Raw genomic sequence first — 45,498 nt, 5'->3', positions numbered from 1 at the left:
GTCCCGCCCGTCCAAAAAAGACGGGCGGGACGCCCATCCCACTTTCAAGAGTGGAAGTTATTTATACCTATTTTAAAAAAGAATGCAACAGTATTCTTTTTTAAAATAGGTATATAATCTAAAATCTAAAATCTAAAATCTAAAATCGAATGACCCCCAAATTTCTCGATCGACAATGGCATTTTCCCTATGCGGTTTTCGCTCTTGTTTATAGAACCGAATTAAACCGCAGAGGGCGCAGAGGATACAGAGAAACGGAAGAGACAGATGAATCATTCCGATGCCAACGGATTTGATAGAAAACAAAGATTCACCTTGGTCGTCGAATTAGCCAGAGTTCTCTCAAAATTATTAACGAGGATTTTGCACTTTTCTATCCAATAATTTCATATCATGTCTGATCGATTAACGATAATATCCCGGTCGGGGCGGGTTTTTGAGAGTGTCAATTATTGGCAGGTATTGTTGGTGAACTCGCCCTACAAAAATCGCGGTTCCTCGACCGGACATGATATCATTTGTGAATTTCTTATTTAAGCATCCGCATTTTTAACCCCCAATTTCCAGCACTATTTTACCGGTTACTGAGCCTGTTTCTAACAGTTCGTGAGCGGCTTGCGCTTCTTCGAGAGGGAAAGTTTTGCTGACGTGAATTTTTAGCAAGTTGCGATCGCACAAACGAGCACACTTCTGCAAAATATGAGCCTGCTGTTCCTGTTCCTCCACCAAACCTTCCAGCATCGGTGTCAACATTAATTCCAGACTAATTCGCAGATTCCGCATTCTCGCTGTTTTCAAATTGCCCAAAGCCGGATCTGGTTCCAAAATTGTTACCAAATCTCCATAAATCTTCACAGCCGGAATAGTTTGGTAAAAAGTTTCTCCCCCGACTGTATCGAAAGCCAAATCAACTCCTTGTCCTTGAGTCCAAGTCAAAACCTCATCGACAACATTGGTATTTTTGTATAAAATAACTGAATCTGCACCTAGGTGCTTGACAAAATTGGCTTTTTCCTCTGAACTAACAGTCGTGCAAACCTCTGCCCCCTGTAACTTCGCCAACTGTATCGCGACGTGGCCGACACCGCCGGCACCAGCTTGAATCAGCACCTTCTTTGATAACACCTGACCGGCTTGCAAGCGCCCTCGATCGTACAGCGATTCCCAAGCTGTAATTAAAACTAACGGTGCCGCCGCCGCCTCAGCAAAACTTAAAGCAGCAGGCTTGAGGGCGAGAAAACGTTCGTCTACAACGGCAAACTCGGCATAAGTACCGATCGACCCGCCCAAACCGCCATTGCAGAAAAAAACCTCGTCTCCCACTTGGAAACTTTGCACACTAGCACCGACAGACTCTACGACTCCAGCACCGTCGCACCCCAAAACGTGAGGAGTTTTCTCGGGGTAAAAAGTGCCGCGCGATCGCAACTTAGTATCTATCGGATTGATACCCGCCGCTCGCAACCTTACCAAAACTTCAGTTTCTGTTTGTATAGTAGGGGCGGGGATATCTTGCAGTTTCAATACGGACGGGCTTCCGGGGGTTTGAAAAACGATCGCTTTCATCATGGGTGTTACACTAGATCAGATAATCCCTAGACTTTATTGTACTTTGCTTAGCAAAGCAACAAAAAACTTTTCGTTTATCCCAAAATTTATGATTGTTGTTGAAAGGCCTTACAGAGAGCGGCAGCATCAGTTTTATAAACAGTTTGATGACTTATCGTTTCTGTTGATAAATCTCTACAATCATGGTAAATATTATATGAGAAAACAGTTTTTCACTTCTGGATCTAAAGTTGGTGGTAGCAGAATCACCAGACAGTTATCTGCCATATTGAAACCTCCCAACTGCTCTCAATCATTGCCTGCTCAAATTAGCAATCAAGTTCTCAAACAAGTTGTTCCCGATTGGGAGGATTGCCCAAAGTCAAGAATAGCTTATGGTCGAGATATCCCTCGATTTTCATTCCTACCCAGCATCCCCCAATACCAACAGAAAAGCTGGGGACGTAACTTGTTAAGTCAGGAGAACCACTCCCTAGAAAAAAGGGGGAGAAACCCCAATAATGGACTAATTCATTTATCTCAAAGTGACCTAATAATTTCTACAAAGTCCCAAGATGTCATAAAGGTAAGGGTAGTTCCTGCAACAGCGCTATACTTTTTTGAGGTTGCTAATCAAAAGCCTGTAACGTTGGTGGATTTAAATTACCACATCAGAGCAGGTATAGATTTAGGGATTGATCACCTCGTCGCTTTGGCATCTAATAAGCCAACATTTACTCCAACTACTTATGAGAAAAAACATCTCAAATCAATTAATCAAGGTTTTAATCAGCGCCGAGCATTTTTACAGTCAAAACTTTACCAGGGAAAATCTACCACGCGCCAAAGCCAGCGAATCACCTTTAATCGCAACAAGCGATTAGAAAACTACCTTCATCAGACCAGCAGTTTGATTGTCAAGCGGTTGGGGGATGAGAAAATAATCCAGTTAATTATTTGCCCAAACGTGAGGGGTAAACAAAATATCAAATTAGAAAAAAAACATCACAATTTTGGAGTGATTCCTTATACCCAGCTCATAAAATTTATTACTTACCAAACTGAGTTAGTCGGTATCAAGGTAAGAGTTACACAAGCATATTATACAAATAAGTGCAGATTTGGGGATTTAGAGCCTGTCGGTAAGCAAGAGCCTTACCAGGGTAAAAGAGGTAAAGGTGGGTGGTTTCGGTCTTGGAATGAAAGTCGGATTAATGCTGATGCGAATGCAGCGTTAAAGATGATTATAAAATTAAACGTAAACTCACCCTTAGAGGAGTGCCACAACCCTAGAGATGTGTTGGCAGTTTCACCTGTACGGGTTGCTCCTGTACAAAAAGAACCACAAAAAGTTGGGTAATGTCAAGTATTGCCCGGTTTTTTGTGAACAGTTAACTCTCTTGTCGCCTTCACGGCGATCTGACCTTGTATTCGTTACCCATCCGTGACGATACTTAGTTATTTTTAAATAGATTGGCTTCAGATAACTACAATAATTGTCGAGCGGTGCTAATCGATGTTCGAGCTAGATTTATTTTTTTACTTTGAGATTCTTGCATATCTTCTGGGATTATTGGCGACTTTAGCCTTGGTGCCCGCGATTTGTCTCAAGTGGCACCGAAGGCATTCCAGTCTACCGCTAGCCCAACAGCAACGGCAGTTGGCAGACTTAAAGCCCGACGATTTATCTGCGGGATTGAAAATGCGGAAAAACTTTTGGATTTTTCCCACCTCAAATCGGTGGCCGGCAACTGACAGCTTCTTGGGTAAAGTTTTAGGTATGGGTCGCCCTGTATTCTTGGCTAAGCAACAGCGCCTAAGTCTGAATTCTTCGCCTCTTGTGGGGCCTGGAAATAGCAAAACCCTAAGTCTGAGCATTTCGGGTTCGATGGGGGAAAATCCCGATCGCCCGAATGCCGAGAATTCTCCCAAAGTTACTGCTTCTGAGCAATTAGAGGAAGATTTGCTGGGCGAAATCCTAGCAGGTACTGATTCGCCAGGGGGGGCAGAATTCTTTGATGCCTTAGTTTGCCACTTAGCCTCAGCACTCGGAGTTCGCACCGCCGTCGCTGCCAAATCGATTAAGTCGAAGCCACGCACTGATGCTGCGGCCGATAGATTGCAACTTATCAGTTTTTGGAGCGACGGACAGCAGCAGCCAAACTTTGACTGCGACACCGCCAATACTCCCGAAGCGCGGGTGCTGGAGGAGGGAATGTATTCCTGTCCAGACTACCTCGGGGAAACCTTTCCAGAAGACCGCAGACCGGTAGTTACGGGTGCGCGCAGTTTCCTGGGAGTCTTGCTGAAAAACTCTTACGGCGAACCTTTAGGCATTATTTGTATTTTTCACGATCGACCGCTGGTGGAAGCACATCTTGCCAAATTCCGATTAATTCTCAACATCTTTGCGGGACGGGCCGCCGCCGAATTAGAGCGGCAGCGCCTAGAAGCAGCACTGTCCACTGTAGAAGCGAAATACTGCGCCCTGGTAGAACAAATGCCCGCTGTCACCTACATTTCTCCCCTCAACCGCAAGGCAGCCAAACTTTACATCAGCCCGCAAATCGAGACTTTTCTAGGTTATTCTGTAGCTGAATGGAGAGCAGATCCCGACCTGTGGCTGAAACTCGTTCACCCAGAAGACCGTGACCGCGTGTTAGTGGAAAACGCCACACAGAAATTCAGCGATGGAGAAGATATCTTCTGCGAGGGGTCGCTGGTTTCAGAATACCGCGCGATCGCCCGCAACGGTCGAGTCGTCTGGTTCCGCGATCAAGCGACCGCAGTTCGCGATGAAGCAAGCAAGTCTGTCATCCTTCAAGGCGCCATGTTTGACATCACCGAGACTAAAGTAGCTGCCAGCGCGCTGCTAGAAAGCGAATATCGCTATTACACCTTGGCAAAAATACTGCCTGTCGGGATTTTCCGCGCCGACGCTGCTGGAGATTGCTTGTACGTCAATGAGCGATTTTTAGAGATGGCGGGACTGACTGCGCCAAAGGCACTAGGCGAAGGTTGGGCGCAAAGTTTGCATCCCGAAGACCGCGAGCGTGTTTTGAGCCAGTGGTATCGCGCTGTCACAGACAAGTTGCCCTGTAAGTTAGAGTACCGCTTTTGCAACGGTGACTTCACCACCTGGGTATTTTGGCAAGCAGTGCCAGAAATTACCCAAAGTGGGGAAGTTCTAGGCTATCTCGGCACGTTGACCGATATCACTGATCGCAAGCAGGCAGAATTCGCGCTGCAACAGGCGGAAGAGAAATACCGCAGTATCTTTGAAAATGCGATCGAAGGCATTTTCCAGACAACGCCCGACGGACGCTACCTCAGCGCTAACCCTGCTTTGGCGAGAATTTACGGTTACGAGTCGGCCGCCGAATTGATCGCGAATATCCAAGATATAGACCGCCAACTTTACCTCGATCCCAACCGGCGCGCGGAGTTTTTGCGCGCGATCGAAAAACAAGGTTTTGTGTCTGAGTTCGAGTCCCAAGTTTACCGCGCTGACGGCACTACTATCTGGGTTTCCGAGAACGGGCGGGCAGTTCGCGACCCTGACGGAAATTTACTTTACTACGAAGGCACTGTCGAAGATATCACCCTCCGCAAAATAGCAGAAGATAAGTTAGTACACGATGCTTTGCACGATATGCTAACCGGTTTGCCCAACCGATCTTTATTTATGGATCGCTTGGGACACGCGATCGAGCTTTCAAAACGCCGCCCCGAGGTTTTGTTTGCGGTGCTGTTTATCGATCTCGATCGCTTTAAGGTTGTTAACGACAGTTTGGGGCATTTAGTGGGCGATCGGTTGCTGATCGCGATCGCGCAGCGCCTGGGAATCTGTTTGCGCGCTGGAGATACCGTTGCCCGTCTTGGCGGCGACGAATTCGCGATTTTGCTGGAAAATATCAAAAGCACCGAGGATGCGATCCAGGTTGCCGAACGAGTGCAAGCGGAACTGGCAGAGCCTTTTTACCTTAACGAGTATCAAGTTTTTACCAGCGCTAGCATTGGGATTGTTTGTTCTGGTTTTCCTCGGTATCCAAGGGAAACCCGCAAACTGTCGAGTCCCGAAAATCTGGGAAATCTCGATCGGGAAACTTCTTTGTCTTGCTTATCTTCCGACTCTCCTGTTCCCAATGTCCCGTGCCAAATATTGTACGATCGGCCTGAAGAACTGCTCCGAGATGCAGATGCTGCCATGTATCATGCTAAGGGATTGGGCAAAGCTCGCCACGAAGTTTTTGACTTAAGTATGCACACTCGCGCCGTCGCCCTTTTGCAACTGGAAAACGACCTGCGACGCGCTTTAGACTCCCAGGAATTTCAGCTTTACTATCAGCCCATCGTCTCTCTAGTTACTGGTAGAATCAGCGGTTTTGAAGCGCTGATTCGGTGGTATCACCCGCAGCGGGGTGTCGTATCTCCTGGCGAGTTTATTTTAGTAGCTGAAGAAACTAGATTGATTATACCTATGGGCTGGTGGATGATGCGATCGGCTTGTCATCAGATCCACGAGTGGCACCAAAAATTCCCCGCAAATCCGCCGTTGACTGTCAGCGTCAACCTTTCTAACCAACAATTTAAACAACCGGATTTAATCGATCGCATTCGCGAAATTTTACAAGAAACTCAGCTTGACCCCCGCAGTTTAAAGTTAGAAATTACTGAAGGCGTCATCATGGAGAATGCCGAATCAGCAGTCGCTATCCTCGCGGAATTGAAAAATTTAGAAATTCAATTATATATTGACGATTTCGGCACAGGCTATTCTTCTTTGAGTCGCCTGCACACTTTTCCAACTGATGCTTTAAAAATTGATCGAGCTTTTGTCAGCCGCATGACTGAAGATGAAGGCAACGAAGCGATTGTACAGACTATTTTAATTTTAGCCAGTCATTTAGGTATGGATGTAATTGCTGAAGGCATCGAAACCAGCGAACAGCTTAATTTACTCAGAGCCCTGCAATGCGAATACGGACAAGGATACTTTTTCTCAAAGCCGATAGACAGCATCGCAGCCACACTTTTGATAGAAAGTCAACCCAAATGGTAATTAGTCAGGAGTCATTAGTCATTGGTCATCAGTCATTGGTAATTGGTAGTTGGTAATAAGAAGTCGAAAGTTAAAAGTTAAAACATTCTTTCTGACTAATGACTAATGACTAATGACTAATGACTAATGACTTAAACTTTCGCTTCCAAAGACTTGAGAAACTCAGTATTTACCCCCGACTCTCGCGTCAGGGCAATTTTTCCAGTACGAGCAATTTCCTTAATCCCAAATCTATTCAGAACCTGGACGATCGCCACCATTTTACCGGGATCTCCGACAACTTCCAATGTCAGCGTATCATCACCAATATCCACCACTCGCGCTCTAAAAATTTGAGCTAACTCAATTATCTCCGATCGCGTTCCGCTAGCAGCATTAACTTTCAGCAACATCAACTCCCGTTCGACACAGGGAATTTCCGTTATATCCTGAACTTTAAGCACGTTAATCAACTTGTACAGTTGCTTTGTCAACTGTTCGATAATCTGGTCATCTCCGGGTACAACCATCGTAATCCGAGATATTCCCACTTGCTCCGCCGGGCCAACGGCCAGACTTTCAATATTAAAACCCCGACGGGCAAACAAACCAGCAATTCGAGTGAGGACACCCGCTTCATCTTCAACTAAAACCGAAAGAGTGTGTTTCATCAGAAAATTGGGTAGAAACCTCGTCCTTTTAGGACGGCTTTATATTACAATATAATTGGTCAACGACCCACCCGAGACGATGGATCAAACAGCCTATACGAGCGAAGTTCAGCCCGAGGTGCTGGCGGCGAAGCAAAATCGGTAGACCGGGAAAAGAGGATAGGGCAATGGTAAGCATCCCTAGAATCAAAACAGGAGAAGAATTCCGTTTGGTATTCGATACGTAAAAACCGCAGGGCTTGCGGGGTTAGTCTGTGGAGCGAACATAAGACCAAATCTCTTTTAGGGTGGAGGCAGTTGCGAAGAAGCAGAAATTCAAATCGTGAGGTTTGGGAATCCCCGTCCGCGACGGTCGGGGTGGATGTCAATTCTCCAAAAAGACGCATTTCGTGCAATTCTACTTTCGCCAATTCGCCTTTTAGCAGAAGTGCACGCCCATTGAACCTGCCTTAGACATTTTATCGCGAGTTATTGGCCGTTCCTCTCCGGGAAAAAACAATATATTAAGCTGTCGGGGCCCACAGTCACGCCCGGACAATATCAGTCACAGATCGGCGTAAACCCGCTACATCCCCGTTATTTTGGTCGATCGCACCCACACGATCTAAGTTTTTTGTGTACGAACCTACACAATTACTTGAGCGAATAAAAACTTGAAAGGTTGGGTGGCCACTGGGACTGAAATTTTGAGACCAATTGGTCTCAAAATTCCTTCAAAGAAAAACCCGGTGTTGCAGAGATGGCATCTGGCGGCGGACTTGTTCTAGTCGATCGGGATTAATTTCTGCAATTGCCACACCCGGTTCCTCTCCAGCATCCGCCAAAACGGCACCCCAAGGGTCTATAATCATCGCGTGACCGTGTGTTTGACGGCGGCCGTAGTGGTGGCCAGTTTGTGCAGGGGCAATCATATAACAAGTATTCTCGATCGCCCTAGCTTGCAACAAAACCTTCCAGTGATCCTTGCCAGTGTAAGCGGTAAACGCCGCCGGCACGAACAAAATATCAGCCCCCTTGTACGACAAATGCCTGTACACTTCCGGGAACCGCACGTCATAGCACACCGAAAGTCCCAGCGTCCCCAAATCCGGTGACACATAAACAGGCGGCAAATCTTCACCAGCTTTCACCGTGTTCGATTCCCTGTAAGTAATGCCGTCTGGCACATTCACATCGAACAAATGTACTTTTCTGTACCTTGCCACTTCCGTGCCGTTTTGGTCTACCAGCAAACAAGTATTGTATACCTTCCCCCCCTCCGTCGGCACTGGAAATCCGCCGCCCAGAATCGTTACCTGGAACCGCTGGGCCATCGTTTTGAGGAATTTTTCGCTTTGGATGCCGATCGCCTCTGCTGAAGCAATCTTTTCCTCCTCCTCTCCCATAAACGAGAAATTTTCTGGTAAGGAAACTAACTCCGCACCTCGACGCACTGCCAGGTCGATTAATTCCTCTGCCTGAACCAAATTTTTTTGCAGGTCAGGCAAGCTAGTCATTTGAATTGCTGCGGCGAGATAAGACTTCATCGATTCACAATATTAGTCATTAGTCAGTAGTCATTAGTCAGTAGTCATTAGTCATTAGTCATTAGTCATTAGTCATTAGTAACTAATTTGATAACTAAATAGTTGATATCCGTGGATTTTACCCATTTATGAGCTGTCTAGCACGAACTGGTATGGTTTGAGAGTTTTGATATTTGAGCTTTAAATTAACCTGTAACTCATCACTCAAAAATCAAAACTCTCAACTCTTACCTTCTAGGTTTTGCCACCTAATTTTCCTCAAATCTTAAGGCATTGGATGGAAAAGCAGGTCGGGGAAAAAGCGGTTAAATTCAATTAAAGCCGCGCCTTGAATAGATAGCCAAAGGATAGCCAATACTGGGGCGGTCGAAAGAAACTTGACAAAGTATTGCATGAATTCTGCTCCTGAAAATTCGAGACAGTTGGTAATTGCCGATCGGTAAGCGGGCTAATTGCTATTTTCTAGTTAATCACTTAACTGTTAGCTATTAGCTTTTCTCCATTTCCCAATTTTAGCGGGGGGAAACAGTAATTTCGTCGTCCTTCGCAAACATTTCACCACTGGTGATTGATGTGAGAGCTGCCAGAGGCCATAAAACGCCGCTCAGCATACATTTGATTGCCAAAGGAACGTCGATAATAATCTCTTTTTCCTCTGGGGTTGCTGATTTTTTGGTAACTTGCAGATAAGAACGGCCTACCCAACCAATCCAACCAGCCATATACAAGAACAGTATGCTAGGAATCAAAAAGTCCCCTGCTTTGCTCAAGTTGCCGTCTACGATTAAGTGCGGGTATCCTTCCGGGCCGCACATAGCTTGAGAATAGCGCTCGAATCTTGCTTTCGCAGATGCGGGGTCGCCATTCGTAGAACGTGCATTTTTAGCCAGTTCCTTGAATTCGGGAGAGTCTTTGCACGGCACTAAATTGTAAGCCGAAGCAACTGGAGCAAAACTGAACCAGACACTCAACACTAAAATGGCAGCAAACAATCGTCGCATGGAATTGTTTCCTTTTGTTACAAAACAATAAGTTTTTGTACAAGCATTTCAACTTGCCGATCTCGAATCCAGATGATCGTGTTTGTTGACAGTGTAAAGTATCCATCATTGATGCGGCAAAGCCCAATAGAATGAGGGATTCCCGTTTTCATAGGTCAATGCTGAGCTAGCAATACCGCGAGGATATTCCTTCATGGCATCCGATGATGGCCTTACCTGTCGATCGGGCAAAAATCCTTTAACAATAACCTGAGTACAGGTAGATCGGGGGACTTGCGCCGAATTAGTTAAGCTAGCAATAACTAACCTATCAAATAAAATTACCAGTTAATGGCAACCATTTTCGCGATCGAAACAAGTTGTGACGAAACAGCAGCAGCAATTGTTAAGAATCGTCAAGTTTGCAGCAATGTTGTAGCATCACAAATTAAAATCCACGAGCAGTTTGGTGGGGTAGTGCCCGAAGTGGCTTCGCGGAGTCACCTAGAAATGCTCAATCAGGTAATTGCCCAGTGTCTCGGTGAAGCAAACCTGAGTTGGTCAGAAATTGACGGCATTGCAGCGACTTGTGCGCCCGGTTTAGTAGGTGCATTGTTAGTCGGGCTGACAGCGGCGAAAAGCTTGGCAATAGTCCATCAAAAACCTTTTTTAGGCGTCCACCACCTCGAAGGGCACATCTACGCTTCTTACCTTACCGAACCCGACTTGCAGCCACCGTTTTTGTGTTTGTTAGTTTCCGGGGGACATACTAGCTTTATTTACGTCAAAGATTGCGGCGTTTATGAAACTGTAGGACAAACACGCGACGACGCCGCCGGCGAAGCTTTTGATAAAGTTGCGAGACTGTTGCAGCTAGGATATCCGGGCGGGCCGCTGATTGACAAATTGGCCGCCCTTGGCAATCCCCAAGCATACCCTCTACCAGAAGGCAGAATTTCCTTGCCTGGTGGTGGCTACCATCCTTACGACAGTAGTTTTAGCGGCTTGAAAACCGCAGTTTTGCAATTAGTACAGAAACTCAAGAAACAAAATAACAATGTGGGTGCCGAAGGCATCTTGCCTGCCTCTACAATTAATGATATTGCGGCTAGCTTTCAGGAAACAGTAGCCAAGGGTTTAACAAAAAGAGCGATCGACTGCGCCGTAAATTTCGGGCTTACCACTATTGTAGTCGGCGGGGGAGTTGCAGCAAACAGCGGACTCCGAAAACACTTACAAGCAGCAGCAGCCAAACACAACTTGCGGGTATTGTTTCCGCCATTAAAATATTGTACAGACAACGCAGCAATGATTGGCTGTGCAGCGGCAGAACACTTGCAGCGAGGACACACATCGCCCCTGACTTTGGGAGCAAATTCAAGAATGGCTGTCAGCGATATTATGGAATTGTACAAGAGTCATTAGTCATTAGTCATTAGTCATTAGTTATTAGTCATTAGTTAACAGTCATATCATATCCGATCGAGTGACCGCGATTAAAAGGGCGGGTTTTTGAGATTGTCAATTATTGGCAGATGTTTTTCGTGAACCCGCCCCTACCGTATTAGGGGTAATCGACCGGACATAATATCATTAGTCAACAGCCAACAGTCAACAGTCAACAGTCTACCAAACGATGAAAATCCGCGACGCAGAAGAAAGCGATTTGCCAGCAATTGTCCAAATATATAACGCAGCAATACCGGGCAGAATGGCCACAGCCGATTTAAAACCAGTCTCAGTCGAAAGCCGCCTCCCGTGGTACAGAGAACACTCCCCCAATTCCTGGCCGATTTGGGTAATGGAATCAGAACAAAATATTGTTGGTTGGCTGAGTTTTCAGCTTTTCTACGGACGCGCTGCCTATCAGCATACAGCAGAAGTTAGCATCTACGTCGCACCCGATCGCCAACGCTGCGGAATCGGACAAAATTTATTGCAATCGGCAATTGTGCGGAGTCCTGAATTGAAGCTTAAAAATCTCATAGGAATAATTTTTGCTCACAATCAGCCGAGTGTAAGATTGTTTGAGAAATTTGGCTTTCAGCGCTGGGGATATCTGCCACAAGTTGCTGAACTTGACGGCGTTGAAAGAGATGTCGTAATTCTGGGTTTGCGTTGTCTGTAGGAACTGATATCAATTCCGGTGGCACCGGAATGATGTTGACTGTTGACTGTTGACTGTTAACTCGAATTTACTCTTCCGATGCTAACGAATTTTATATGAGATGTTGCACCATTCTCAAAAACAGGTCGGAAAGCCTGTTCATAAAAGGATTATTGACAATGCTGCAACATCTCACTAGGAACTGATACCAAATCCGGTGCCACCGGAATTGATGCGATGTTTGCTCAATCTGCTAAAATTTTAATTTCATCCAAAGATGCGATCGCCACATCAGCATTTTCCAAATGACTAACCTGGGCCTTTCCCCAACAAATCCCGATACAGCCAGCCGCGCCCGCATTTTTACCCATCTGAATATCGCCCGCTGAATCTCCCACCATCAAAGTTGCTGCGGGATTTACTCCGAGTTTCTCACAAGCTTCCAAAAACAATTTCGGATCGGGTTTGTGAACCGTTGAATCAACTCCCATTTCTAACTGAATGTAGTCAGCTAATTCGTGGTGTTTCACAAATTTCTGCACAACCTCCGTCGTAGCCGCCGAAAGAATTCCCAGTTTTAAACCCGCTTCCGAAAGATATTTCAGCACTTCCAAACTGCCGACAAATAAAGGAGAAACAGCACTATTTTTAAACATTTCGTCAGCTTCGTCAAAAGCGCGGCGCGCAATAGTTAAAGATTCCAGCCATCCCCTGCCGGTTTCGGCGATGTATCCCGCCGCCACAATCTCATTTTCCCTGCGACTACCGACTGCTAGCAAGCCTGTGGGGTCGATGCTGCCGCCTTCGATGCCGAAAGCCATTTGTAAAGGCTCTCCAACGCCCGGAATTTGAGCGTCTGCGAGGCGCGCTCGCTTATTTCCCAACAGTCTCAAAAATTCTTGAGAATCCTCTAGAGTGCCGTCTTTGTCAAAGATTACGGCTTGGATATTGGAGAATGTAATGCCCCGACATTTAATAGTTACCAAGAATCTGAACTCCGTAATATTTATATCAGGACACAACAATGTTGTGTCCCTACAATATCATGTGCGATCGATTAACCATAATACAATACGCTTGGGTTAGTGTGAAAAAAACCGATCGTGCGTAGGTTGGGCCCGTGAAACGGAGGGTGCGCTACGCTCGGAGCCCACCTACAGAAGAGTATTGAACCATAATATGGCGGCCGGGGCGGGTTTTTGAGATTGTCAATTATTGGCAGGTATTGTTGGTGAACCCGCCCCTACGAAAATCGCGCTCGATGACCGGAGATCATATCAGTGGCCGAGGCGGGTTTTTGAGATTGTCAATTATTGGCAGGTATTGTTGGTGAACCCTTCGACTACACTCAGGGCATCGCCCGCCCCTCAAAGAATCACGATCAATTGACATGATTTCTGTAGGGGCGGGTTCACCCTGATCTTCAACACAAATCCCAAATTCAATAAACCCGCCCCGGCCGGATATTACGATCGATCGACCGGACATGATATCATACAAAATATTTAAAATCGTCCTACTAAATTAGCCACCATTAATCCTAGTACAACCGGCTTGATCGGCTTAACCATATGCCTTTGAAAACCAGCTTCGATCGCCCTTTCGCGTTCTTTATCGCCCGCATAGGCAGTCAGCGCCGCGGCTGGGATTTCTCCTCCGGCTTCCGCAGCAAGAGCTCGCACTTCTCGAATTAAGAAATACCCATCTTCCTCTGGCATTCCGATATCGGAGATGAGCACGTCATATCTGCCCGGATTTTCAGTCAAAGCAGCGATCGCACTTCTGGCAGATGCAACAGCCAAAACCTCCGCCCCGTAGCCTTCAAGCACAAATTGTAAGAAGTCGCGCGTATCTATCTGATCGTCTACGGCTAAGATGTGCAAGCCTTCTAGAGAGGGGACGCGATCGCTAGAGGCGTTTAAAGGCCCTACCAAAGCAGTTGACTTTAAATCGATCGCCGATGTCAACTCTTGAGGTAGCGATCGCAACGGCAATCTCACAGTCATTGTAGTTCCTTGTCCCTCACCCGGACTTTCGGCTTGCACCGTTCCCCCGTGCAATTCAACCAGGTGACGCACGATCGATAAACCCAATCCCAGCCCTTGATTGGTCTTAGTGCTGCTGGCATCACCTTGATGGAAACGATCGAAAATATACGGCAAAAATTGTGCCTCAATCCCTTTTCCCGTATCGCTGACTCGAAGTTCAGCATGATTCTCAATCGCCGATAGCATGATTTCCACTCGTCCCCCCGCCGGAGTAAACTTAATCGCATTAGACAGAAGATTCCACACAACTTGCTGCAAGCGATTAATATCTCCTAAAACACTCGTAGAAATCAACTCCGAAACAATTTGAATGTTTTTTGCCTCGGCTGATAATTGAACCCCCTCCAGCGCTGCTTGCACCACTAACCGCAGATCGATCGGACAAATGCACAGTTGAAGCTTGCCACTGGTAATCCGGGAAATATCCAGGATATCTTCGATTAACTGAGATTGTGCTCTGGCGCTGCGCTCGATCACCTCTAAAGCCTTAGTAACCGCTGCTTCCTTCAGTTTCCCGGAACGCAGAATTTGTGACCAGCCCAGAATCGGAGTCAAAGGATTGCGTAATTCGTGGGAGAGATTCGCCAGAAATTCATCTTTACTACGGTTGGCTGTTTCTGCCTGGTGGCGGGCCAACTGTTCCTGCAGTAATAACTGCGATCGTACTGTCTCCAACTGCTTGCGCTCCGTGATATCCTCGATCGACAACAGAATCATTAAAGCTTGATCTTCTCGTTCAAGTTTACAAGCATTCAGCAGCATGGTTTTGGGCCCGATATTATCAAACAGGTGATCCAACTCAAAGTTTTCAAGCTGAACATCACTAACCAGAATATCTTCCAGAATCCATCGCACTTGGGGGATATTCCACTGCCCGTTGCCTAGCTCAAACAGCGAAGATTTTGCTATTTCTGACGGTGAAACCTGAAACATTTCATAGAACGATCGATTTGCTTTATTCACTCGGAAATCAGCATCTAGGACGACTAAAGGGGTTTGCACAGTTTCCACAATGGTTTCAGCATAATTTCGGGCCTCCTCCAAAGTTCTGGCACTGCGTTTAAGAGCATCAATATCGAGCAAAACCATCACCACACCGTCAATCTGGTTTTCCGTTGTCCGGTAAGGACGAATGCGGAGGTTGTACCAATATCCCGATAAAGTTTGAATTTCTTGTTCTTTCGTCTGGAGAGTATCAATCACCTCCAAAATCATCTGTTCCAAGTCAGGAACGTTCAGAGTTGAGCGGATGTCGCTAAAAGGTCGTCCAACATCTGTGGGAATCACACTAAAAATTTGCTGTGCCGTTGGCGTAAAGCGTCGAATCTGTAAATCGTTTGTCAGCATTAAAATAGGGATATTGATACTGGAAAGCAAATTTATCAGATCGTTATTGACCAGGCTTTGTTCAATATTGCGGCTGCGAAGTTCATCGTTAGTGGTAGTGAGTTCCTCGTTAGTGGCTTGAATTTCTTCTTTGGCAGTTTCTAACTCCTCATTGGTGCTTTGCAACTCCTCGTTGCTCGATAGGATTTCTTCGTTCGCAACTTTGAGGTCTTGGTTGAGACTTTCCTGATCCTGGATCACCGCTTGCAGTTGGGCTTGAGCAGCAGTTTTTTCTTGGTTAGCTGCTGCAAGTTGCTGCCTCAGCAGCTCAATTTCATAATATATATCAGCTTGATCTAAGCTTTCAGAAGGGAGGGTGCTGAGGTTAAGCACACTGGGTGAAGCCTCTTCAAATAGCACCAAAAAGTAGCGTCCTTCGACGGCCTGTGGCTGGAACGGAATCACCTCAAAATTGACGATACTCGATCGTCCGCCCGATTCAAGCAAAACCCTTTCTTTCCTAATGGTTACGTTCTGCGTTTGTGCCTGATAAATCGCGGTGCGAAGCTCAACCAGCAAGCCTGCCCTTGCCATTGCCAGCAAGTTTAAGTCGGGCGTTCCGGCTACCACTCTCAAGTAAGGATCGATGTCTCCCCGCACTTGCAGGATTTTCATCTGCTCGTTGACAACCACACTGGCTGGGGCATATCGATTTAAAATCAGTTGGTCAGTTTCTTGTTGTAAATCCAAGCTATTCCTAAAATTGTCCTTCACTTCCTGCCGTTCAGGTGCTTTAACGACGGGATAGGAACTCAGCGTAAACGAAAAATTGGGACGAGTCGCATTCAACTTTTTGGCATAAATTTTAGACTTTTTATCCACTGAAGTAAACAAGTAAGAAAATTCTCCGGTACTCTCAGAAGTGCCTAACAGGAGAAAGCCCGTTGGCTTAAGACTGTAATGGAAAATCGGCATCACTTTTTTTTGCAATGACTCTCCCAAGTAGATCAGCACATTGCGACAGCTAACTAAATCGATATTGGAAAAAGGCGGGTCACTGCCTAAGTCTTGTCGGGCAAATACACAAAGTTCGCGGACTGCCTTGCTGATTCTATAGCTACCTCTTGCTTCGGCAATAAAGAAGCGAGTACGTCGTTCTGGTGAAACATCTACCATCTGGTTTTCTGAGTAGACGCCAGACCTCGCTTTGTTGATAGCGTGTTCGCCAATGTCCGTGGCAAAAATCTGGATCGGTGGCTGGATGGCTCGATCGCTCAAAAACTCTAACAAGCAAATCGCGATCGAATAAACTTCTTCACCTGTCGAACATCCCGCCACCCAAATCCGAATCGGAGTTTCGGCCGATTTATTTTGGGTAATCGTGGGGAAAACCAGTTCTGTTAACTTTTCAAAGGCTTCGGGATCACGGAAGAAACTGGTAACGTGGATCAGGATTTCTTCATACAGGGCTGTGACTTCAGCCGAATTGTATCGAAGGTGTTGGGCGTAATCATTCAAGGTTTCCAGCTTGTACAACACCATCCGTCGCTGGATGCGTCGAGCGATCGTGGTGGGTTTGTAGTGGCTAAAATCAACGCCTGTGGTGGATTTCAGCAGCGCAAAAATAGTTGCCAGGGCATCTCCCTGTTCGGGCGATTCCTCAACTTTTGTCATGGGAAGCGGGCCAGTGAGAAGGGGATTGTGACTGTAGTTTGCCAGTTCCTCGGCAATTTTTTCCGGTGGCAGAACGAAATCGACATTGCCTGTGGCAACAGCGGTATTCGGCATACTATCGAATTTTGCTGTGTCTTGACATTGAGCAAAAGTCATGCCTCCGGCTGCTTTGATTGCCTTGAGTCCCAGTGAACCGTCTCCGTCTCCCCCGGATAATACTACGGCGATTGCTTTGTGCCCGCGATCGATCGCCAATGAGGTAAAAAACGCATCTCCCGGCATATATTTGCCATAAATCTTCTCGCGCGGTGATAGTTGCAGCACGCCTTTATATACCACCATCTTGGTGTTGGGCGGAATAACGTAGACTTGATTGGGCTCTACAGCTACGCCGTCTTCTACTTCATTAACAGGCATTTGCGTGCTTCGCGCGAGAATCTCGCTCAGCAGACTTTTGTGATTGGGATCTAAATGCTGAATCAGCACAAACGCCATACCCGTATCAACGGGTAAATGGCTCAGTAACTGCGTGAATGCTTCCAAACCTCCTGCTGAGGCGGCAATCCCAACAATGGGAAACGGGGCATCGGTTTCGGTTAATTGTTCGGAATCGAGGGCGGCTGGTGCGATCGATTCGGGTGTATTTTCTGGAGATAATTGAGGAGAAGTCATGATGTGAAGTCCTTGACTTCAGTTATTTAGGAGTCAACATATTTGGTAAGCGTGTGGCTAAGTAATTCGGACTATTTGTATAAGAGCCTACTTAAGTTATCGGCATTATGAAAATCCCTTAAGCATGAGCTACACTGTGGGAGCCATGAGCTGAGCGCTCTCGAACAATTCTGTATGCTGTTGCGACGATCACAACAAGAGGCTGGCAATAACCAAGTAGTATTGTAAATCTTCGTTGAGTTTATAAGCAATTATAAACAATAATGGTATCATATCGCTATGAGTTTTGAACAAGAAATACTCACAGCTCAAAGAACGGAAGTCTCAAATGCAGCTAACAGAGAGGCACATCATTAAATCGACGGAACACCGTTTCGCCCAAATTGACGAACTAGCTTTCAAGTCCAAAAACCTCTACAATGCCGCCAATTACGTCATTCGTCAGAGCTTTATTTATGGATGGGGTTATGTCAGTTATAACGAAATGAACCGATTGATGAAGTCTCATGAAGCATACAAGGCTTTGCCTGCTAAAGTAAGCCAGCAAATCTTGATAGTGTTAGACAAGAATTGGAAATCGTTTTTTGAAGCCGTTAAAGCTTACAAAGCTGACTCTTCAAAATTCACGGGTCGCCCAAAATTGCCAAAGTACAAAGACAAAACCAAAGGGCGAAACCTTCTCGTCTACACCATTCAAGCGATTAGCAGTAAACATTTAAAGAAAGGAATTATCAAACTTTCCGGCACTGAGCTTTCAATTAAAACCCAACTCAATCCCAACCAGATTTGTCAAGTTAGACTGGTTCCGAAATGTGATTCCTATGTAATTGAGGTGATTTATGATGAACCGGAGTCCACAATCAGCAATGCCAACTCTGTAGCTAGTATTGATTTAGGACTGGATAATTTAGTGGCGTTAACTTCAAATCAACCGGGATTTATCCCTTTGTTGATTAACGGGCGACCATTGAAATCGATTAACCAGTTCTACAACAAACGCAAATCCCGATTACAATTCCAGTTAAAAGGCAATCGTCAAACCTCACCTAGGATTCAGCGATTAACTCGCTGTCGCAACCAGAAAGTTGATAATTATTTGCATCATGCTAGTCGTGTGATTGTTGACCATTTGGTAGTGAGCCAAATTGGAACGCTGGTAATCGGCAAAAATGCACAGTGGAAAACCGATATCAATCTAGGTAAACAAACCAACCAAAACTTTGTCAGCATTCCTCACTCTCGATTAATTGAGATATTAGAATACAAAGCTCGGCTGGTAGGAATCACAGTAATTGTACAGGAAGAATCCTACACATCCCGCTCCAGTTTTTTAGGTTTAGACCCAATTCCTGTTTATGGAAAAACAGAAAAAGAGCCTGTGTTCACTGGTAAACGGATCAAGCGAGGTTTGTACAAAACATCGACGGGTCAGTTAATTAATTCCGATGTGAATGCTTCGTATAACATTCTCAGAAAAGCAATCCCAAATGCCTTCAGCAATGGGATAGAGAGCTGCGTAGTTCAGCCGAGGCGGGTTAATCCGCTCAAAGTAAAAGTGAAGGGGGAGGGACTTGAAGCCTCCCATGTCTATAAATGACTATACTTTTGCCAGCTATATCAGCTTTTGTAGTTAGCTTTTTTCAGCGACAAGTGTAGCAGACAGCGGGATTACTGATTCCGTATTAATTCTAGCAGTAAAAGCGACTTGTGCGCCTTGTATTCCTTTTAAATCTTCAACTCGTTTTTGAATTTCGGAGACTCCAGCAGCTTTTAAGGCACTTAAAAATGCTTGGTCATGATAAACTTCTTCGGAAAACGAAACTTCGTCACTTTTAGAAAGATTTTGAATGCGGGCGGCTTTGTTGACTGTCGAGCCAAAATAGTCGATCGAATTATTAAGATTTACCAGCAAAGCCGTACCTCGGTGAATGCCAATTCTGACTTGAATCCACTCTTGTGGTTGGCGAGTTGAGTTATACTCTCTCAAACAGCCTACAGCACCAGCGACGGCCATAATTGCTTGTTCGTTGCTGATAAAAGAAGCCATGACAGCATCGCCGATGGTTTTAATGACTTTTCCGCCAAATTTCTCGATCGACTCAAAGAAAATTTCAAAATGATCGCGCACAATATTGTAAGCTTTGGTATCTCCCAGTGTTTCGTACATTCTGGTAGAACCGGTAATATCAGTAAACATAATAGTAATCGCCCGAATCTTGACTCGCTCTCTTTCCGATATTACTTGATCGCCGAACAAACGCTTATAATCCGGGTGATGAAGCAGTTGCATTCCTGATAGTCGCAGGGGCAGTTGTTCTACTGTCAATTCATCGGGCAATTCATCTGAATGCAAAATCAGCCCCGACAAATTGTGTTCGCTATTAGTTAATTCTATCTTGAGTTTTCCCGGACGCACGGCAAGCTCTTTTTTATCGAAATCTGGGCCGGCCAACTGCAGCAGTTTAATTTCTTGTATCTCTTCTGTTTCTTCGCCTTCAACCTTTAAAATCCCTTTAGCTAAAGTGAGGGGACAGCAGTAGCGATATCGACCGTTTTCTAAGGTAACAATCTCCGATTCGGTGCAGTATAAAGGCGTTACCAGTTGCAGTTTGCTCTGGAGTACGGGAGGGGGAGCGCAGACGGGCCGCAGTTGCGGGTCTTCGATTTCTTTGTTCAGGGAAAAAGTAACTTCCACGCGATCGAGCAAATCAATTTTAAACTCGCGCTCGCACATCGGGCAAAAAGACATTTCTGATGTGTCTGCCAAATCCTTAAATTCTTCTGTAATCATGTTGCAGTGGGGGCAGTGAATATCCCAGTGCAAGTCGAAGGCACCGGCTTTCACTCCGTGCAGAAATTCCGAAGTAATTTTTTTAACATTCTTGACTGTATCGCCTGCTACGTAGTAAGGATTAATTCTCAATCTCTGCAAAATGTGGGAACTGGTTAACCAGTTTTCGATTTGGTTGATCGTTCCTTTGCTACAATTGGGACGTTTTTTGAGCAGTTCTAATTTTTCTTTTAATAGTTCGATGTTCATAATCCACTTGCCTTTGAGCGTCAGGGCAAGAAATTTATAATAATTTGGTTGTATAATTTGCTCGTCTGCTTGGTTCTGGCGTGAGAATTCTGATGAGTTTGCACCTGTGCCGATGTCCCTGACCTTTATAAATCTTAACAAATTAACCTCATGAAGGCCATGCCTATTTAGGCAGATTGATCGCGCTGTCACTTTTTTTAATTCAAAGTGCGATCGGTGCATCTGTCTACAGCAATATCTTAAATCTCGGTAATTAAGAATGGGGAATTGGCAATTGGCAATTGGGAATTGTCAACCACCAAGCAGCGACTAATGACTAATGACTAATGACTAATGACTAATGACTAATGACTAACTCAAAAAAAAAGAGGGAATTTTCCCTCTTTTAACCACACTAACTGCGATGTTATTCTTCCGTCGCAGGAGGGATTTCTTCCTCTACATCTAATACTGCTTCGGGTGCTGCTTCGGGTGCTGCTTCGGGTGCTGCTTCGGGTGCTGCTTCGGGTGCTACTTCCGGCAGATCCTCTTCCATTGCTGAGGGCACATCTTCGAGTTCGTCGGAGAAGTCATCATCAGCATCAGTTGAGTCTACAGGAACGTCTATGCCTGCTTTAGCTTGCTTTTGAGCCAGCATTTTCTCGCGGAACTTAGCTGCCATTTCCTCAGCTTTTTCGTACACCAATTCGCGATTTTTGACCATCGCGCCCGGTTCCGGTTCCAACTGCTTGGTGGAGAGAGAAATCCGGCCCCTCTCGGCATCCAAGTCAATGATCATCACTTTCACTTCGTCGTTGACATTGAAAACGCTATGAGGCGTATCGATGTGATCGTGCGAAATTTCCGAGATGTGCAGCAAGCCGCTGACGCCGCCGATGTCGATAAAGGCACCGTAAGGCTTGATACCGCGTACTGTACCGATGACGACTTCCCCGACTTCGAGGCGGTTCATCTTGCGCTCAACTAAGGCGCGACGATGACTCAACACTAGGCGGTTGCGGTCTTCGTCTACCTCTAAGAATTTTAATGGTAATTCTTCGGCGACTAATTCTTCCTTCGGTTTGCGGGTACTGATGTGAGAACCGGGAATAAAGCCTCGCAAGCCTTCTATTCTCACGAGTGCGCCGCCGCGGTTCGTGGCAAATACTTGCGATCGTACTGTGGCATCTTCTGCTTGCAGTTGTCGCACTCTTTCCCACGCCCGCATATATTCGATGCGCCGGATGGACAGGGTTAATTGTCCGTCTTCATTTTCATCGGTTAGAATGAAAAATTCTCTGGTTTCGTTTGATTGCAATACCTCTTCAGGGCTTTCGACTCGATTGATCGACATTTCCTGAATGGGAATGTACGCTGCTGTTTTAGCACCGATATCAATCAGAGCGCCCCTGGGTTCTATACTAAAAACTGTACCCGCTACTACATCGCCCGGGCTAAAGTGATAGTCATATTTATCAAGTAGGGCTGCAAAATCTTCGTGAGTAAAGCCGATGTCTTTGACTGTGGTTTTGAGATTGACCATGCGAATAGTTTCCTAGGATTTCTCTCCTTCATGTTTTTCGTTTGTGCCGGCAGATATTCGAGATTTTGGTGAAAAAGCGATTAACTTTTTTCAAAATCTTTTACTAAAGTCAGTTTTCGCTAACTTTTGCCAGGTGCAACTGCACACCAGCGCTTGCCATTACTGTTACTCCATACTCTGTGTTAAAACGTTTAATCTTAACATTCCGAGTCAAGTAGACCATTATAACTCACATCTTGCACCATTCTCAATTACTTGTTTAGGAACAGGCAAGATGCCTGTTCCACAAGAAAACTCATTCTTTGTGGAACGGGCATCTTGCCCGTTCTTGACAATGGTGCAATATCTCAGTTATAACTTACCCGCATACTGGTTTAAAATTAATTTAAGCGAGCTTAGCTGGGACTAGCGCAGGATGCAGGGCTTTCTCGATCGACTGCTTCGGAATCGGGCAAATCTGCGTCAAAATTTGTCCCAGTTTCTGTATCTTCAGCTTCGTTGAGGGGATTCTGAAGGTGATTTAGGGTATCTACAAAATCTCGGATGCCTCGAAATTGCCGATATACCGAGGCAAAACGGACATAAGCGACTTCGCTGAGCGGCCGCAGGTGCAACAGCACCAGTTCCCCTATTTCTGAACTGGCGATTTCTCGGAGCGATCGACCTTGGAGTTGGGCCTCGATTTCTTCTGCCAGAGTTTCGAGATGCCCGGAAGACAAACCGGTTTTTTCGCAGGCCCGAATCAATCCCCTGACTAATTTTGACCTGTCAAAAGATTCGCGCTTGCCGTCCCGCTTGATCACCGTAATCGGCACAAATTCTATGCGTTCGTAGGTTGTGAAGCGGTGCTGGCAGTTCAAACACTCACGCCGCCGACGGATGCTTTGACCTGATTCGGCTGAACGCGATTCTAGAACGCGGCTATTTGTGTGTTGGCAGGAGGAACAGCGCATGATTGCTGATTTTAACAGGCATTGCCAGCAAATTGCCATTCATCAAACCCCCTGGGGTCTGATGAATGGCTGGACTAGAAAAATCACTTAGCACACAGCGGTGAAAGAGTCCCGCACCAAATTAGATCACTATGATGCGGGCTAACCGCAGTCCGGTTCAGGATATTTTGGACTTACCGCAGGCGTATAGCTAATTATTTGCCAATCCGGGGAGGTTCCCGAAATGCGATCGCAAAAAATAGTACGCCTATGGCTAAAGCCAGAATCAAAATGTAAGCAACACTTTCCATGTTAAATTTTCCCTATCTTCCCTTGCCGTATTATTTTATCGTGAACAAACCTGACGGTCAACTGAGTACAGTTAGACCGCAGGCTTCTTTTTCCTTTTTTTCAAAGGCTTTTTATAGTGAGGTAGTTCCACCCCCACTTGCTAATATAGTATCAGAGTATTTCCCGATCATCTTGGGGTATAAAAGAATAATTGTCGGTTTCGGTACCGAAACCCGACGAGCCTTTCATCCCAAGGAGTAATTCCCAACGGGGTAATTCGCGCAGCGCTCAGATTAATCCCCTCTAAATATAGGCCCGGAACTTCCCGGCTGGTAGTTAATTGCTGGTTTTATTCTTAACTCAAAAAACCCGGTTTCTTGAAGAAACCGGGTTTTTGTGTAGCGGGGAAGTTTCCCCCCTACCCAGAGGCTGGCAAAATTTAGAGAGGTTCTTGTCTTCTGGTGGTCACGTCGCCCAGTTTTTGGAACAGGCCCCACTCGACTTGTTCTTCCAAGTCAGCCTCAACTCCAGCAAACACGTCGCGGAAAATAGTCCGAGAACCGTGCCAGATATGGCCGAAGAAGAATAGCAAAGCAAAGCAAACGTGTCCGAATGTGAACCAACCGCGAGTCGAAGTGCGGAAAACGCCGTCCGAGTTCAAGGTTTCGCGATCGAATTCAAACACTTCACCTTTTTGAGCAGCGCGAGCAAACTTCTTAACATCTAGAGGATTATTAAAGGTTTGACCGTTAAGTTCACCACCGTAGAAGCTGACGGTAACTCCGCTTTGTTCAAAGCTGTATTTTGATTCAGCACGGCGGAAGGGGATGTCAGCGCGAACGACCCCATCTTTGTCCGTCAAAATTACTGGGAAAGTTTCAAAGAAGTTGGGGAGGCGGCGAACCGACAATACCCGACCTTCGCTGTCAGTAAATACTGGATGGCCCAGCCAAGATTTAGCAATACCGTCGCCATTGACCATCGCGCCGGCCCGGAACAAACCACCTTTAGCAGGAGAGTTGCCCACGTAGTCGTAGAAAGCCAATTTTTCAGGAATTTGTTCGTAAGCTTCTTGGAAGCTTTGGCCACCGGCTAAGCTAGCTTGAGCTCTGCGATCGATTTCTTGTTGGAAATAGCCGCCGTCCCACTGATAGCGAGTCGGGCCAAAAAGTTCGATCGGAGTAGCAGCAGAACCGTACCACATCGTACCCGCAACCACAAAGGCTGCAAAGAACACGGCAGCGATACTGCTAGAAAGTACAGTTTCGATATTCCCCATCCGCAGGGCTTTGTAAAGACGTTCCGGCGGCCGCACTGTCAAGTGGAACAAACCGGCAATTACGCCGACTACGCCCGCTGCAATGTGGTGAGCCACGATGCCGCCCGGATTGAACGGATCGAAGCCTTCAGGGCCCCAAGCAGGCGCCACTGGCTGGACGTGACCGGTCAGGCCGTAGGGGTCGGACACCCACATTCCGGGGCCAAAAAGTCCCGAAAGGTGAAATGCGCCGAAGCCGAAGCAAAGCAAGCCGGAGAGGAACAGGTGAATGCCAAACATTTTTGGCAAGTCGAGGGCTGGTTCACCGGTGCGAGGGTCTCTGAAAAGTTCTAAGTCCCAAAATACCCAGTGCCAAACTGCTGCTAAGAACAGCAGGCCAGAGAGGACGATGTGAGCGACAGCGACGCCTTCAAAGGACCAGAAGCCCGGATCGACGTTACCTTCGCCAGTGATGCTCCAACCGCCCCAAGAACCCGTAACTCCCAAGCGGGTCATGAAGGGCAACACGAACATCCCTTGACGCCACATTGGGTTCAGAACTGGGTCTGTGGGATCAAAAACTGCTAGTTCATAAAGGGCCATTGAGCCGGCCCAACCTGCCACGAGGGCGGTGTGCATTAAGTGTACAGAAATCAATCGGCCTGGGTCATTTAAGACGACTGTGTGTACGCGATACCAGGGTAGTCCCATTGACTGCGGTTCTCCAAGGTGTAAGTGATGATGTCTATTTTTACGGAAAAGTCAGATTCTGAATCCCCAGCAGTTACCTGCAGGGTTTAAACTCTGCCTTTTGCCGACTGCCATCTACCTTCAAAGGTGGAGGCATAAAAATGAAAGTTATTTAAAGAAGTGTATCGAGTGTTAGAACCGATTGCAATATGTTGAGCATTACATTAGTTGCGGGTTGCCCATTTCGCAGCGGGCGGCGATCGTCCCGAGGCGTTCGAGGACTTGCTCGGCATCGATCAGTCTGGTGAGGGTAACGTTGCCGATATTTTTGGCGGGATCGGCGGGATCGGGACGGACTGCTGGTTGGACTTCTACCATGAGTACGGCGTCTTCTACGCGGTAGAGCCACATTTTTTCGTTGCGATCGGAAAGACACAGGTTGAGCTGTTGGATGTCCGGCTCCCGCCTCCAGGCGGCGTGACTCCACTCGCCGCCGACGCCCCAAACGCGCCCAACTTTCCAGCCGTCGGATAAGAAGAAGTATTTCACTTGTGTACGCTTGTTGAGATTTTTTTGTCTAACATAGCGCAAAACTGCAATTGTACGGAATTATTGAACCGCGAAGGCGCGAAGGGTGCATATTAAATATGGTTATTCGATCGACTATTGTCTATAATATGCTATGTAAGGCATAATCGATCCAAATGACATGGAACATTCAGTTTCACTTTGATTTTTACTCTGAGTTTAGCGAATTCCCCACTGATGTCAGATTAGAGCTTTTAGCAAAACTCACACTGTTACAAGAATTTGGCCCAAACCTCAAGCGTCCTCACGTCGATACTCTCAATGGTTCTACCTACACCAATATGAAAGAACTTAGGTTTCAGGCGGCTGATGGAGTTTGGCGAGTCGCTTTTGCATTTGACCCCCGCAGAGAAGCGATTTTGTTGGTAGCTGGGGACAAATCGGGTAGTAGTGAGAAGCGATTTTACAAGCAAATAATTAAGATAGCAGATAGTAGATTTGCCGACCATTTGAATAAGTTAATGGAGCAAGAAACAGATGACAATTAGCCTGAAGACTATTATGGAAAATTTGCCTCCCGAACAACGAGCAATAGTCGAAAAGCGATCGGTTGAATTAATGGCTGAAGAAATGACCTTGCAAGACTTACGAAAAGCAAGGAAATTTACTCAGATTCGCATGGCAGAATTATTAAATATGCGTCAAGAAAATGTCTCGCGACTAGAACGCCGTGCGGATTTGTTGGTATCTACTTTGCAAAGTTATATCGCGGCAATGGGTGGGGAGTTGTCATTTGTCGTAGAATTCAAAGATCGACCCCCCGTAAAAATTACTGGATTAACATCGATGTTTGAAGAAAGCAGCTACACTAATGGAGAGGAAGAGTTTTAATTGAGGAAACTAAAACCTAATTTTGCCAGATGTCTATTCTTCAATCTAAAATCTAAAATCTAAAATCTAAAATCGAATGACTGCACAAACACCAGTACAATTCCAAGACAGTTTCGACATCATCGTAGTAGGTGGCGGACACTCCGGCTGCGAAGCCGCCCTCGCCACTTCTCGCCTCGGCTGTCGCACCCTTCTCCTCACCCTCAACCTCGACAAAATTGCGTGGCAACCTTGCAATCCGGCTGTCGGCGGCCCGGCTAAAACCCAACTTACTAACGAAGTTGATGCGTTAGGCGGGGAAATTGGCAAAATGGCCGATCGCACTTACTTACAAAAACGCATCCTCAACTCTTCGCGAGGCCCCGCAGTGTGGGCGCTGCGAGCTCAAACTGACAAGCGGGAATACGCCGCTGTGATGAATAATATTGTCGAAAATCAACCCAATTTGACCATCCGGGAAGCGATGGTGACAGACTTAGTTCTGGGCAAAAACGAAGAAGTTATCGGAGTAGAAACATACTTCGGCGTCGCTTTTGAATGCAAAGCAGTAATTCTGACCACAGGCACTTTTTTAGGTGGCACAATTTGGGTGGGCAATAAGTCGATGCCCGCCGGACGTGCCGGAGAATTTGCCGCCGTTGGTTTGACGGAAACTCTCAATCGTTTGGGCTTTGAAACTGGCAGGTTGAAAACCGGAACTCCGGCAAGAGTTGACAAACGTACTCTGGATTACACCAACCTGGAACCGCAGCCGGGAGATGCAGTGGTTCGCTGGTTTAGTTTCGATCCAGAAGTTTGGATCGAACGGGAACAAATGCCTTGTTATTTAACTCGAACTACGCCGGAAACTCACCAGTTAATTAGAGACAATTTGCACCTTTCTCCAGTCTATGGTGGCTGGGTTGATGCGAAGGGGCCGCGCTATTGTCCGAGTATTGAAGATAAGATTGTACGGTTTGCGGATAAGGAAAGTCACCAGATTTTTATTGAACCGGAAGGTAGAGATATTCCTGAACTTTATATCCAAGGATTTTCTACTGGTTTACCGGAAAATTTGCAATTGCAAATGCTGCGGACTCTTCCGGGTTTGGAAAAGTGCGAGATGATGCGCCCTGCTTATGCTGTGGAGTATGATTATTTGCCGGCCACTCAGTGCTTTCCAACGCTGATGACTAAGAAGATCGAAGGGCTGTTTTGCGCGGGTCAGGTGAACGGTACAACTGGATATGAGGAGGCTGCTGCACAGGGGCTCGTGGCGGGGATTAATGCGGCCAGGTTTGCGAAAAATCAGGAGATGATTGTGTTTCCTCGCGAGCAAAGTTATATCGGGACTTTGATAGATGATTTGTGTACGAAGGATTTGCGGGAACCTTACCGGATGTTGACTTCGCGATCGGAATATCGGCTATTATTGCGATCGGACAATGCTGACCAACGCTTGACGCCGCTGGGACGGGAAATTGGTTTGATTGACGATCGCCGCTGGGAGTTATTTGAGCGGAAAAAAGCTAATATTGTGGCAGAGAAGGAACGCTTGTACTCGACGCGGGTGAAAGAACACGAGGAGATTGGCAAGGCAATTTTGGCTGATACTCAACAAGCGATTAAAGGTTCGATTACTCTGGCTGATTTGTTGCGTCGTCCGGGTTTTCATTATGTCGATTTGGAACGGTACAATTTAGGCAATTCTAGTCTGAAGTTGGCTGAGAAAGATGGTGCGGAAATTGATATCAAATATTCTGGCTATCTGCAAAAACAGCAAAATCAAATTGATGAAATTGTCAGACATGAACGCCGACAATTGCCTGCGGATTTGGATTACATGGCAATTACAACTCTCTCGAAAGAATCGCGGGAAAAGTTGGCTAAGGTGAAACCGCTGACGATTGGCCAAGCGGCGAGAATTGGCGGGGTAAATCCGGCTGATGTTAATGCTTTGTTGATTTTTCTGGAAGTGCGAAACCGTCAGCAGCCGGCTGGTGTGGGTAAATAAGCTAAACTATAGCCTTTCGAGCTCTCATATGAGGTACTCATGGGCATAGGGCATAGGGCATAGGGCATAGCGCATACCTCACTTTTTTGAGAAGCGCTATAGAGGTGTCTCAAGGTTCCCTTCAATTTTATGAAATCGCAGTATGAAAAAGTGTGACTATTGTGCAACCACTATTTTGTTCGGCGGCTTTCCTATTGATGGATATAGATTCTGGGCCTTGCTGATTCACGGTATGAATCAACTTTTCGCTTGATGTTACAAAACTCACCATACTGGGCTTATAAAAATTCCGAAATCTTGAATTTATACCTGTATTCAGCAACACCAAAAATAAGGAAAACTGGCAGAATGTCAACTCTAATTGATGAAACTCTGCCAGTCTATTGTAGATATTTATCAATTCTCGAACCAAGTCTGAATTTCGCAAATATTCCGCAGAAGAATCAGCGTTCATAGGTGGTTCAAACCTCCCCGAAATCCCCACCAGTGTTGCCACCCTCAAAGCCTTAAAAGAACAGCGAGATGCCTTGCTATACGCTTATATACGCGGTCATATTATGTCCGGTCGATTACCCCTAATACGGTAGGGGCGGGTTCACGAAAAATATTTGCCAATAATTGACAATCTCAAAAACCCGCCCTTTTAATCGCTTTTAATCGCGGTTACTCGATCGGACATGATATCACTGCTGGTACTGGGGAATAGGCGGAATGTGGTATTGGGCGATCGCACAATCGGCTACATAGTCATTCCCCAAGTTCGATAAGGAGAGTGGGAGAGTCGGAGAGAGGGAGAATTAGGAAAATATTCCTTTATTCTCCTGACTACTAACTACTGACTACTGACTAATGACTAATGACTAATGTGCCCAGAGAATCACGCCAGCTTCATAAGGACTGCTGAGATTATCGTGCTTCGGCAAAACGCGCAACGACAAACCTTGCAAACCGCTAGAAGTATAAGTAATGTCAGCCGTATAAAGGCTAGCATTGTGAGAATCTTCTCCCAAATACTCCATCACCACCGGCACGCCACCAATGATATCGCCGTTAGCATCAACCGAGCCTTGATAAAGTTCAACTTGCACGTCTGCAGGCGTCAATCCCATCAGATTAATCCGAGATTTAACAGAGATCGACTGATTGACTTTAACTTCTTTATCCTGGGAAATATCAACAGCCTCAATCTTAATATCGTGCCATTTCGCGAGAACGTGCTTCTTCCAGTGAGACAACTCCTTGGCCGGAGCGCAATTATCCGAAGTCATGGTGTGGTAGCGATCGCTCACCGGGAAATATGCCCGCCGCGCGTAATCTTTCACCATCCGAGCAGTATTGAACAAAGGACAATTCAAGCGAATAGAATCCTTCATTTTCGCCGTCCAACCGCGGGGAATTCCATCAGCATCTCGGTTGTAAAACAGCGGTACAACTTCTTTTTCCATCAAGTCATACAAAGCATTAGCCTCGACTTCATCCTGATACTTAGTATCTTCGTAAAATTCCCCATGTCCGATCGGCCAACCGGTGCGAACATAATCAGCCTCATCCCACCATCCGTCAAGAATGCTCAGATTCGGCAAACCATTCATCGAAGCTTTCATCCCGGAAGTACCCGAAGCCTCACGCGGGCGGCGTGGAGTATTCAGCCACACATCGCAGCCAGACACCATCATCCGAGCAACGTTAATGTCGTAGTTCGGTAAAAACACCATCGAGCTCATCGTCTCGTGCTCGCGGATGAAGTGAACGATATCCCGAATCAATTCTTTACCCGGAATATCCATCGGGTGAGCCTTCCCAGCAATCACAAACTGCACCGGGCGATTTTGATCGCGCATGATCCGCATAATTCGATCGACATCGCGCAAAAACAGCGTCGCCCGCTTGTAAGTAGCAAAGCGGCGTGCAAACCCGATCGTCAGCACCTTCGGATTGAGAGCCTCCCGCGCGTGTTCGATTTCCGTTTGGGCCGCACCGCGCTCGCGCAAAGTCTTTTGCAGCCACTCCCGCGCGAACACCACCAACTCCGATCGACAGCGTTCGTGATTGCGCCACAATTCCTCATCAGGAATCGACGAAAGCCTGTCCCAGAGACGATCGTCCTTACCGGTCATTTCCCAGTCCGGGCCAAGGTATCGATCGTATAATTCCTGAGTAGACTTCGCCACACAACTGCGAGCGTGCACCCCGTTGGTAATCGAAGTAATCGGCACTTCTTCCTGGGGCAAACCCGGCCACAAACCCTGAAACATCGGGCGCGACACCACACCGTGCAAAGCCGCCACCCCGTTGACAAAACTCGACATTTTAATTGCCAAAATTGCCATATTCAGAGGTGCGGACAAATCCCCAGTATTCTCCCTGCCCAATCCCAGAAACTCATCTTGCGACAAGCCAAACATCTTGGGATACTGACCTAGATAGTGCATCACCATATCTGGCTCGAACAAGTCAAACCCAGCAGGCACCGGCGTGTGAGTCGTAAACATACTGCTCGAAACCACCACCTGTTCCGCTTCCACGAAACTCAGGTGATATTCCTCCATCAGCATCCGAATGCGTTCCAAAGCCATGAAAGCCGCGTGGCCTTCATTCATGTGATAAGCCGTAACTGTCAGCCCCAATGCCTTGAGCATTTTCACGCCGCCGATGCCCAGCATGATTTCTTGGTGCATCCGCAGAGTTTTATCACCGCCATACAGTTGGTCGGTAATATCTTGGTCGTAGCGACTATTAGGTTCAATATTTGTATCCATTAGGTACAAAGGAACCGTTCCCACTTGTACTCGCCAAATCCGCGCATACACCTTGCGGCCGGGATAGTCTACCTCAATCCGCAATTCCGAACCATCGGGATTGCGTTCTGGGTGCAGCGGCATATTGTAGAAATCGTTGAGCGGATAGCGTTCTTGCTGCCAGCCGTCGGCGTTGAGATACTGCGAAAAATAGCCTTCTTGGTAAAGCAGGCCGACACCGACTAAGGGCAAGCCCAAATCGCTAGCTGATTTGAGGTGGTCGCCTGCGAGCACGCCCAAACCGCCGGAATAGATGGGTAGGGCTTTAACTAAGCCGAATTCCATCGAAAAGTAAGCGTAGCATTCTTGCTGCTCGGTGCCGCGCTGTTTCCGGTACCAGGCGCGATTTTTGAGATAATCGTCTAACTGCTGGGCTGCTCGGTTCATTTGGGCAATGAAGCCTTCGTCTTCTGCCATTTCTTGCAGTCGCTCTTGAGATATGGTTCCGAGCATCAGCACCGGGTTTTGGTTGCTGGAGTCCCACAGGTCTCGATCGAGGCGGCGGAAGAGGTCTTTGGTATCGACGTTCCAGTCCCAGTGCAAGTTGTAGGCAAGCTTGCGTAGGGGTTCGAGAATTGTCGGTAGCGAAGGGGAAACGTTAAATGTGCGAATTGGCTGCATAGACAAAGCGTTTATGTTGAGGTAGCGATATTTTCCTCTGTCTTTGGGTACAAGTCCGTTATTCTGCACACTATTTTAAGTTTTAAGCGGCGGGGGGCGATCGGCTGTTACCTTAACTGCGGTGGCGCGAGCAAATGCCGATCGCCCGCAAAACAGCTTTTCGCACTTCTGGATGAGATTGCTCAATACCGTTAGACCGAAAAATCCAGTGTCCGCCGCCCGCGTGTTCCAGCAAAATTCTCTTTCCATCGGGCAAAACTATTTGCCACAAGTTTAAAACGGAGGTTTTAACTAGCTTGCACTGAATTTCGCGCAAGTTGGTTTCCATGAGCTTGAGTTGATGCAGTACCTGATTTTGTGCCGCTGATTTCATGGGATTTTCACTCCTGATTTAACGCTTGTGAGAGAAAGGGGCTTGGTTCTGCAAGTCCAAACCCCAGCAGGTTAAGGGGTGTGCAGGTGTTTGCGAAAACACTTGCACTAATGGGAGACACTATTGTTAAGGCGGTTTGAGCAAGCTAAACACCCTATGTCAGGCCCGCCCGACCGCCTTTTGTCGTGTCTATAAAAGCAAGCATACTTGCGTAAATCCTGTTTGTCAAGTGTGCTTGCTTTGTTTTGCTGATATATGTCCAGAAAGAAGCCCAATCAAGATCCAAATACCAAGCCAGCCTTGCAAGTATTGAGAGAGGCTGTCGGTTTAACTCAATCTCAACTCGCAAGCCAAATCCCCGATAAAACAGGAGCAAAAACTTTAACTCGACAGGCGATTAGCAATTGGGAGCGAGGACTTGATGCCCCTGAGCTGACAATTCCTCAAGTTAAAGCGCTGTGTCACGCTTTGGGCAAGAATCTTAACGAATTGCCCGACAACTTAGGCCCGCCGAAGCGCTCTAGCAGTGATGATGTTGGGGATGCACCGCAGGAAAATAAGTCGGGAGACTAAGATTCACAGTCAAGAACTATAACTTTCGGGGGCGCACGAAGCACCTGATCCCTATTGGTGGGTGAGGCGCGCCGATTAACTATTGTCAGCAATAGATAAATCTTGAACCGCGCCTCACCCACCCTACAATTGACTGATGACTGATGAGGAATGACTAATGACTAATAACTAATGACTAATGACTAATTAAGCAATTTTCACTGGTTGCAACTGAGAATTTACCAATAGCTTCTTAGCATCATTGGCTGATAGTGCAGGGCTGAAATAATAACCCTGAATTTCTTGACAGTGGAGTTCGCGCAAACACTCCAACTGCTCTTTAGTTTCTACTCCTTCGGCTACCACGCTCAAGTTCAAATCTCGCCCCAGGGTCGCTACAGCCTTGGCGATCGCCCGTTCGCACGGATCAGTCGTCAGTCCGCTGACAAAGGATTTATCTATTTTTAATATATTCAAGGGAAACTTTTTGAGATAATTTAGAGAACAATAACCCGTGCCGAAATCGTCCAGCGCAATTTGCACTCCCATATTCTGCAACTCCCTGAGAACTTTTGTGGTATAATCCACATCTTGCATGGCTGTAGTCTCGGTAATTTCTAACTCTAAATACTTGGGTGCTAAACCGCTTTTTTCCAAGCAGTTCGCTACCATTTCTAATAAATTAAATTGCTGGAACTGCCGAGCCGAAACGTTGACTGCTACCCGCAAATCTGGCTCCAAAGCATCCTGCCAAGCTTTATTTTGATTGCAGGCAGTTTGCAGCACCCATTCCCCAATAGCTACAATGAGTCCGTTCTCTTCGGCGATCGGAATAAATGTCGCGGGAGTAACTAAACCTAATTGTGGATGTTGCCAGCGTAGCAGAGCTTCCATGCCCTGAATTTGCCAAGTAGTAATGTTGACTTTTGGCTGATAGAAAACCTCAAATTCTCCTTGTTCTAAAGCCTCGTGCAGCCTGTGTTCTATAGTTAGTAAATTGCTACCTTGGGGATTAATTTTTGAAGTATATAACTGATAGTTATTTCTTCCCATTTCTTTAGCGCGGTACAAGGCGGCATCGGCATTTTTGACTAAAGTTTCGGCATCTTCGCCATCATCGGGATAAAGGGCAATGCCGATGCTGCTGCTAACATGAAACGGTTGTCCTTCTAGTTTAAATGGTGGCTTTAAATTGTTGAGTATTCTTTGAGCTGTTTTAACTGCATCTTCTAAGCAATTGATGTCGGGAAGCAGTATGGTAAATTCGTCGCCTCCCCAGCGGGCAACCGTGTCAGTCGATCGCAAAGTGTCGCTGATGCGTCCGGCAAAACCTTCTAACAGGCGATCGCCCGCAGCGTGACCTAGTGTATCATTAATCTTCTTGAACCTGTCCAAGTCTAAAAACATCACAGCTAGCATTTTTTGGTTTTTTTTAGCTTGTTTTAAGGACGCCAGCAGCCGCTCGTTAAAAAGTATCCGGTTCGGTAAACCGGTGAGTTGGTCATAAACAGCTTGATACCGAATAATTTCTTCAGCTTGCTTGCGCTGAGTGATATCCATCATCGTGCCGATCGCCCTTACTGCTTGGCCACTTTCATTGCGGATGATATAGCCGCGATCGAGCACAAAAACATATCCCCCGTCTGCACGGTGAAAGCTGTATTCTTCCGACCAACATTGAGCATCAGAGTTCATTGTTTGGTTGAAGCTTAACATCACTCTTTCCCGTTCTTCGGGATGAATATTTAGCCACCAAGATTCTAATTCTATCGTCTGAGTTTCGTTTAGTTTGTATCCAAAAACTTTTTCAAATTCTTCGCTCAACCAATACTCATTTTTTAACAAATCAAAATCCCATACTGCATCATTCGTCGCCCGCGTCAGCAGGTGAAAGCGTTCTTCGCTTTTGCGTAGTTTTTCTTCGGATTGCACCCGTTCCGTTACATCCCGAAAGCTGAATACTCGACCAGTAATTTTGCCTCCCGTGCGCTGGGGCAACGAGTAGCGCTCGAAGATTCTGCCATCTGTCAACTCGATGAGATCGTAACTTTCTGCTGCAGGGCGATCGGACAATTCTTTAGCACGATTGAGAAATATTTCCGGGTATTTTAACTGGTTGATTCCAAACCCCAAAATTTGGTTGTTATCTCTCAAATCAACCAGCAAATCCGGCAACTGCCACATTTCTGCAAATTTACGGTTAAAGCTGACAATTTTTCCTGCACTGTCAACCGCCAGAATACCGTCAGCAGTAGATTCAATGGTTGCTTGAAGCAACGAAAGAGATGTTTCTAGTTCTAACTCTGCTAATTTGCGATCGCTGATGTCAAACGCTGTGATTAATATTGAGGCTTTTTTTTCAAATTTTATAATATCTACAGTTGCTTCAATCCAGCGCATTTTTCCAGTTTTCGTGAGTATTATTAATTCATATTTTGAGCCTGGAATTGAGCGCGCATGGCTGGATTTACCCCATTTTTTAACTATTTCTAGAAAATCTGGATGAATTAAATCGTATAAATCCAACGCTAGCAATTCTTCACGAGTATATCCTGTCAGAGCTTCTGTCTGAGCATTGACATAGCGCAACTGTCTGCGGTTATAGATAAATGCAACAGCATTAACAGTTTCTATCAGTTGGCGAAACTTTTTTTCACTTCGTCGCAAATTTCTTTCAGCCCGCTTGCTATCAGTAATATCTTGTGCTATATATAACTTGCCGCTGACCTGGCCTTGACCGTCGCGAATAGTTGAAATAGAAAGCAGTACAATTATTTTTTTTCCATCTTTGGAAAGGTAGACTTTTTCCACGTTGTGGACAGAACCTTCGGCTGTTAAACTTGCTAAATCTAACTCCGGGGCTGGTGATTCACTTTTCTTAAAAAGTCCGGCTATTGGTTTGCCTAACAACTCTTTTTTCGAGTATCCCAAAAGTTGACAGGTAGCTTGGTTTAACGACAGGATATGACCGCCGGGGGTGGTCGCAATTATCGAGACGTTCATTTCCTCGCAAATATCGAGAGCATATTCGGCAGTTTGCTGCAAATCTTGGGTCATTTGGGCAATGGTATGCCAGATATCCTGGTGCTTTTTTGGATACAACACTTTTTCTCCTTTTGGTAGCTTGTCATTTTCTGTTTCAGACTTCGGCTTGATTAACCTCATCGTCTTGGATAAGCTATTTACTGTTTTACCCCTGAGCAATAATGAGATTACTAAACAAATAAAAACCAGAGAATAACTGATTATTCTTAACCTAATAGTAGGTTTTTTTCTGGAATTTTCCTGAGATGGTATATAATTATCAATCGGTAATTTTACTGGTTTAATTTGGGATAATTTATCCCAAAATAATGAGGCGCTTGTAGAAGTAAGGGGGCGAGATGCCGATCGCAAATAGCTATGTTTCTGAGACCGAATCAAAATCCCTTCTACAGGGGGAGTGCCCTGCCCATCTCCTAGACTTGTCGGTAATGTTTTCGGATTTATGCCACATTCCACACCAAAAACAGCAACCGCTAAATATCCCCACACTAATTGAAAAATTATTTTCATTTGCTCTATTTCCTAATTTTAAATATTTTTTTTAGCCATCATAAATTTCAAAAATTTTAGCAGAAGTTTCTCTACCAGAGGAAAACGCAGCCACCCTGAATTTATGTGGATTTGTAAATTAAAATTTACCAAGCTAATAATTTAGCTTTATAACTAATTACAATTTTAATCTTAATTTAAAATGTGTCATCAGCCATTGTGCCACAAATTATCCGCCATTCTGCCTAGACACCGGGTGGGAGCGCGCTAAAATTAGATAATTCCCGCAAGGAGGCGACCGGGATTTGTTAGAAAAATAAACAATTAGCTTAAAATCGATGCAGAGGTCCCCTAATTGAACCCATGAGTCAGACCATCCCAGAACTCCAAAAAGAAGTCCGCGCGCTGCAAGCAGAACTTACCGCCCTGCAAGAGTCGCGGGAAAAACTTGGCCTACAGCGCTCTGAGTGCCGAGTGGCAGTCAGTTTTCCCAAAAATAATACTCCTGAAGCCATTGCCGAGTTCCACCAGCAAACTGCTGCTTTTGGGGAGCAGTGGTTGCAGCAAATCCAGGAAATTGACCGAGAGACTAAAAATATTGAAAAGCAACTGCAACAAAAACAGGCTTTACTCAATTACAAGCAAGGTGAACTAGAAAAAGTGGTGGCCGGAGAGCACTGGCAAGAACTAGAAAACAAAGTTCAAACCGGGGAAAAGCGCTTGCAAACACAAGCTCGCAGAATCAATCAAGCAGCAGCGCAATTAGAGGCAGAAATCCAAGCTTTGAAAGCACTCTACGACCAACTAAATCCAAGTTATTCCGAGTGGTTTCAACAACCAACTCAAATAGTAAAATTTTCAGCCACAACTATTCCTTACGCTGTTCCCAGCAGCAGCGGGTTAATCTTGGAGAATAAGGAGATTGAGTGGGAAAAAAAGTAGTTTTGGATTGTAAATTTAAAAGGTAAATTAGTGACTTGAATGTCGCCGTCGAACGCTCAAATAAGCAAGACAGATTCGACGGCAACATCCCAAGGCTTTTACCTGCTTTTTCAGAGATAAAATACAAAACTGCCTCTGGCGCAGTTAATTTTAATAGTTTTGAGTTTCATTTTTTGAAACAGGTTTATTTTTAACTGTGGTGTCAATATAAATCTAAAATATAACAGTTATGAACGCATAAACCGGGTTTTACGAAAAGATTTTGTGGCTGCCCTTGCTTCCGCTAAAAAACCCGGTTTATGGGAGTGAGGAGTGCGTAAGCCTTGTCTAAAATTTCAAATAGACTTACTAATGAAACAATTGATTTGGATAGCGCTATTTATTGTGGTTGCGGTGACGGCGGCGGGTTGGGGTTCTCACTCGTGGCAGCGGTTGTCGGCTGTACCAGAAGTGGGAATCGATCGCAATATCCACACTTCCCAAAACCCGTCTCCCTTACCGCTTCCTGCTGAAAAAAATGCAGTTTATCTGCCCCAAATTGATCCGTCTCGGTTGTGGAAACACGTCGAGACTTTAGCAGGAGAACGCGAGGGAGAACGAGCTCGCTCTTTCACGAGAGACTACATTTCCCAGCAATTGCAAATATTAGGATTTTCCGCAAAGTTGCAGCAGTTCGATCGCGGAATCAATGTCTTCGCTGAGAGAAAAGGCACTGACTCAAACGCGGGTGCAATTTTAGTGGCAGCACACTACGATACTGTACCAAACTCCCCAGGCGCTGACGACAATGCGACGGGAGTTGCAGTAGTTTTAGAAGTAGCAAGATTGCTGGGTTCTCGTCCCACGCCTCGGACATTGCAAGTAGCTTTTTTCGACAGGGAAGAACTCGGACTTTTAGGCAGTTTAGCATTTACAGGTAGCGACGCGCGGTTAAAAAATTTGCAAGGAGCGATCGTCCTGGATATGCTAGGTTATGCCTGCCGCACGCCCGGATGCCAGCAATATCCCGAAGGATTGACAGCGCAACCTTTTCTAGAAGCATCGGGGGTGACATCTCCCGACAAAGGCGAGTTTATCGCTGTGATTGGGGATGCGGAACATCCGCTGCTATTGAAAAGTTTTGCGGAGTCTGGAAAAGCCGATTTGCCGCCTGTGGTGGCGCTGCCGGTTCCCCTGAAAGGGTTGCTGACTCCCGATGTTTTGCGGAGCGACCACGCGCCTTTCTGGTATAAAGGAATTGGTGCTGTGTTGGTGACGGATACTGCAAATTTGCGATCGCCCCACTATCACCAATCTAGCGATACATTAGCAACTATCGATCGACCTTTTTTCGCCGGTTCTGCTCAAATTGTTGTTAATGCCACGGCTAAATTATTGGAAATTCGGTAATCTACTCGTTACCAGGCTCTGCCTGGTAACGCATATCCGGAGGCTCTGCCTCCAATTTTCCCACACCAAGCAAGCGAGGCAGAGCCTCTGGACATCGGTTCCTAGGCAGAGCCTAGCAACCAGCTAAATAACTAATAACTAATAATTAATAACTAATAACTAATAACTAATAACCAATAACCAATGACTAACAAAGAAAGCCTGCAACGGCATTTACTGCAACTAGACAATCGAGGCTACAAAGCCTACAAAGAAATTCAAGGTAACTACGACTTTTCTGAATTCACATTAATTATTGATTACGTGCAGGGAGATCCGTTTGCTTCTCCCAGTAAATTTAGAGTCATAGTTCCGCCAAACATTGCTCAAATTCCCCGCGAACTTTTCAACTCTCGCAGTCGAGAAATAGCCTTGCGAGATTACCTAACTCGCCAGTTTGACAAAGCAGCACACAGCATCAGCAGCAAACGCGGCACTGGCAAAAGCGGTATGATTGCAGTGACTCGGTTCGGACAAGAAGTTTTAGAACGAACTTCCGCATTTATCATTTCCTCAGCTCGATCAGATATCGGAGATTTAGGAGGAGTTGAACTGCGATTTGCCGTCGGACTTCCAGCGGGCGGACGTAGTATTTTAGGGCGACAAGCTGCTGAAATGCTGTGCGAAGATATTCCGCAAATTGTCAGCAATTCTCTCAAATATTCTCACTTAAATGCTGCCGAATGTCGCCGTCACGTTGAAACTGTAGAAGATGCTGACTGGCTGCGGCAGCAGTTAGCTCAAAACGGATTAGTTGCGTTTGTTGCTGACGGTTCTATTTTACCCCGCCGCAGCGGTGTTGACAACCGTCCTTTGTTAAATAATGCTGTGGCTTTTCAGTCGCCGCCGTCGTTAAAAGTTGACTTTAATTGTCCGAATCGCGGTTTGATTTCCGGTATGGGTATTCCCGCTGGCATTACTTTGATTGTTGGCGGCGGCTATCACGGAAAATCAACTTTACTCAGGGCGATTGAGTTGGGAGTTTACAACCGAATTCCGGGCGATGGTCGCGAATTTGTGGTGACTAATCCGGCGGCGGTTAAAATTAGAGCGGAAGATGGCAGAAGTGTTGCGGGAGTTGATATTTCGCCTTTTATTAACCACTTACCGCAAGGTAGAGATACTGCACAATTTTATACGGAAAATGCGAGCGGTAGCACGTCGCAAGCTGCTAATATTATTGAGGCTTTGGAAGGGGGGAGAAGGAAGTTCGGCAACGGATTCTGTAACGGATTTAACGGATGTCACTCCGATGGAAGTCGGAAGAAGGAAGAAGGAATAGGGAATAAGAAACAGGAGAGAAGTAAAAAGGAAGAGGATTTAGTGCCTGTTTTATTGGTGGATGAGGATACGGCGGCGACTAATTTTATGATTCGCGATCGCCGAATGCAGGAACTCATCGCTAAGGATAAGGAACCGATTACGCCGTTTATTGATAAAGTTAAACAGTTGTACGCAGATTGCGGCGTATCTACTATTTTAGTAATGGGGGGAAGCGGCGATTATTTTGATGTGGCGGATACTGTGATTTCAATGGATAATTTTCAAGCATATAATGTGACGGAAAAAGCTAAAGAGATTGCTAAAAATTACTCGATTAGCCGTGCTGCTGAAGGGGGAGAAATTTTTGGTGAGATTACTCAAAGAGTGCCGATTCCTGCTAGTTTAGATCCGAGTCGGGGACGGCGAGATGTGCGGGTGAAGGTGCGGGATGTTGATGAATTGGCTTTCGGAACTGAGGATATTGATTTGGGTGCTGTTGAGCAAATTGTGGACAGCGGACAGTTAAGGGCGATCGCTGCGGCAATGGTTTATGCTAAGCAGCAATACATGGACGGGAAACGCACTTTGTCGGAAATCATAGATTTGGTGATGGCAGATATTGACGCGCAGGGGATGGATATTTTATCGCCTTTTCCTGAAGGGGATTTTGCCATGTTTCGGCGCTTTGAATTGGCGGCGGCAATTAATCGGCTTCGCAGTTTGTCGGTTGTTGCCAAAATGACTGTTGACTGTTGACTGTTGACTGTTGACTGTTGACGGTTGACTGTTGACGGTTGACTGTTGACTGTTGACTGTTGACTGTTGACTAATGACTAATGACTAATGACTAATGACTTTTTGATATGCTGACAAAAGTGAGTGCAAAAACCGCGATTGAAGTATGACAGGCAATATAGGACAACTGACTGCTTTAAGCGATCGACCGTATTTAGTATTAAGCAATCAAGGTGAGGTTTTACAGTTAGAGTTAAAACAGCAGCAGCACGTATTGGGGCGCGATCGCACTCGTGCGGATTTAGCCATTCCCGAACCCTGGCGCGCAGTTTCCGGCGTTCACGCTGTTTTGCGCCAAATTGGGGATAATTACTGGATTTACGACGGTGACGGGCAGCGGCCGAGCACTAATGGCTTATTTGTCGATCGCACTCGCATCACTCCCAATGACGGTTATTGTCTGAAAAACGGCACAGAAATTAAAATCGGTCTCGATCCTCAAAATCAAGTTTTGCTGACTTATTTTAATCCGCTGGCGAATCAGGTTGCTGTCCCTAGCAAGCAGTCAATTCTTCTTAAGAATCGGTCGGTTTTGTTGGGCCGCGATCCAAACGCTTCGCTGCAATTAGATGCGCCGCTTGTTTCTAGACGCCACGCCACAATCGACCAAGACAGTCGCGGCAATTATATTTTGCGAGACTACAGCGTTAACGGGGTTTTTGTTAACGGTCAGCGAGTGACAAATTCTCTACAATTGTCCGAGGGAGATGCAATTCGGATTGGCCCGTTTACTCTAACTTACCGCAGCGGTGAGTTGCAGATGCAAGACTCCGGCCATCAAATTCGTTTGGATGCTGACAGTCTGGTGATTCCGAAACGTTTGGATAACATCACTTTGGCGATCGAACCGGGGCAGTTTGTGGCTTTAGTCGGCGGTAGCGGCGCTGGTAAATCTACTTTAATGCGGACGCTTTTAGGCATCGAAAAAACTACTAACGGCGCTGTGTTTCTCAATGGCGACAACCTGCGCCAAAACTTCAATATTTACCGCAATCAAATCGGTTATGTGCCTCAAGATGATATTGTGCACGCAGATTTGACAGTAGAAGAAGTCTTGAGTTATGCAGCTAAATTGCGCTTACCTCCCGATACAGATGTCAAGCAGGTAGTCGCAAAAACTTTAGAAGATATTGAAATGAATCACCGTCGCAAGGCTTTGGTAAAACAGCTTAGCGGCGGACAGCGGAAGCGGGTCAGTATTGGAGTTGAACTGTTAGCAGATCCGAAACTTTTCTTTTTAGACGAACCGACTTCAGGACTCGATCCGGGTTTGGATAAGAAGATGATGCAACTGCTGCGAAAGTTGGCAAATCAAGGCCGGACGGTGATTCTGGTGACTCACGCGACGGCAAATATCACGATGTGCGATCGGATTGTGTTTATGGGTCGCGGCGGACGGCTTTGTTACTTCGGCCCTTCTCGTGAAGCGCTCGATTTTTTTGATGTCAAAACTGGCGATTTTGCCGACATTTACAACGAATTAGAAACAGGAGAAATCAACGTTCAAAGCTGGGCAGAAAAGTTTAATAAATCTCCCTACTATCAGCGCTATATTGTCAATCACTTCAGCACAGGAAACGCTAATGCAAAAATACCTTCTGCACCTTATTTACCAAAATCTCAATCTTTTGTAAAACAAGTCGTTTTGCTGTCCCAGCGCTATTTTCAACTCGTTTCCCGCGACTTAGTAAACTTGAGTTTAGCTCTTTTAACGGCTCCGATAGGCATTAGTTTACTGCGGCTAGCCGTCAGAGATAAAGACCCATTAATTGGCGCAGCGGACGCAACTTTAGCACCTTTAGCGTTGCGAGTTTTGTTTGTATTTACCTGTGCAGCGATTTGGGTAGGACTGGCAACTTCTCTGCAAGAAATTGTTAAAGAATCTGCTATTTATCTGCGCGAACGTTTGGTCAATTTAGGATTGTTTGCTTATTTAGGTTCAAAGTTTTTCATACTTTCCGGTTTGGCAGTATTGCAAACACTGTTAATGGTAGGAGTTATTCTGATTGCTTTTAAACCCCCCGAACCGAGTTTAATTTCCTGGCTTCTGGGAGCAGCTATTACCACATTCCTAACTTTAATGAGCTGCATAAGCCTTGGATTAGTCGTTTCCGCGATTGTTAAAAATAGCTCTCAAGCTAATAGCGCTTTGCCTCTATTATTGCTGCCTCAGATTATTTTTTCGGGAGTTTTGTTTAAGATGGAAGGTGCGGCGAGCAAGTTTTCTTGGCTGATGTTAAGCCGCTGGTCTGTAGGTGCTTACGGCTCTTTAGTTAATGTGAATGGGATGGTGCCCGCGCCTACTACATTACCGGATGGGAGTACGCTTCCTCAGCCGTTTGAGCCTACTCCTGTTTACGATCCAACCTGGGAGAATTTGGGTTTAAACTGGGGTATTTTGTGCGTGCATATTTTTGTTTATTTGATGTTGACTCTGTGGTTGCAGAAGCGGAAGGATATTTTATAATTAAAATTACCCCTTTTTAACTCACAGTTCATTATCAAATTACATCCTTAGAGAGATAAATGTTAGTTAAAACCCACGCATTAGTAGAAATCGCTGCATCGCCTGAAGTAGTTTTTGATTTTGTTACCTCCCTTTCAAATCTGCCCAAAGTCTTTCGCGGATATGGCCCAATTCCAGCAATTATTAAAGCTGAGATGGCAGATGGTGGAGAGATGCGTGAAGGCGGCGTGCGGCGGATAGAAAATTCCGACACTTCGGTGATTGATGAAGAAATCATTACTTTCAAAAAGCCAGAAAGACAAACCTACCGACTGGTTAGAGGGTTTAAGTTTCCGGTTTCTCTACTCATTGAGTCGGGTGGCGGAGATTGGAATTTCACTGCTACAGCAAAGGGAACTCGGATTGATTGGGAGTTTTATTTTATGCTGACTTCTCCGGTATTCTATCTCGTTGGGTTGTTGCTCGTTCAGGTTTTTATGCAAAAAGCTATGCAGCAGTGTTTAGATACTATTCAAGAATATTTGGCTAACCCAAGCGAATAAATTGTATGAATTATTGGCTAATGAAGTCGGAACCGGATGTTTATAGTATTGCGGATTTGAAACACGATCGCACTTCCATTTGGGATGGCGTTCGCAACTATCAAGCGCGCAATTTTATGCGAGAAATGAGTCGGGGAGACTTAGTATTTTTTTACCATTCTAATACTAAAATACCGGGAATTTTCGGGTTAGTGCGCGTCGTGGAAACAGGGATTGCTGACCCAACTCAGTTCGATATGAATAGCGAATATTACGATCCTAAATCGCAGTTAGATGCTCCTCGCTGGCAAACAGTGAGAGTTGAGTTTGTTGAGGAATTTGCTAAGTTAATATCTTTGGATGAACTGAAACAAAAATTTAATGCTGATGAGATTTTGCTGGTGAGGAAAGGCAATCGGTTATCGGTGATGCCGGTATCTGAAGGTGCTGCTGAGAAGATTTTGAAGATGAGATGAGTTGTGACCATTTAACTTGCATATTTTGGGCGGGCAAGATGCCCACCCCACAATGCTTAAAGACTTTACAAAAATCATCGGTAAGGGTCTAGAAATTTGGCTTTTTTTAGGCTATTTTATACTAAGTTGCGGTTGTACTTAGTCATATGATTCGCGAAAATTTGAGTCAGGCAAGCAATCAGGATTTGGGCGGGGAAGATGCCCACCCCACAGGTCAATATCAGCTTTTTGTGGGACAGGCTTCTAGTCTGCCCCTTAAACTCAGAGATGCTCAATTAAAAGTTACTTACAGAAATTTACCTCATTGGGAGTTAGAAGGATCGGTCTATTTCATCACTTTTAATACTTGGGAGAAGCTGGAATTAAATCCAGCGGCGAGAGAAAGTGTCTTCAATGCTTGCAAGTTTTTTGATAGGCAAAGGTATCAAATATTTTGCTTAGTTGTAATGCCTGATCATGTGCATATGCTCATGCAGCCTTTAGAAAAGTCGGATAATAAATTCTGGTCGCTCAGCAGTATTCTGCACAGTATGAAAAGCTACAGTTCTAAACAAATTCCCAAGGTGATGAAGCATATTGGTACTGTCTGGCAGGATGAGCGACATGACCACATTGTCAGAGATGAACGAGAATTTCAGGTTTTTTGGGAATATATTAGGCAAAATCCTGTCAAAGCTGGTCTTTCAGTGACTCCAGAGGAATATCCTTTTTTCTGGCAAATGTATGAAGTTTAGCTTTTTCTGAATTTCTTGTGGGGTGGGCCGAAGAGCCCGCCCAAGCTTCAGTCACAGGCAAGATGCCTGTCCCACAAATATTTCACAGGCAAGATGCCTGTCCCACAAATATTTGCACAGGCAAGATGCCTGTCCCACAAATATTTGCACAGGCAAGATGCCTGTCCCACAAATATTTGCACAGGCAAGATGCCTGTCCCACAAATATTTGCACAGGCAAGATGCCTGTCCCACAAATATTTGCACAGGCAAGATG

Annotated in this window: 33 protein-coding genes; 16 read left to right on the top strand and 17 right to left on the bottom strand. The window is 45.8% G+C overall.

All coding sequences use genetic code 11. From position 1 onward, the window contains the following. Positions 1-549: 549 nt before the first annotated feature. The gene (locus QUB11_RS20765) at positions 550-1,566 is read right to left on the bottom strand and encodes a zinc-dependent alcohol dehydrogenase family protein (protein ID WP_333205696.1); all 1,017 of its coding nucleotides are present in this window, start codon (positions 1,564-1,566) and stop codon (positions 550-552) included. Between the two features lies 1 nt (position 1,567). Here QUB11_RS20765 and QUB11_RS20760 point away from each other — a divergent pair, with 1 nt between their 5' ends. Together QUB11_RS20760 and QUB11_RS20755 are read left to right on the top strand one after the other, a co-directional pair. Further along, positions 1,568-2,908 carry a transposase gene (locus QUB11_RS20760; protein WP_333391602.1) on the top strand — a complete coding sequence of 447 codons (1,341 nt, stop codon included), beginning with the start codon at positions 1,568-1,570 and terminating at the stop codon, positions 2,906-2,908. 156 nt (positions 2,909-3,064) lie between these two features. Continuing rightward, on the top strand, positions 3,065-6,610 hold the full coding sequence (locus QUB11_RS20755; protein WP_333205676.1) for an EAL domain-containing protein: 3,546 nt from the start codon (positions 3,065-3,067) through the stop codon (positions 6,608-6,610). Positions 6,611-6,741: 131 nt separating this feature from the next. Here QUB11_RS20755 and ilvN read toward each other — a convergent pair whose 3' ends face one another. From ilvN to QUB11_RS20735, 4 genes are all read right to left on the bottom strand, one after another. Then, positions 6,742-7,260, bottom strand: coding sequence for an acetolactate synthase small subunit (gene ilvN / locus QUB11_RS20750; protein WP_332945237.1), 519 nt, complete (start codon positions 7,258-7,260; stop codon positions 6,742-6,744). A 713-nt stretch (positions 7,261-7,973) separates the two neighbouring features. Further along, the gene (locus QUB11_RS20745; protein ID WP_333391600.1) at positions 7,974-8,786 is read right to left on the bottom strand and encodes a carbon-nitrogen hydrolase family protein; all 813 of its coding nucleotides are present in this window, start codon (positions 8,784-8,786) and stop codon (positions 7,974-7,976) included. Positions 8,787-9,051: 265 nt separating this feature from the next. After that, entirely contained in the window at positions 9,052-9,180 is a 129-nt protein-coding gene (gene psaJ / locus QUB11_RS20740; RefSeq protein ID WP_106151078.1) for a photosystem I reaction center subunit IX, read from the bottom strand. A gap of 118 nt (positions 9,181-9,298) precedes the next feature. Then, a complete protein-coding gene (locus tag QUB11_RS20735) occupies positions 9,299-9,787 on the bottom strand; it encodes a Photosystem I reaction center subunit III (protein WP_333324526.1) in 489 nt (162 codons plus the stop codon). A gap of 330 nt (positions 9,788-10,117) precedes the next feature. Between QUB11_RS20735 and tsaD the strand changes: the two genes are divergently transcribed. Together tsaD and QUB11_RS20725 are read left to right on the top strand one after the other, a co-directional pair. Continuing rightward, positions 10,118-11,191, top strand: a complete 1,074-nt coding sequence (gene tsaD / locus QUB11_RS20730; protein WP_333391599.1) for a tRNA (adenosine(37)-N6)-threonylcarbamoyltransferase complex transferase subunit TsaD — start codon at positions 10,118-10,120, stop codon at positions 11,189-11,191. A 211-nt stretch (positions 11,192-11,402) separates the two neighbouring features. Then, positions 11,403-11,894, top strand: coding sequence for an N-acetyltransferase family protein (locus QUB11_RS20725; RefSeq protein ID WP_333391597.1), 492 nt, complete (start codon positions 11,403-11,405; stop codon positions 11,892-11,894). A 224-nt stretch (positions 11,895-12,118) separates the two neighbouring features. Here QUB11_RS20725 and QUB11_RS20720 read toward each other — a convergent pair whose 3' ends face one another. Both QUB11_RS20720 and QUB11_RS20715 read right to left on the bottom strand, forming a co-directional pair. Then, complete coding sequence (locus QUB11_RS20720; protein WP_333391595.1) at positions 12,119-12,859, bottom strand: HAD family hydrolase; 741 nt, start codon at positions 12,857-12,859, stop codon at positions 12,119-12,121. Positions 12,860-13,378: 519 nt separating this feature from the next. Next, positions 13,379-17,593 (bottom strand): chemotaxis protein CheB, encoded by a 4,215-nt coding sequence (locus tag QUB11_RS20715; RefSeq protein ID WP_333391593.1) that lies wholly within the window; start codon positions 17,591-17,593, stop codon positions 13,379-13,381. Positions 17,594-17,921: 328 nt separating this feature from the next. Between QUB11_RS20715 and QUB11_RS20710 the strand changes: the two genes are divergently transcribed. Next, positions 17,922-19,190, top strand: coding sequence for a transposase (locus tag QUB11_RS20710; RefSeq protein ID WP_333391592.1), 1,269 nt, complete (start codon positions 17,922-17,924; stop codon positions 19,188-19,190). A 33-nt stretch (positions 19,191-19,223) separates the two neighbouring features. Here the strand turns inward: QUB11_RS20710 and QUB11_RS20705 are convergent, their stop codons facing one another. The 6 genes from QUB11_RS20705 to QUB11_RS20680 form a co-directional block, all read right to left on the bottom strand. After that, positions 19,224-20,633 carry an adenylate/guanylate cyclase domain-containing protein gene (locus QUB11_RS20705; protein WP_333391590.1) on the bottom strand — a complete coding sequence of 470 codons (1,410 nt, stop codon included), beginning with the start codon at positions 20,631-20,633 and terminating at the stop codon, positions 19,224-19,226. Positions 20,634-21,039: 406 nt separating this feature from the next. Then, positions 21,040-22,155, bottom strand: a complete 1,116-nt coding sequence (locus tag QUB11_RS20700; RefSeq protein ID WP_333391588.1) for a 30S ribosomal protein S1 — start codon at positions 22,153-22,155, stop codon at positions 21,040-21,042. Between the two features lie 395 nt (positions 22,156-22,550). Further along, positions 22,551-23,108, bottom strand: a complete 558-nt coding sequence (gene nrdR, locus QUB11_RS20695; RefSeq protein WP_333242409.1) for a transcriptional regulator NrdR — start codon at positions 23,106-23,108, stop codon at positions 22,551-22,553. Between the two features lie 194 nt (positions 23,109-23,302). Next, entirely contained in the window at positions 23,303-23,398 is a 96-nt protein-coding gene (locus QUB11_RS20690) for a photosystem II reaction center protein T (RefSeq protein WP_006635641.1), read from the bottom strand. Positions 23,399-23,817: 419 nt separating this feature from the next. Further along, complete coding sequence (gene psbB, locus QUB11_RS20685) at positions 23,818-25,347, bottom strand: photosystem II chlorophyll-binding protein CP47 (protein WP_333391586.1); 1,530 nt, start codon at positions 25,345-25,347, stop codon at positions 23,818-23,820. Positions 25,348-25,545: 198 nt separating this feature from the next. Further along, the gene (locus QUB11_RS20680; protein ID WP_333207273.1) at positions 25,546-25,875 is read right to left on the bottom strand and encodes a hypothetical protein; all 330 of its coding nucleotides are present in this window, start codon (positions 25,873-25,875) and stop codon (positions 25,546-25,548) included. Between the two features lie 155 nt (positions 25,876-26,030). Here QUB11_RS20680 and QUB11_RS20675 point away from each other — a divergent pair, with 155 nt between their 5' ends. From QUB11_RS20675 to mnmG, 3 genes are all read left to right on the top strand, one after another. Then, positions 26,031-26,402: a type II toxin-antitoxin system RelE/ParE family toxin gene (locus QUB11_RS20675; RefSeq protein WP_333207274.1), complete on the top strand. Its 372-nt coding sequence runs from the start codon at positions 26,031-26,033 to the stop codon at positions 26,400-26,402. Continuing rightward, complete coding sequence (locus QUB11_RS20670; protein WP_333105480.1) at positions 26,392-26,745, top strand: transcriptional regulator; 354 nt, start codon at positions 26,392-26,394, stop codon at positions 26,743-26,745. The genes QUB11_RS20675 and QUB11_RS20670 overlap by 11 nt, the downstream gene beginning before the upstream one ends. Positions 26,746-26,821: 76 nt before the next feature. Beyond that, positions 26,822-28,738, top strand: a complete 1,917-nt coding sequence (mnmG, locus tag QUB11_RS20665; protein WP_333207275.1) for a tRNA uridine-5-carboxymethylaminomethyl(34) synthesis enzyme MnmG — start codon at positions 26,822-26,824, stop codon at positions 28,736-28,738. An 860-nt stretch (positions 28,739-29,598) separates the two neighbouring features. Here mnmG and glgP read toward each other — a convergent pair. Together glgP and QUB11_RS20655 are read right to left on the bottom strand one after the other, a co-directional pair. Beyond that, a complete protein-coding gene (gene glgP / locus QUB11_RS20660; protein ID WP_333391604.1) occupies positions 29,599-32,157 on the bottom strand; it encodes an alpha-glucan family phosphorylase in 2,559 nt (852 codons plus the stop codon). Between the two features lie 112 nt (positions 32,158-32,269). Beyond that, positions 32,270-32,530: a hypothetical protein gene (locus tag QUB11_RS20655; RefSeq protein ID WP_333391584.1), complete on the bottom strand. Its 261-nt coding sequence runs from the start codon at positions 32,528-32,530 to the stop codon at positions 32,270-32,272. Positions 32,531-32,785: 255 nt separating this feature from the next. Between QUB11_RS20655 and QUB11_RS20650 the strand changes: the two genes are divergently transcribed. Continuing rightward, positions 32,786-33,103: a helix-turn-helix transcriptional regulator gene (locus QUB11_RS20650; protein ID WP_333295280.1), complete on the top strand. Its 318-nt coding sequence runs from the start codon at positions 32,786-32,788 to the stop codon at positions 33,101-33,103. Between the two features lie 186 nt (positions 33,104-33,289). On the opposite strand, the gene QUB11_RS20645 is transcribed toward QUB11_RS20650, so the two are convergent. Further along, positions 33,290-36,637, bottom strand: coding sequence for an EAL domain-containing protein (locus tag QUB11_RS20645; RefSeq protein ID WP_333391582.1), 3,348 nt, complete (start codon positions 36,635-36,637; stop codon positions 33,290-33,292). Positions 36,638-36,979: 342 nt separating this feature from the next. On the opposite strand from QUB11_RS20645, the gene QUB11_RS20640 reads away from it, so the two are divergent. From QUB11_RS20640 to QUB11_RS20610, 7 genes are all read left to right on the top strand, one after another. Continuing rightward, a complete protein-coding gene (locus QUB11_RS20640; protein WP_333204136.1) occupies positions 36,980-37,558 on the top strand; it encodes a hypothetical protein in 579 nt (192 codons plus the stop codon). A gap of 351 nt (positions 37,559-37,909) precedes the next feature. Continuing rightward, positions 37,910-38,947: a M28 family peptidase gene (locus tag QUB11_RS20635; protein WP_333204134.1), complete on the top strand. Its 1,038-nt coding sequence runs from the start codon at positions 37,910-37,912 to the stop codon at positions 38,945-38,947. 183 nt (positions 38,948-39,130) lie between these two features. Next, positions 39,131-41,005: an ABC-ATPase domain-containing protein gene (locus tag QUB11_RS20630; RefSeq protein ID WP_333204132.1), complete on the top strand. Its 1,875-nt coding sequence runs from the start codon at positions 39,131-39,133 to the stop codon at positions 41,003-41,005. Positions 41,006-41,150: 145 nt separating this feature from the next. After that, positions 41,151-43,511 carry an FHA domain-containing protein gene (locus QUB11_RS20625; protein ID WP_333204130.1) on the top strand — a complete coding sequence of 787 codons (2,361 nt, stop codon included), beginning with the start codon at positions 41,151-41,153 and terminating at the stop codon, positions 43,509-43,511. Between the two features lie 59 nt (positions 43,512-43,570). After that, a complete protein-coding gene (locus tag QUB11_RS20620) occupies positions 43,571-44,053 on the top strand; it encodes an SRPBCC family protein (RefSeq protein ID WP_333204128.1) in 483 nt (160 codons plus the stop codon). Between the two features lie 5 nt (positions 44,054-44,058). Continuing rightward, on the top strand, positions 44,059-44,508 hold the full coding sequence (locus QUB11_RS20615; protein WP_333204126.1) for an EVE domain-containing protein: 450 nt from the start codon (positions 44,059-44,061) through the stop codon (positions 44,506-44,508). Between the two features lie 146 nt (positions 44,509-44,654). Next, a complete protein-coding gene (locus QUB11_RS20610) occupies positions 44,655-45,242 on the top strand; it encodes an REP-associated tyrosine transposase (protein ID WP_333204124.1) in 588 nt (195 codons plus the stop codon). Positions 45,243-45,293: 51 nt separating this feature from the next. Here the strand turns inward: QUB11_RS20610 and QUB11_RS20605 are convergent. Then, the coding region (locus QUB11_RS20605) for a hypothetical protein (RefSeq protein ID WP_333391581.1) at positions 45,294-45,498 on the bottom strand (205 nt) is incomplete at its 5' end.

Source organism: Microcoleus sp. B6-A1, from assembly GCF_036705085.1.
Taxonomy (GTDB): Bacteria; Cyanobacteriota; Cyanobacteriia; order Cyanobacteriales; family Microcoleaceae; genus Microcoleus.
The sequence above is the reverse complement of the archived record's forward strand: the minus strand, read 5'-3'. Positions and strand labels throughout refer to the sequence as shown.

Coding starts and splice junctions, on each gene's coding strand:
- QUB11_RS20725 (WP_333391597.1), top strand. CDS start 11,403: ATGAAAATCCGCGACGCAGAAGAAAGCGATTTGCCAGCAATTGTCCAA.
- QUB11_RS20710 (WP_333391592.1), top strand. CDS start 17,922: ATGCAGCTAACAGAGAGGCACATCATTAAATCGACGGAACACCGTTTC.
- QUB11_RS20620 (WP_333204128.1), top strand. CDS start 43,571: ATGTTAGTTAAAACCCACGCATTAGTAGAAATCGCTGCATCGCCTGAA.
- QUB11_RS20635 (WP_333204134.1), top strand. CDS start 37,910: ATGAAACAATTGATTTGGATAGCGCTATTTATTGTGGTTGCGGTGACG.
- QUB11_RS20755 (WP_333205676.1), top strand. CDS start 3,065: ATGTTCGAGCTAGATTTATTTTTTTACTTTGAGATTCTTGCATATCTT.
- ilvN (WP_332945237.1), bottom strand. CDS start 7,260: ATGAAACACACTCTTTCGGTTTTAGTTGAAGATGAAGCGGGTGTCCTC.
- glgP (WP_333391604.1), bottom strand. CDS start 32,157: ATGCAGCCAATTCGCACATTTAACGTTTCCCCTTCGCTACCGACAATT.
- QUB11_RS20625 (WP_333204130.1), top strand. CDS start 41,151: ATGACAGGCAATATAGGACAACTGACTGCTTTAAGCGATCGACCGTAT.
- QUB11_RS20670 (WP_333105480.1), top strand. CDS start 26,392: ATGACAATTAGCCTGAAGACTATTATGGAAAATTTGCCTCCCGAACAA.
- QUB11_RS20610 (WP_333204124.1), top strand. CDS start 44,655: ATGATTCGCGAAAATTTGAGTCAGGCAAGCAATCAGGATTTGGGCGGG.
- QUB11_RS20645 (WP_333391582.1), bottom strand. CDS start 36,637: ATGAAAATAATTTTTCAATTAGTGTGGGGATATTTAGCGGTTGCTGTT.
- QUB11_RS20650 (WP_333295280.1), top strand. CDS start 32,786: ATGTCCAGAAAGAAGCCCAATCAAGATCCAAATACCAAGCCAGCCTTG.
- QUB11_RS20765 (WP_333205696.1), bottom strand. CDS start 1,566: ATGAAAGCGATCGTTTTTCAAACCCCCGGAAGCCCGTCCGTATTGAAA.
- mnmG (WP_333207275.1), top strand. CDS start 26,822: ATGACTGCACAAACACCAGTACAATTCCAAGACAGTTTCGACATCATC.
- QUB11_RS20675 (WP_333207274.1), top strand. CDS start 26,031: ATGACATGGAACATTCAGTTTCACTTTGATTTTTACTCTGAGTTTAGC.
- QUB11_RS20630 (WP_333204132.1), top strand. CDS start 39,131: ATGACTAACAAAGAAAGCCTGCAACGGCATTTACTGCAACTAGACAAT.
- QUB11_RS20760 (WP_333391602.1), top strand. CDS start 1,568: ATGGGTGTTACACTAGATCAGATAATCCCTAGACTTTATTGTACTTTG.
- QUB11_RS20745 (WP_333391600.1), bottom strand. CDS start 8,786: ATGAAGTCTTATCTCGCCGCAGCAATTCAAATGACTAGCTTGCCTGAC.
- psaJ (WP_106151078.1), bottom strand. CDS start 9,180: ATGCAATACTTTGTCAAGTTTCTTTCGACCGCCCCAGTATTGGCTATC.
- nrdR (WP_333242409.1), bottom strand. CDS start 23,108: ATGCGCTGTTCCTCCTGCCAACACACAAATAGCCGCGTTCTAGAATCG.
- QUB11_RS20700 (WP_333391588.1), bottom strand. CDS start 22,155: ATGGTCAATCTCAAAACCACAGTCAAAGACATCGGCTTTACTCACGAA.
- QUB11_RS20735 (WP_333324526.1), bottom strand. CDS start 9,787: ATGCGACGATTGTTTGCTGCCATTTTAGTGTTGAGTGTCTGGTTCAGT.
- QUB11_RS20655 (WP_333391584.1), bottom strand. CDS start 32,530: ATGAAATCAGCGGCACAAAATCAGGTACTGCATCAACTCAAGCTCATG.
- psbB (WP_333391586.1), bottom strand. CDS start 25,347: ATGGGACTACCCTGGTATCGCGTACACACAGTCGTCTTAAATGACCCA.
- QUB11_RS20715 (WP_333391593.1), bottom strand. CDS start 17,593: ATGACTTCTCCTCAATTATCTCCAGAAAATACACCCGAATCGATCGCA.
- tsaD (WP_333391599.1), top strand. CDS start 10,118: ATGGCAACCATTTTCGCGATCGAAACAAGTTGTGACGAAACAGCAGCA.
- QUB11_RS20690 (WP_006635641.1), bottom strand. CDS start 23,398: ATGGAAAGTGTTGCTTACATTTTGATTCTGGCTTTAGCCATAGGCGTA.
- QUB11_RS20615 (WP_333204126.1), top strand. CDS start 44,059: ATGAATTATTGGCTAATGAAGTCGGAACCGGATGTTTATAGTATTGCG.
- QUB11_RS20640 (WP_333204136.1), top strand. CDS start 36,980: ATGAGTCAGACCATCCCAGAACTCCAAAAAGAAGTCCGCGCGCTGCAA.
- QUB11_RS20705 (WP_333391590.1), bottom strand. CDS start 20,633: ATGAACATCGAACTATTAAAAGAAAAATTAGAACTGCTCAAAAAACGT.